Genomic DNA, 57,671 nt, shown 5'->3' on the forward strand with positions numbered 1-57,671 from the left:
TGATCATTGCAACGTCCTTTTAGTCCGGTTAATTCGTGTCCTAACGAAGATACACTGAGTTTGCGTTAGTGCAAATCTGCCCATAAAAAACGGCGCTTAATGCGCCGTTTCGATTTCACTACACTTTGATATAAAGCACTGAGCTATAAAACTCGTAGGCTTAATATTAGAAGTTCATTGAGAGTTTAGTGTAAATGTAGCGACCCATTGGATTATGTACTGATGTCACGTAACCGTAGAGGTCGGTATCACCATCACCGATAGCGAATGGTGGTTCTTCGTCAAATACGTTGTTCACGCCTAGTGTCAGCTTGAACATCTCATTGAAGCGATAAGTACCTGACATGTCGACTAAAATTTGAGCATCAATTGTACGAGTTTTGTTGAAATCTTCAAACTCACCGATATAACTCAAATTTAAATTGGCGGCAAAGTTATCCATAGTCCAGTTGGTTGTCGCTAACCAACGATTCTTCGGATACTTATACTCTCCGGTATAATCGACCACTTGATGAGTATCATCTTTTTCAAAGTTATGCAGATAACTCCATTCAAGACCGAACTTAAGGTCGCCATAACTATCGAGTTCGAATCCATAATGGGTCGACACATCCATACCCTGAACTTCTTGCGAACCTAAGTTAACAAAGCTTGAGCGGATCACATCTAGTGCGCCAAATGTTTGACCAGCTTGAGGTGCTAGGCGCACACACACAGTGCTGTTCTGATCGTTACAATTAGCGTCATAAATATCCTGCAGTAACAACTTATCAATCTTATTATCTTGAGTGATGCTGTAGATATCGAAACCAATATCGAACTTCTGGCTTGGCGCCCATATCATGCCGATATTCCAAGTCTCTGACTCCTCAGCCTTTAACTTTGGGTTACCTGCAAACTCAGTCGTTTCATCAGACAAGGTACAACCTTGACCGTCGGCTGCGCAGCGATATTTATCAATTAGGAAGCTACTTTCTTCAGATGGACCCAAACCAATTTGCGCTAATGAAGGCGCACGGAACCCAGTAGACCAAGAGGCACGCGCCGTTATCTCATCACTAATACCCCATTGGAAAGCAATCTTAGGATTAGTGGTTGAACCAAAATCACTGTAGTGATCATATCGACCCGCAAGTTGCAGCTCGAAGTTATCCGTTACAGGGATGGAAAATTCAGTATACGCCGCCCATTGATCGCGATCGCCCTTAGCTGACACAGCTTCGGTACCAAAAATCAATCCACGTTGAAATTGCTCATCCGGCTCGTCGCTGATGGCTTCTTCACGATATTCAACTCCAGCCGCCATCATGATATCGCGATCAGCAAGGGTAAATGCTTGACCTGAGATATTCGCCGCATAGGAAGTCATGGTTGACAGACCTTGGCGCACTAGACTGGTGGTAATATCATCAATGACATCTTGGGAGTTCATGGTGCCACCGAAAGGATTGTAACGACCCGCATCAATTTCACGTTGCAAATAATCTGTTCTTACCCAACCTTGGCTGCGGTCACCCGTTTGAGTTGACTCACTGCGCCCCTTTTGCACCGTAGCTTCCCAGTCCCAGTCTTTAACTACACCGCGTAAACCTGCGACTAAACGTAGAGTATCAGATTCAATATCCCAACGACGCGCACCCGCATCAACGGTGCGGAAACGACCGATTTCAATATCTTTCCCCCACGGGTTATTTGGATGAGTTCCAGGTACGGTTAAGCCAGCTTTCTCATCAAGTGGCGTCGGCGCACCGCCCGCTTCCGATGTATTGTGCTGGGCAGCTAACTCGAGGAAAGCGGTTAAATCATCATTAAAGTGATATTCGAATTGACCAATAGCACCCACACGTTCAGCAGCAGGCACAACAAGGTTATACGGACCATAATCAAAGACACAAACTTCACCGTCTATATTGCGATCGGCAGGGCAAGCTGGGTCAACTGTCGGCACCCCATCCACATAAAAATACCCAGGAAAACCACGGGAAGAACGCGAATCTTCACCGCCGTAAGGACTCTGATCTGCAGTTCCAAAACGGCCTAAATCCGTTGCCGCTAAAGTATCATTTTTAAAATAGTCGAGAATGATAGAGGCACTGCCCTTATCGGACTTCATCCCCCACACCATATTCGCTGTAGTTTCATCGTAGCCAGTGCCTGAAGCATCACCGTAGCCAAGATTGACCTCAATGCCTTCAATATCTTTTTTCAGAACAATGTTAACCACACCCGCGATCGCATCAGAACCATAAATAGCCGATGCACCGTCCTTCAGTATGTCGATACGTTCAATAGCTGATACCGGAATATTATTGATATCAACAAAGGAATTAGTGATACCTTCGGCAAAAGCACTCGCCGCAACACGACGACCGTTAATTAACACTAAGGTCGCGTCTGGGCCTAAACCACGTAGACTGATAGATGCGCCGCCGTTGGCGGTTGAATCTTGGCTGTTTCCTCGGGTAGAAAACGCGCCAGCACCATTGGCAGGCATGCGTTCAAGTAATTGCTGCAGGTTATCAAATCCCATATTGGCAATATCGTCTTTACTGATCGATTGAATAGGGGAAGGGCCTTCAATATCGGTACGTTTAATACGGGAACCCGTTACTTCAATACGTTCAACTTTTTCTGCACCTTTATCGGCAGCATGGGCCACTGTTGGCGCACATGCCATAGCAATTGCGATTGCACAAGCACTGGGTAGAATCTGAGGTCTGTTCATACATTTCCCTTGTTTTATTTATCTCACTAAAATTATTTTAACAATAAGAAAACCCTAAATTAACAACACACAAGGTAATGAGTTACAAACCAAAGTCAATGGCAGAGAAATAAAAGTTAAACTTTTGTTACATTTGAGGCAGTGTATTTTCCTCATACGAGAATCAAAGAAGGTCTAAGCACTAAAAATTCAACCTACAAGACAAGTCGCAGTATTTGAATATCAGAATTAAAGGAAGAAATATGGAAGACAAGATTATTTATCAAGCAGAGTTTGAAACCCATTTAGGTTGGTATTGGCTGCTTTCAGGGGCCGCCTATTTCAGCCTAAGCATAATAGGTATTCCCTTGTTATTGATTTGGTTTCCAATAGGGCTGTGGGGGACTCGCCGCTATATTAACAACATGAGTGCGCAGCTCACCAGCAATAAACTTATTGTCAGGAGGGGCATATTAACTCGTACTGAAAACACAGTGCCTTTGGACAAAATTACCGATATGGCATTGATCCAAGGCCCAATTATGCGCCTATTTGGTCTGCATAAACTCACGGTAGAAACCGCAGGGCAATCGGGCGCAGGCGCATTGATAAGCTTAGTCGGCATAGTCGATGCGCCTCAATTTAGAACCCGCGTATTAGAACAAAAAGAACGGCTTACCCAACCCTTGCACCCAACAATCCCATCGGCACAGCCAGATAATACGCTGTTACAAATCGTAGCCGAAATGGCTGCAAGCTTAAAACGCATTGAAACTTTACTCAGCCAAAAATTAAACAGATAAATTGAATAAAACGACTTTTAGTTCAATCACTTTACCTTTAATGTTGAGCCACTCTCTTAGCGTTAGCGCGGCTTTAACATGAGCGCAGCCTTAGCATGAGCGCAGTCTTAGCATGAGGGAGTGTTCGATTCCCCAGATTAATTTTCAACAGGCATTTTTAATAACGACATGACAGAATCTTCAGTAACTTCTCCTTCATCCTCTTGGATGACACACCTAACTCTCGGCATTAAAGCCATGGGCCCAGGTGTTCTTATGGCCGCCGCGGCGATTGGCGCATCCCATTTAGTCGCCTCGACTCGGGCGGGCGCCGAATTTGGTTGGCAACTGGCTTGGGTTATTCTTGGGGTAAATTTACTTAAGTATCCCTTCTTTGCAGCTGGCGCACGCTACACAGCTGCCACAGGGGAGAGTCTACTGCACGGCTACCAAAAACAGGGCCGAGGTTACTTACTGCTGTTTACTGGGCTCAATGTGATCGCCGCCATTGCCAGTACAGCAGGGGTGTGCATGTTAACCGCCGCTATGTTGACCCAATTTATTCCGCTCCCCATCGATTGGTTAGCCCTACTGGTATTGCTGAGTTCATTGGCTTTACTGATTTTAGGCCATTATCAACTGCTTGATAGACTCACTAAGATCATCATGTTCGCCCTAACCTTAACCACCTTAATTGCCGTGGCCTTGGCTTGGGATCACGCTCAACCATTAGCGAGCAATTTTGTCTCTCCTTCACCTTGGCAATGGGCCCATGTGGGATTTTTGGTCGCCATGATGGGTTGGATGCCAGCACCGATTGAAGTCAGCGCTTGGAATTCTCTCTGGTTGCTCGAAAAACAAAAAAGCCAGACGGTCACGAAAGCGCAGGCACTGCTCGACTTTAACTTAGGCTACATCATCACTGCGATCCTCGCGATCGTGTTTTTGTCATTGGGCGCCTTAGTGATGCACGGCAGCGGCGAACACTTTTCAGATTCCGGCGCACAGTTTGCTAATCAATTGATTAATCTTTACAGCCAAGTGATGGGCGGCGAGAGTCGTTATCTTATTGGTATTGTGGCATTTTTGTGTATTTTCAGCACAACAGTAACAGTGATCGATGGCTATAGCCGTACCTTAGATATGGGCTGGCAGTTACTCACCTCAAAGACCAGTTCAGACAAACGCCTCACTGGGATTATGCTCGCCATCAGTGCCTTTGGCTTATTGCTGATCCTCTTCTTTAAAGGTGCACTCTTACCGTTACTCGAGTTTGTGATGATCTTGGCCTTTATGACCACAGTCATTTTTGCTTGGTTAAATTACCGCTTAATGACCAGCAAACAGCTCCCCGAGACAGATAGATATGGCACTAAGATGAAACTACTCTCTTGGTTTGGCCTGATTTATCTACTGATTTTCGCGGCGCTGTTTATCTATTGGTACAACATCATTAAAGGCTAATTACCCAGAATGTTTATGCCGGAGCAATAAATGGCCTTAACTAACTGCCATTAAATTCCCGCTGAATTCTGCAATTAAGGTGGTTTGGGTATATAATGCGGGCTCTTAAACCAGATAGCGCAGCCGCGCCAAGAGATGACCATGATTAATAATGATATTTTGCGCCGTTTGCGCTTCGTGTTTGATTTTAGCAATGCAAAAATGATTAAAATTTTTGCTAAAGCTGGAAGAGAAGTGCCTGTCGAAGAGATGATTGATCTTCTACGTAAAGAAGAGGAAGAAGGTTATAAAGCTTGTAACGACACGACCTTATGTCAGTTTTTAGATGGTCTTATCATAGAGAAGCGTGGTCTACGTGAAGGTGCAGAAATTCCAGCGCCCGTTTCACGTTTAAACAACAACCTCATCTTTAAAAAGCTGAGAGTTGCCCTCGAAATGCGTGAAGAAGACATAGTAGCAGCTTTGGCTTTAGCCGAAGTGCAAATGTCAAAATCAGAGCTAAGCGCCCTGTTCCGCAATCCAGACCACAAGAATTTTAAAGAGTGTGGCGATCAAATACTGCGTAACTTTATCCGCGGCTTATCACTTAAGTATCGCGGCGTATAACGCTAAACTTATGACATAAAACGCAGCTTAGGCTGCGTTTTTTTATATCCGTTTTTATCTACACCTGAGCTTGTTTGGATATAAACAAGACCTTAACAATTCCATCTCAACAACCTCAGAAATCCTGTTTAAAACAGCTGACTTTTTTACTGCTGCAAAAAAAACCACAAATACCTCGTTCCACGGACAACAAAGATCACATTTCATGATAACCTTACGTGACTTACAGCACGTATTGACCACTTAAACAATAACTCAAAAGGTTACCCATGGACGATAATAAACGCCCCCTCTATCTTCCGTTTGCAGGACCTGCCATTCTTGAAGCCCCACTGATTAACAAGGGCAGTGCATTTTCTGAAGAAGAGCGTATTTTCTTTAACCTCGAAGGCTTAGTCCCCTATGCCATTGAAACAATTGAGGAACAGGCTTCTCGCGCCTACGATCAATTTAGAAGTTTCAATAACGACTTAGACAAGCACATTTACCTACGGAATATTCAAGACACAAACGAGACCTTATTTTATCGTTTAGTGCAAAATAACATCAGCGAGATGATGCCCATCATCTATACGCCGACAGTCGGTTTAGCTTGTGAGCGTTTTTCGAAAAACTATCGCCGCAACCGTGGTTTGTTTATCTCCTATCCGAACAAAGATAGGATCGATGACATCCTCAATAACTCGACTCGTCAAAAAGTTAAAATCATAGTAGTCACTGATGGTGAACGTATTTTAGGCCTTGGCGATCAAGGTATTGGCGGCATGGGGATCCCTATCGGTAAGCTGTCACTCTACACTAGCTGTGGCGGTATCAGTCCGGCTTATACCCTGCCCATTACCTTAGACGTAGGCACAGATAATCCGCAGTTGTTAGAAGATCCTATGTATATGGGTTGGCGCCATCCACGCATCGGTGGCGAAGAATATGCCGAGTTTATCGAAGCCTTTATGCAAGCCGTCCACGTGCGCTGGCCAGATACTTTGATCCAGTTCGAAGACTTTGCCCAAAAGAATGCCATGCCGATCCTAGAGCGCTATAAGGATCGCTATTGCTGCTTTAACGATGATATTCAAGGCACTGCTGCGGTTGCCGTTGGTTGCTTGCTCGCCGCGTGTAAGGCTGCGGGTACTGAATTAAATCAGCAACGTATCGCCTTTCTCGGTGCTGGTAGCGCCGGTTGCGGTATCGCCGAAGCTATCGTGGCACAAATGGTGTCAGAAGGGATCAGCGACGAGCAAGCTCGCACCCAAGTGTGTATGGTTGACCGTTGGGGCTTATTGCTAGATAACATGCCTAACCTGTTGCCATTCCAGCAAAAATTAGCGCAGAAATGCACCAACATCCAAAACTGGAGCAATTTCAGCGACAATATTTCACTGCTCGATGTGGTTAACAACGCCAAGCCGACAGTGCTGATTGGGGTATCTGGCGTTCCAGGACTCTTCACCGAAGAAATCATCCGTGCTATGCATAGCCATTGTGCTCGGCCGATTATTTTCCCTATGTCGAACCCCACCAGCCGCGTAGAAGCGACACCGAAGGACATTTTGCATTGGACCTCAGGTCAAGCACTCGTCGCTACGGGCAGCCCATTCGAGCCTGTGGTTGTCGATGGTGAAACCTATGAAATTGCCCAGTGCAACAACAGCTTTATCTTCCCAGGTATTGGCTTAGGCGTATTAGCTTCAGGCGCACGTCATGTATCCGATGCCATGTTGATGGCTTCAAGTCGCGCACTTGCCGAATGTTCGCCACTGGCAATCGATGGTACAGGTCCACTACTGCCTAAACTCGAAGATATCCATGCGGTGAGTAAGCATATTGCTTTCGCCGTAGGTAAAGTCGCAGTTGAACAAGGGTTAACGCTGCCAATGAGCGATGAGATCTTACAGCAGTCGATTGAAGGCAATTTCTGGAGTCCAGAATATCGCCGCTACAAACGCACTTCGTTCTAAGCATAGCGTTGCCGCGACCCAAGTCGCAGTAAAGCAGCTTAGTTGAGCGTTTGTGCTAGCCAGCAAAAAGCCCGTTACTTTGCAGTAACGGGCTTTTTAATTTTCTGACTCTGTGCTGATTTCAATAAAAACTAAGGTGCCATCACCTGTTTAAAGCTATTGAGCAAAGCGCGATCGGTACGCGCTTTCTTCAACTTACGTAGGCTTTCTTTGAGCGATTCATCAGCTAAGCGCGTAAAAATGCCATTATATTCTTGCTCTTGGATTGCACTATCGGTATCGGCTTGCTCAGAAATTTCTTGGGCGACACGACTCAATTGCAACCAAGCATTAGCAATATAGAAACCGTGGAATGCGGCTTGTTCCATTAGATTACGTGCACTGGCAGGTAAAGATGCCCAAGCTTGGCTAAATTTACCTTCCCTGTCTTCCAACAGTTCGGCACACAAACCTTGGTACGCTGCTAATAAGTCACTCGGTAATTTAGCCATTGGTAACACTTTATTCGCAACATTGTAAGAAATCTGCTCGGCAGTTTCGCGGTAAACAGCTGATAATTCGCTCATAAAAATCTCGATTCGCATCCCAAAAATAGACTTAAAACTGGCCACTCACATATAAACCATAAACGCCGTTACCCGCAATCGGCGTAACTGTTATCCCCTCATAGGGTTGAGTAAAATACCAACCCGCCAGCGCTCCAATCGCCGCGCCAGCTAACACATCCTCGAGGTAATGTTGGTCGCTCGCCACTCGGGTTTAGCCCACATAAGATGCGGCAACATAGGCAGGTAAACCATATTGCCAACCATAACGCTGCTGAATAAACGTCGCCGCCATAAAGCTGTCTGAGGTATGACCCGATGGAAACGAATCATCGCCACTATCGTCTGGCCTGTCTTTACTCACACCATACTTAAGACCTTCAACAATTAACCGACTCGACACCGCTGCCTGAATTAACTGCCAACTACCATCATAACCCTCTTCATAAAACAAGGTCGCACCCATCGCAGTAGCGGGTAATAATAAATGCAATACATCGCCAGAGGTTTCTAAATCTGAGCCTGCCCAGCTAGTGCCACTCATCATGAATAATGCAGCACAGAGTAATTTCTTCAAGGGTGATTCCTTTGTGGGATAATAACCAAGGCGGAGTTTATACCTTGATCATTAACCGAATGCAAAATTGCTATACATCTATATTCAAAATGAGCAAACAAGTTATGCTAAGCTAATAATTAGCTATTGATTTTAATTCGAACAGGAATCTTTTTTGCTACATCAACTTAGGTATTTATCATTCTCCTTATTGCTGCTTCTACTGCCGCTCAGCAACGCTATGGCAGAAGAAAAGACTCAGGTTGATAAAATATTTGCAAGATTTGAAAGCGGCGTCCCTATGACCCGTGAAGAAATCGAAAGCAATCTAGCGTTATTAAGCAAACTAATTTCGACTGACGATGTCACCCGTCATGAAAAGCTGCAACTGCTTAAATGCTGGGATCAGAATACAGAAAACGACACAGCTATTGCACTGGCACTTAAAAATACTAACCAAGCACTGAGCAATATTCCGCCAACCGCCTCCCCCCATTTCATTACCGACCTCACGCTCTGCCGCTCTTGGTTTCTGCAATTAAGTGGTGACATGGATGGCGCGATGGAAGGCTATAATCTCAGTGTTAAACGTGCCTATGAGCATGAAGACCTAAAGCTAATCGCCGACTCGCGCAGCATTCGCGGCGCACTTTACTCTTATATTGGCGATTTTTCTGCGGCATTAGACGATCTCGTCACAGCGCAAGATCTCTATGAATCACTCAATTTAAGCGGTTGGGCTAACATTAACCTTGCCGATGTTGCTACCAGTTTTAGACGTTATGGCGATCCCCAAAGTGCAATCCGCTATTACACCAAACTCAAAGCTCTCTATCTAAAAAACAATAACCAAGAACAGGCAATGTATGTCAACTCGGACATTGGCCTTGCCTTAGATGAACTCGGTGAACATCAACAGGCCGTAGATAATTTCTTAGTAAGTTATCAATACTTCAAGGAACATCAGCAGGAAAAAGTGGCAGCAACTATGGCAACGAATATTGCCTACAGCTTAATCAAACTCAATCGTCTAAACGAAGCCGAAAAGTATTTAATCGAAGCCGATACTGTTATTAATGAAAAAGATCTGACCGATTACAGCTTCATGAAGCTTTTTATGGCCGAGATAAAGTTTCAACAAGCTCGCTATAAAGAGGCGCTTACCGAACTTGAGCAAGGGGAAAAAGCCTTTCGCACTCTGCAGAATAATCGGGGACTCACTCAACTGCTGCAGCTTAAAAGTAACATATATGTGGCGATGAATGATTTATCTGCCGCCTACGGAGCGCTGCAAGAATTTGTTACCCTAACAAAAAAAGTCGATGGCAATTCTCTCTCCCATCATACGACAGAATTAAAGGTCAAGTTTGATACCAGTCGGATTGAATCTGAAAATCAACGCTTGATTGAAAACCAAAACCTTAAAGAACAAGAGCTCGCGCTACTCGAAAAGAACAAATCACTGCAACACATTATCCTATTACTAGCGGGCTTTATCCTGACGATAGTGTCTATATTCGCTTATAAACAAGTACATAGAAATCGCCAACTGCAAGTTATTGCCCTCACGGATTACCTTACCAAACTCCCTAATCGTCGGCATATTTATGCCCAAGCCGCGAAATATTTTCAGCAAGCCTTAAAACATCAAAGCCCTTTTTCAGTGATTATTTTTGATGCGGATCACTTCAAAAAAATCAACGATAACTTCGGCCATGAATTAGGCGATCGCGCCCTTATGACCATTGCAAATGCAGGCCGAACCTTATCGGGTAATAAAGACCTCGTTGGCCGCATCGGTGGTGAAGAGTTTTTAATCCTATTGCCTAACACAGATGCCACAGGTGCGTTAGCGCTGGCGCATCAATTGCAGAACCATATTAGCCGCCTTAGCGCACAGAATTTACCAGCAGAACTCAAATTGACCGTTAGCGCTGGTGTCGCCACTTTAGAACCACAAAATAATACGGAAGATGCATATCAAGATAAAGATTTTGCCACCTTGCTAAAGCGGGCCGACAATGCTCTTTATGAGGCTAAAAATGCGGGCAGAAATTGTGTGAAATCAGCCAAGAATGAGGCTTTAAGAGAGAATTAAGCGGCCTTATGCCAAAACACTTGATGTTGTAATGGCGGTGGCAAAGTGCCAAACCATGTCTGATACAAACGACTAAATTCACCTGAATCTTTCATTTTCTCAAGCTCTGTTTGCCAACTGATAACGGTTGCCGCCGATGTCCCTTTAGAAAAAGCTAAATAGAGATTAATCTCCGATACTACAAACACTTGGCGGATATCTGTCTCACTCGCCCCCACTTCTTCGAGTATCTGCTTTACCGCAAGATCCGCTTGGCACCAAAAACGAATTCGAGAAAACAGCAACTGTTTCGCCGATTGCTGCGGAAAACTCGCCACCAGCAAATTATCCACGCCCGCTTGTTGTAGCAACTGCGCACCCGCCGATTCCCGATAAACCCCCACAATATCTGTCGATTGCAGTTCAGCAAGTTGATCGAGAGCGATAGGATCTGCCGCCCTTGCGTACAATGCAATTTTGCTGGTCGCAATAGGACCGATAAAATCAAACTGCTCAGCTCGCTCATCATTAATTGACGTAGCAAAAAGTAAAACGTTCGCTGAGGTATTGGCAATCGAATACGCCCGGGCCCAAGGTAACACATCAATTTTTTCACTCTGACCCAGTCTTGATTGCAAGGTATTGACTAAGTCCACCGCAAAACCTTGCGGCACACCATTTTGCTCGTAACTCATGGGAGGCCAAGCTTCGGTCACCAATTTCAACTTGTCAGGCGCCGCAAAAACAAGATTAGGCATCAGGCCTAATAAGCTCATCGCAAGAAAACACGCCCTAAGGGGAAACGCACTCAGCATACGAATACCAAACGATAAACATTAGACCTAATCATAGACTCAATCCCAACTGCAAATAAACAAATACCCCAAAGAAAATATCGCCTCACGCCCCCTTCTGAGTAAACTCGTCCTCAATAAGTGAAAACTGCTATCATATTGCCACCTAGCCAAGAGCCTCGCTGCCATCAATTCATGTCAACTTTAGCCAATCAAACCCCAAGCCAATCCTATGCCAGCATGCTGTCGCGGCTCGCTCTGCAAATTAAAACGTGGGGAAAAGCACTCGGATTTGCGCAGGTTGGCATTTGCGATACGGATTTAATCGCTGAAGAAGCCAAACTCCAAGCATGGCTAGACAAAGGTTTTCATGGCGAAATGGCCTATATGGCTACCCATGGCATGATGCGCGCTCGCCCGCAAGAACTGCATCCGGGCACAGTGCGGGTGATCTCCGTACGGATGGACTATTTACCACCCGAAGCTGGCTTTGCAACGAATCTCACCGATCCCAACTTAGGTTATATTTCCCGTTATGCCGGAGGTCGCGACTATCACAAGTTGATCCGCGCTCGACTTAAAAAGCTCGGAGATAAAATCAGTGCGGAGTTAGTTGCTCTCGGTTTCGATGCAGCTGACTTTCGCCCCTTTGTTGACTCAGCGCCAGTACTTGAGCGCCCCTTAGCCGAAAAAGCCGGCATAGGCTGGACAGGTAAACACTCACTCATACTCAACCATGAGGCTGGCAGTTGGTTCTTTTTAGGTGAACTACTGATCAATTTGCCTCTACCTGTGGATATTCCCATTCAAGAAGGCTGTAACACTTGTGTCGCCTGCATCACCTCCTGCCCAACGGGTGCAATCGTAGAACCTTATGTGGTCGATGGCAGACGCTGTATTTCCTATCTCACCATTGAGTTGCAGGGCGCGATTCCTGAAGAATTTAGGCCACTCATGGGCAATCGCATCTATGGCTGCGATGATTGCCAACTCGCGTGTCCCATCAATCGCCAAGCGCCGCTGACTGAAGAAACTGACTTTCATATTCGTCCGCAGTTAAAGCAACCAGACCTTCTCAGCCTTTTTGCTTGGAGCGAGGCCGAGTTTCTTAAACAAACTGAAGGCAGCGCCATTCGCCGCATTGGACATAAACGTTGGCTACGTAATATTGCAGTAGCACTGGGTAACGCTCCCGCAAGCCCAAGGATTATTGCCGCACTTAACGCCCGCAATCACAGCGAAGATATCGATGAGATAGTGCGTGAGCATATTGAATGGGCGCTTAATGCCCAGCAATCGCGCCTTGCTGAAAGCACCGCAACTGAACAACAAAAAGCCCGCCGCAAAACCGAGCGCATGGTGCGCATTATCGAAAAAGGCTTACCGCGAGATGCTTAAGTTAGTCGGCAAGCAATAAACAACAACGGATGCATAAGCATCCGCTGTTATTAATTCATCAAACTCAATAAGCTCAGTAAAAAAATATTTCACTCAAGCATAATATTAACCAAGGCGGCGACGTAGTTCTCGCGTGGCATCGACCATGTTTTTCAATGCAGGTTCAACTTCATCCCAAGTACGGGTTTTTAGGCCGCAATCTGGATTGACCCACAGCTGACGTACGGGCACTTTTTGCGCCGCTTTCTCGATTAAGTGCACCATGGCCTCCACACTTGGGGTGTTTGGTGAGTGAATGTCATACACACCGGGGCCAATTTCATTGGGATATTCAAAATCTTCAAAGGCGTTGAGTAACTCCATCCGTGAACGCGAAGTCTCGATAGTAATCACATCGGCATCCATGGCGGCAATCGCGGCAATGGTGTCATTAAACTCGCTGTAACACATGTGGGTGTGGATTTGAGTCTCATCAGTCACGCCAGCAGCGCTGAGTTTAAAGGCATTCACCGCCCAATCTAAATAGGCTTGCCATTCACTTTGTTTCAATGGCAGACCTTCACGGAAGGCGGGCTCATCGATTTGTATAATACCAATACCGGCATTTTGTAAGTCCACCACTTCATCACGGATCGCCAGCTGAGTCGCAATCACATCGCGGCCGATATCCTCACGGGCGAATGACCAATGCAGAATCGTCACAGGGCCAGTTAACATGCCTTTTACAGGCTTGTCGGTAAGACTTTGGGCAAACTCGGCCCAATCAACCGTCATCGCCTTTGGACGGCTAACATCACCATAGATCAACGGCGGCTTAACACAGCGTGAACCATAGCTTTGCACCCAACCATTTTTGGTAAAGCCAACGCCCGCAAGCTGCTCACCAAAGTATTCCACCATATCGTTGCGCTCGGCCTCACCATGAACCAGTACATCGATACCGAGTTTAAGCTGGCGGTCGATAGTATCGCGGGTGACTTGCTGCAATTGCTCTGTATATTGTGCATCACTCAGATCGCCCTTGCGCCAACGACTGCGTAGTCCACGGATTGCTGGTGTTTGTGGGAAGGAGCCAATGGTGGTGGTCGGCAACAGAGGTAAACGGTATTTCTGCTGCTGCACTGCTTGGCGTACGCTGAAATCACTGACGCGCTCATAATCGGCAGATGTCAACGCGGCAACGCGGGCAATCACTTGACTGTCGGCGGCCTGCGCTTTCGCCTCACGGCGTGCCAAACAGGTTTGCACAATCTCTTTTGCCGCGATAGATTCAGGTGCCAGTAGCAATTGGCGCACATTGGCCAGTTCGAGTAATTTTTGCTTCGCAAACGCGAGTTGTTGACGCAGCGCGGGCTCAAGCGTGGCTTCCACCTCTAAATCCACAGGGCTGTGCAGGAGTGAGCAAGAAGTACCGATCCACAAGCGATCTCCGAGATCACAGGCAACCGCGCCTATGCGTTCGGCAATCAAATCCGCCTCTGCCGACCACACGTTGCGGCCATTGACCACACCCGCCGACAAAATTTGATCTTGACCAAGCGCATTGGCAAAGACTGCCAATTGATCCGGCGCTGTGACTAAATCGACATGCAACCCCGCGACCGGCAAGGCCGATACCAGCGCTTGATGGTGAGCGATACCACCGTAATAACTGGTAAGAAGGATCTTCACCTTCGCAGTGCTGAGTGCTTGATACGCCTCAATCATCGCCGCTTGCCATTCGCCATCCAATTCCAATGCGAGAATGGGCTCATCGAGCTGTACCCATTGCACTCCTTGAGCAGCAAAACGCGCCAAAATGTCAGCATAAGCAGTTAATAAATTAGGTAATAAGCTTAACTTATCAAACTCTTGGCCCACGGTTTTAGCAAGGAACAAGTAGCTAACAGGGCCGAGTAGCACAGGTTTTGCTTTATAACCTAGCGCTTGCGCTTCGCTAACTTCATCAAAGAACTGCTCATAGGCAATCGAAAACTCTTGGTTTTGGCTGAGCTCAGGTACCAGGTAGTGATAGTTAGTATTGAAATACTTGGTCATTTCAGAGGCAGGCGCATCTTGGCCCGTTGGCGCTCTGCCGCGGGCAACACGGAATAAAGTATCGAGATCGATTGTCCCTTCACCACGATGACGCTCAGGAATGGCATTTAAAGTCGCGCTTAAGGTCAGCACTTGATCATAAAAGGCAAAATCACCTACGGGAACTTGCTCAATGCCCGCAGCAGCTTGCCACTGCCAATGGGTGCGGCGAAGTTCACTCGCCACTTCACGTAATTCCACCTGAGTGCTCTCACCACGCCAGTATTTTTCTAAGGCAAATTTCAATTCACGACGACGCCCAATACGGGGAAACCCAAGACTATTTAATTGCATACTCTATCTTCCTTTATTTGAGATAAGCCACATTCGGCACTTGCACCCACCAGATTGTTTTCTCTTGGCACTTTTCAGCACTTCAGCCTTGATAAATAACAATGGGCGTCTGGACGTCTAGAAGTTTATTGTGTTAGTCTCTATGCCAGCAACCGAATTGATTTCAAGCACAACATGAGCGAAATTCACTTGGAGTGAACATGATCGAACTAAGACACCTGCGAACCTTAATGGCCCTGAAAGAAAGCGGCAGTTTGGCGGGCGCAGCCAAAAAACGTTTTGTCACTCAATCCGCCCTCTCCCACCAGATTAAGGAGTTGGAGCAAAGGATTAACTCGCCCATTTTTGTGCGTAAGAGTAAGCCACTGTCATTCACCCAAGAAGGTGCACGCCTGTTGCATCTGGCCGAAGAGATTTTGCCTAAGGTGTTAGAAACAGAGACAGATTTGAAGAATGGGCTGGAAACCGAAACCAATCAGTTGCGTGTCGGCATTGAGTGCCATAGCTGTTTTCGCTGGTTAATGCCTGTAATGGAGCAATTTAGGCAAGATCATCCAACTGCCGAGTTAGACTTGTCGAGCCGTCATCTGTTCGACTCGCTCAATGCCTTAGAAATGGGTGAACTGGATATTGTCTTAACCTCAGATCCTGTGCCTGGGCATTCACTCGCCTACCAGCATTTGTTTGATTTTGAAGTGAAGTTAGTGGTTGCTAAGGATCATCCTTTAGCGAAAGAAGCCTATGTCACCCCTAAGCAATTAGCACACTTGCCTATTATCAGTTATCCAGTGCCGTTGACGCGTTTAGATATTTATCGCCACTTTTTAGAGCCTGCGGGCATAGAGGCAGGCGAGCAAAAAACCTGTGATTTAACCATGATGTTATTGCAACGCATCGCCTGTAAAGACGGCATAGCCGCACTGCCAAGTTGGTCGATTAATGAAGGACACGGACTGAGTCTCGCTACGGTAAAACTCGGCCAAGAAGGTCTGAAACGACCGCTATTTGGTGCCTATCGCCGCCACAGTGCTAACTCTGCATTGATCCAAAATTGGTTACAACTGGTGGCGAGGGAAGGTTTATCCCGCCAGCAGAAGACGAATTAATGCGGGTGACATAGAGTAAAAAGCCTGCGAATGCAGGCTTGTTTATTGAGTCAAATGACTATTTCATAGCATCGACAAATTACAGCGGATTCATCAACAATCCACGCATAGACAAGACACGGCGCAGTATCAACCCCGATGAATTAGGATTACGGGTCTGACGCAAATTATGGGCGATCATAAATTCTTGACGCAGATCCTGATCGAGATCTAACGCCTCGAACGCTTCGATGGTTAAGGTCTGTTGTTGATTATCAATCAATGACTTAATCACACTTAAAGGAAATGACTGTTCGGCATTAGCATTTAAATAGGCAAATGCGGTCAGTGCGATAATTTGGCCGAACACACTGAACAGAGCTAAGGTTTGCACTTCGTCAGCATCAACCTCCACACCTTCCATATCCGCTAAGCTATCTACCGCATCCGTTGCAATATCTTCAGTCAGCTTCCAATAACCTTGGACCAACTTTTTATAGGGCTGTGGCAGTTCATCGAGGCGTTCTTTTAAATAGAACGTAAAGGCGTAGCGATAGATATTAACTTGACCTAAGCGGATCAAAGCTTCTTTCAACGAACGAGTTTTGTGATTTTCCACTACAGCAGCCTGTGCGGAATTACTGCGCATAAGCATGTGCGCTGCCAATGCGGGATCGCTCGAGATAATGTCAATCACATTACGAATGTCGCCTTCAGCAAGAATCGCTTTTTTGAGTGGAATTAGAATTCCTCGGCGGCCAATCACTTGCTCTTCGTTCGCTATGATAGCTCTAACTTGAGTAAAAACCTGTTGCTCAAGATCAGTCATAAGACACTTTACACCTGTTTATTAACAATAAGATGATTCGGTTACAGCTCACATCATACCTAAAATACTAAGAATTTCAGCCATAAACAGCAGAGTAAAATATAAATTACTCCTATTTAGTAATGACTGCCCGCTAACACTATAGATAACGACAATTAAACCACTCTACTAAAACGATATTCAAGACTATACCTATTTTAAGATTTATTCTTTGAACTCAGCGTAAAAAATAAAAAGCCAGACTGAGTCTGGCTTTGTTAGTTAGATAGCTCATTAATATTTAGAAGCGGTAGCCCACAGTGAAACGAATATCGCGACCTCGACCAGAATAGTAACTATCCCCCCAATCGCCACCGTAATAACCTGCGCTAACATAATCTTTATCGAATACATTATCGATACGCAGACTGGCAAGCCAAGCATCACGATTATAATTCAAGGCTAAATTACCAAGCACGTAACTTGCTAGCTTATCACCTTGATTAGCGTTATCGCCTTCGATAAAACGATCCCCCGTGTAGATAGCTTCGGCAAATACTTGGAAATGCTCAGCAAAATCCATGCTGACATAACCGCGTCCCGTGTGTTTTGCCACCCAAGACAGCTCTTTGCCATCGTTAGCACCATCGGTAAATTCGGCGTCGGTATAGTTATATTCCAGCCCTAGCTGCAGCGCTTTAGTGATCTGCCAATCCCAATCGGCACCCGTGCCATAACGACGAGAAGCGTCGGCATTTACGTTTGCACCGTTGAAATTTCCACCTATGGGTTTAACTGCACTCGAGTCATAAACAATTTCATCCTCTAAATCGAGACGATATAGGCTGACTCGCAGGGTTTGACTAGCGACAGCCCAATCCCAACCCGCCTCATAGGAACGGCCTGTTTGCGGCTTTAAGCCAAATACGCCCGGCGATGTATAAGCTTGCTCATCCACTTTGGCAAAACGGAAGTTATCATCAGCGCGCACATAGAGTCTGTGCTCCGCAGTTGGGCGGTAATTTAAACCCAGTTCGAATGCGTGGGCATTTTCGTCTAAATCCATGCCATTAGGATAGACATTGCCATCGACTAACTCGTCGGTCACACGCGCATAACGGCCACCCACAACGTAACTTAAAGTATGGCTTAAAGGCACTGTAGCTTGTAGATAGGCGCTTTGCATTTGCTGCACATTACTGCGCGCCATAGTGTCAAAATCAGCCTTACCACGGCTGATGTCTAAACCTGTGACTAGGTTTAGCTCGCCTTGACGCGTACTGTAATTCGCTAACGCTTTAGGGCTAAACATTAACAGTGAGCGTGTGTTATGGCTGTTCGCCCCCCAATTAAGAGAAGACACTAAGGTATCGCTGTAATCTAAATCCGCCGCCAGCGCCCAGTTTTGATTAAGCTGATGCTGGTAACCCGTTCGCGCCGCAGTGGTCATCTCGTGGGCATACTCTACCTTATTTGATGAAGCACGGGGATCGTCTTTAAATTGCTTTTCAGTAAGCGAGCCCGGATTTTCACGATCGTTATCGTAGTAGCTGGTTTCAACAAAGAAGGAGTCTGTGGCTGTTTTATATTGAATGCGGCCAAGAATAGAGCCGGTTTCGTTGGCATTATGCTGGCGATAGTTGTCACCTTGGTTGTAACTACCGGTGAAAAAGTAACGCCAATCTTTGTTGATCGCGCCAGACACATCACCACGACCTTCATAGGTATCAAAGCTACCACCAGATAACTGCACGCTGCCGCCAGTATTTTCAGGGGACTTAGTGACAATATTAATCACCCCGCCCACGGCTTGATCGCCATAAAGTACACCTGCACTACCCGATAAAATTTCAATACGATCCACTTGATTAAGCGGAATGGCATTAAGGCTAGGTGCGGCGATATCGATATTATTGAGACGACGACCATCAAGTAAAATCAGCGTGTTATTAACGGCAGTGCTGGCGCTAAAACCGCGCATCGCAAAGCTAGTTCCAATATTGTTATCCGAAATTTGAATACCGCTTTGACCACGTAAGACGTCGGTCAAATTAGTCGCGCCGCTCATTTCAATCGCAGCGGCATCAATCACATTCACATTGGCGGCAATATTTAACGGGGTCTTATCAGAGCGGCCGATCACGACAAGATGCTCGTCGACTTTAGCTGTGCTGGTATCGTCAGCCGCCATAACGGGCGCGATAATTGAAAAACTGCAAAGGCTGCCGATCAGCAGCGCGATTTTTGTTGGATTTGTTCCCATTTTACCTTTAACTCCTGCAAGGAAAACGGGGCATTGACGCCACGATACCGTTAATTCAGTCATAAATACTGACGGTGATTATCGCATTTTGAGATCTGCCCACCGAAATCTCAAAAACACCTTTAGGGCCGGTCTCCGGACTTAGGCTATGTTAATCCATTAAAGTTGGATTAACGCGAGACTGACCTTTCACATTCTGACTTTCGGGTTCAGTCTTGAACACACCAATCAAACGCGGTCTTCTCTCACCTTTTACCGTTGCGGGGGCAGTGCCAGAATTTCACTGGCTTCCCGATTATCTCACGACGCTATCATCGCAAGCACCACAGAAGGTTGACTCAAAATTAGGTTCAAAGGGCGTACAATCTGTTAACGCCCAACAAGGCTCAGGGCATATCAGACCTGAGCGCGCGCATTATAGACGTCTATACGGATGAAAGTCCATTAATCTCAAGTTAGCGAGAAAACTCACATAAGCTAAAAAACACCATCCCAGTTTTTTGCCGCAGGTTTTGGTCTGTCTTTGCTCAAAATCGCCTGACGCTGCTCAGGGGTTTCGCATTGGGCAACGGGGGTAAAATCCAGCGGTTTAATCACTAACGAGTCAGCAGGTTGCACTGGCGACTTGTCGAACATGGACAAATTCATCGACCAAGAGACCAACTCCCCCTTTTCGCTGATGCCAACATAACCGTCATTTGCGCCATTTAACCAAGTGAGGCGCGGAATACGTGCCATTAACTTTTCCACATTATCACGGTTGGCGCGATAACCAACAGACACCACTTTGCCATCGGGACGCGTAAACACAAAGGAGGCTGGCCCTCGAGTAATGATGCTGCCTTCCTGCCAATATTTATCAAGAATCTCTTGGGCATAGTGAAACCCAAACATATGAGCGTAATCAGTATCGTCGGCCACAATTTGCGGCACGGCCTTATCCCGCAGTAATAAAAAGCCTGAGCCAATGCTGATAATCTCTTTTACCCCTGTGATATCGGTTTTTTTAATCCAATCGACACCACAGTTAATCCCATCGCCCCAAAAATGCGCATCCCCCGTAGGACTTAAAATCGCAAAGGCACAATTGTTTGCCGTCATACTCGCCACATCCTTTAAGGCGCTGCGGATCGAGTAAGCATCACTGCGCCAGCCCCAACTCACCACAGTGCCGTCCTTTTTCAAGGCGGCATAGGTGTGTTGAAAATATTCGATCTTCGCCACATCTGTAAGCTGCGGGAGTAACTTTTTCATATTGGTCGACTCTTCAACCTGCCCCCAAATCACAGCACTGCCCTCTTTTTTGAGGGCGACAAAACTGCGTCCTCTGGCGAAGATATCGACAACATCAACTAATTGATCCTGTACATGTAAGCTATTGCCGCCGTAGGGGCCATAACCCCAAGTATGCACCTTGCCATTGGCATCAAGGGCGGCAATGGCCTCTTGATTGGCGAACAACTTGGTAATATTGGTCATGCGGTTTTGTAAGGCTTTGTCGAGGCTATATTTCCCCGCATTGCCCCAGTACACCACAGTGCCATCTTGACGCAGCGCGGCAAACCCGTCCTTAACTGGGACGATTTGCTTAACTTGCTTAAGCTGCTCCGTCACCTCGCGGCTATCACCGCCAGCATAACTGTCGCCCCAAGTGATCACCTCACCAGATTGCGTTAACGCCGCAAAGGCCGAACTGTTGGTGACCACAGTCTCGACTGCGGGTAAATCACAGGGAATATGGCGATACTGTGGACTCGGATTTGCCTTAAATTGGATGAGTTTACCGTTATCAAACTGTAGCAATGACTCGTTATTACTTTCCACAACGGCCATAGGTTGAGGATCGCTACAGCCAGAGATCTGCATGGCAACCATGCCCACGAGTAAAACCTTAGGCCAAGTGATTCGATGAGTGAGCATTACTTATTTCCTTATATTTGCTTGGAGATGTCATTCAATGTTGTGCAGCGGACAGAGCGAGAATGGATTTACCTAACATCGCCTAATGTCAAAAATGGGCAGAATTCTAGCAGCTTGTTGATAAAAAGACGAAAATGCTCACAGTTTACTCTGCAAGTCCCCTACACAGGCTAGCGCCTAACTGATGGCATGCTATTCTAAGCCCCCATCACCGCTGTTTAAAGGAGTAACAGTATGACTCGCCCTATTATTCTGGATTGCGATCCCGGCCATGACGACGCTATTGCGCTCATTTTAGCTCTCGCCCATCCAGAGCTGGTTCCACTGGCAGTCACCACCAGCGCCGGTAACCAAACGCCGGATAAAACGCTCAATAATGCCCTGCGGATCTTAACCTTATTAAATCGCAGTGATATTCCTGTCGCTGGCGGCGCCGTCAAGCCATTAGCTCGCGAATTAATCATTGCCGACAATGTCCATGGTGAAACCGGACTCGACGGCCCTGCATTGCCTAATCCAAGTTTTAGTCCTCAAGCCATTACCGCAGTTGAATTAATGGCGCAGCAAATTCGCCAAAGTCATCAGCTAGTAACCTTAATTCCCACAGGGCCGCTGACTAACATCGCCCTTTTACTGGCGAGTCATAGCGAGTTACACGATAAAATTGAGCGCATAGTGCTAATGGGCGGTGCAGCCGGTGTCGGCAATTGGACACCAGCCGCCGAGTTTAATATTTTTGTCGACCCGGAAGCTGCCGATATCGTCTTTAAATCCGGTATTCCCATCACTATGTGTGGGCTCGATGTGACTCATCAGGCGCAAATCATGGATGAAGACATAGAACGCATTCGCGCGATTCAAAATCCAATTGCTCAGTGCGTCGCCGAATTATTGGATTTCTTTATGATTTACCACAGAGATCCTAAATGGGGCTTTATTGGTGCGCCATTGCACGACCCCTGCACTATCGCTTGGTTGCTTAAACCTGAGCTATTTGAGGCGCAAGATTGCTGGGTAAGTATTGAAACCCAAAGTGAGTTGACCTTAGGCATGACAGTGGTCGATCGCTATCAGCTAACAGGTAAAGCCGCCAATGCGACTGTGCTGTTTGGGATCGATAGGCAAGGCTTTGTCGATTTACTGGTAGACAGTTTACGCGTCTATGATGCAACTTATCTCAATCACAGATAAAAATGACAGTGAGTCTTCTATGAGCCAGATACTCGTTATCGGCAGTGCAAATGCCGACCATGTGATGAAATTTGAGTACCTGCCCGCTGCAGGGCAAACCTTAATGAGCCGAGATTACCGCCTCGAACAGGGCGGCAAAGGGGCCAATCAAGCCGTCGCCTGCGCGCGCTTAGCCAAATCAGGTTCACGCACTGATTTTATCTGCCATCTCGGCCAAGACAGTATCGGCGATGATATGCGTCAAAGCTGGATGAAAGATGGCATCAGCACGGAAGGGATCCGCCAAATAGCCGGACTGAGCACAGGCACTGCCATGATTTTTATCGGTGATAACGGTGAGAATACGATTGGCGTTGCCGCAGGTGCTAACGCCAGCCTTTCACCCGATGACTTAGAAGCTCATTACGCCCTGTTTGCTAATGCGGAGTACTTGTTAGCACAATTGGAAACGCCCGCTGCCACAGTGGCAAAGGCGCTGCAAATAGCCAAGAATCTTGGCGTGACGACTGTACTAAATCCCGCTCCAGCGACGGCACTTGGCCAAGATGTACTCAAGTGGGTAGATATTATTACCCCCAATGAAACCGAAGCAGAAGCCTTAACGGGAGTTGAGATCAACCATATTGATGATGCACAAATGGCAGCGCAACTTCTCCACCAGCAGGGAGTAAAGATTGTGGTCATTACCTTAGGTAGCCGTGGCGCATTTATCAGCAGCCCAGGTTTTAATGGGCTAATACCTGCGTTTGAAGTGCAGGCCATAGACACAGTCGCCGCAGGGGATACCTTCAATGGCGCCTTAGTTGTGGGCTTAAGCGAGGGCATGTCGATTGCTGCAGCCGTGGGATTTGCCAATGCAGCCAGTGCCATTACTGTCACTCGCCCAGGCGCACAACGTGCGATTCCCTATCGACAGGAGCTTTCGTACTAAAAACGTAAGACGTTCTGAAGTAGACGCCCTGCGTTAGAACAAAAAATTATAATTTATAAATCAAACACATAAATAATAGTTCCTGAGTACTTAGTTCACTCCAAATAAGTACTCACCTATGTTTACCGCTAACAATTTTGCCGCCAATAACGATGCAAGCTTTCAACCTAAAGTTGCATATACATAATTTACACGCTGATTTCATTCCCATTTAATGAAGATTGCTTATGCTAGCAGGTGCATGTCCGAGTCAAAACGGCTCGGCTACCCTTGTTCAAATAAGGAAGTACCAGATGAAAGCAAAAAGCACAGCTTTACGTAACGTGACCAGCACTAGCCTAATCGGCCTAGGATTATTATTCGCTAGCCAAGCGAGTGCCAACGAATGTGAACTGAAAATTGCCGCCACTGATGCAATGCAATTTGACACTAAAGAGCTGTCAGTACCTGCAAGCTGTAAAGAAGTGACCTTAACCTTAACCCACTCAGGCACCTTGCCAAAAGCAGCGATGGGCCATAACTGGGTATTAACTAAGGCAGCCGATATGTCAGCCGTAGCGACCGAAGGTATGAGCGCCGGTCCTGATGCAGCCTATGTCAAAGCCGGTGATACGCGCGTTATCGCACACACAGATTTAGTGGGCGGTGGCGAATCAACGTCTATCACCTTTAGCACTGCCGGTATGAGCGCCACCGAAGCCTACCAATTCTTCTGCAGCTTCCCAGGTCACTGGGCGATTATGCAAGGCAGTTTCAAGTTAAAAGCTTAAGGTGAATGGCTTAGCCTAACGTTAAGTGATAAAAACAAAAAAGCGGATCTTAGGATCCGCTTTTACATTTCAGCCATTGCATTTAGCCGCACTAATTCATCATGGTCTTGGTTGGATGACTAATGGCGCAAAGCTCGTCATCGCATTACCGTTAGCGCCGTTCAAGTTAGGATATTCAACCCCTTCCTGTAAAGTGTAATACACGTCGACAAAGTCATCGTCATTGGTGAACCAAGCATCCGGCATCACACTTAAAATACCATTGGTAATTTGCGGGATCAGCGCATAACCCTGAGCTTCAGGATCGGGGATCGACTTTAAGATCTGCTCCGCCGCTTCCAACAGCTTAGTGGCCAACACTTTATAGTTAGTACCATCGTCATGCTCCATTAAGATCATGTCCGCAGCCGCCCAACGATAACGCTCCCAATGTATGATGATTTGATTCGGATAATAGGTCGTATCCGCATAATCTAAATAGGGCATTTCGACGATATCGAGCACAGGTTCTTCACGGCTCGGGTCAACCCCAGTCACTATGCCGTAAATTTCGGCACGACCAGAAATCCACGGCTCATGGTCATCCGTCAAGGATATTTGTTTGATCACTGTGGTTGAAATCGGCTTTTCAGCTACCGCCTGTGTTTGCGCACGACTCAGTAGCGCGCCCTCTTTTTTCGCTGACTGCGCCTCGGCAAATGTCGCCCGCATCACCTCTAAGCCAGCCACAAAGGCTTTTTTGCTATCGATGCCAACCACAAACACTGGCTGCTGCGGTAGGTTATACACGTCTAATTGATGCACTTTCCCATGAATATCAAAGGCTTCAATATAATCCCACTGACTCTCGTCACCATCGGGCTCATAGGCAAATAAAGGAGACTCACCTTGCTGCCATGGGGTTAACATGGCTTCATCCGCTAGACGCACTTGCACCAGAGAATCCGCTTTGGCACTTAAGCCCTTCACTCGGCGAATTGATGCATCGGCTTGGGTGATCACATTATCATTGAGCCTATGCAGAGACAGAATGTCATCGGCATTTACTGCCAACTGATACTGGTTTATTTCAGTCTGTAAGATAGGCGCGAGCTGCGCATATTGATGGCTTAAATCTAACGCCAATGCCCGTTTAGTATTGGTTAACTGCACTTGTGCATCCAAAGTCGAATCCTTTAGCGACGCTTGTAGTAAGCGTAACGCCTCTCCATCTAAGGCTTGGCCATAACTCAGGGTTGCCGAAGCCGACAAACACAGCAATAAACTGGATTGAAGTAGTTTCATAGGAGTTCCCTTACCTTGATAAAGTTAAACGTGCGTTCGAATTCCTTACATATGAGCACAGAGCAGCATCTAAGTAAATCAAATGATAATAGTTATCGTTAATTATTAATGGTATAGAGTACGTAATCCCGGCTAAATGCGATAAAAACAAGCTAATGACAGCATCAGTAGATCAGTCCAGCCGAACAGAGTGTATGAAGATAAACGAGGAAATAGGATGAAATGAATTGATATGCACAGTTTCGCGAGCGACAAAATCACAAAAGGCAGATCTTAAGATCTGCCTTTTGCTGTTCATCGCCAGAGTGACGTTTCAGAACGCGTTATGCGCGCCCTAATAGTCACACTGGCTTGATAAGACAAGGTTAAACGAATGAGTGTTACTCTTCGTCGAAATCATCTTCATCAAGATCTTCGGCATCAGTTGCCGCTTCAGCCGCTAATGCAGCGGCTAATTTTGCTTTAGCTTGTTTCTCTGAACGACGTTTATTGCGCTCAGTTAACGTGCCTAAAAACACTTGTAATTCAGTTAAGCCCCAAGCTTGCGCTTCGGCTTCAGTCGCAAAGCCATCGTGGCTCTTAGACACAACTGTTTTAGTTGATGTCATGCGACGAGTGATTTCAGTTTTCCAACCGTTGTCGCCCTGTGTCACGCGAAAATCGTATTTTTTGCCCTTGCTCATTCTGCTCTATTTCCTAAATGATGCTTGTCACGTTTGTCTTATCAAGCGAACCAAACGCTCATCATAAAACAAAAGGAGCGCAGTGTACTTGATTTCGGCCCAGAAAGATCGCCCAGATGAAAATATTCATGCCAGTTTCATCGACTCGCTCAGTGGAGTCAATGCTCACCTCTAAAGCAACACTGTGCATATATCCCGAACGTCCTCTGTCTAAGGCAGTTTATCGCAAGCTAGCGTGCCTTAGATAATAGTCGTGCAAACGGTATATATTCTTGTTTATGTCATACAAATAGGCTTTTTCAGTCACATTAACACTTTAGAGTTTCTGATTAATATTAATAATTTACATCATTACTCATAGGTAAATCTGATGAAACTACGCCCTATTTCGTCGCTCTCACTCGTCCTGTTAATTGCCACGAGCGCTTTATTAGCCGGTTGCAATAATGACGATGATAACGCCGCAGTCACGCCACCCACCAGCAAACCCGTTCCTGCTCAAGTGGGAGAAAGACCCTTCTTCCTCGTACGTCAGATGCAAGACAGCACACTTAAAACCCGCTTAGAACAATGCACCACTGACAATTTTTATCGCAGCGAATTTTCCATAGGTCACCGTGGCGCGCCAATGAAATTCCCTGAGCATACAAAGGAATCCTACCAAGCGGCTATCGATTCTGGCGCAGGCATAGTCGAGTGTGATGTCACCTTCACCGCCGATAAAGTTTTAGTTTGCCGCCACTCACAGTGCGATCTTGCCAGCACGACCAACATTTTAGCCATACCCGAACTTGCCAATAAATGTTCAAGCCCATTCACTCCTGCTGATGCCGCCAATGGCGTCAGCGCATCGGCAACCTGTTGCACTAGCGATATCACCCTTGCCGAATTTAAAACTCTCAAGGGTAAGATGGAAGGCAACAATCCGAAAGCGACCACTGCGGCCGAATTCATCAATGGCACCCCAAGCTGGCGCACCGATCTTTATGCTGGCAATGGCACCTTGATGACCCACGCTGAAAGTATTGAAATGTTTAAAAAAGCCGGTGTGAAGATGACGCCTGAGCTAAAAGCGGCGAGCGTATCTATGCCCTTCGATGGTTTTACTCAGCAGGATTACGCGCAAAAAATGTTGGATGAATACACGGCGGCGGGCGTCGATGTTTCGCAAGTATTCCCCCAGTCATTTATTTTGGATGACATCAAATACTGGGTCGCCAACGCACCTGAATTTGCGAAGCAAGCCGTGTTTCTCGATGACAGATACGATTATAACAGCGCCTTTGATCCGCAGAACTCAGCCACTTGGTCACCATCAATGGCGGATTTAAAGACCCAAGGCGTCGAAATTATTGCACCGCCACTCTGGGTATTAGTCGCCTTAGATGCGGATAAGAAAATCATTCCTTCGGAATACGCTAAGGCCGCCATAGGCGCTGGGCTTAAGATCATCACTTGGTCGCTGGAGCGATCTGGTTTATTAAAAAATGGCGGCGGCTTTTACTATCAAAGCATTACCGAAGCGATAGATAATGAAGGCGATACCTTTGAATTACTTGATGTACTTGCGAAAGATGTCGGCGTGATTGGAGTGTTCTCCGACTGGCCCGCCACAGTGACTTACTATGCTAACTGTATGGATTTATAAGTTTTAAAACAGAAAAAAAATGCGTTAACGATTCATCGTTAACGCGTTTTTTTATTGCGAAAATAGTCTTTATCTCGCCGCGAGCAAGCTATTTAAACAGGTGCTGGATATTCTTTAAATCGCCCTTACCTTCGGCAATTTCTTCAGGCGTTAACCCTGTGACTTCGTGCGGGAAAACTAACCAGTCTTCAGAGGCGTGAATGTAATAGTCGGGTTTTAAAGGCACTGCGGTATTTTTTGGCTTGTAATAAGGGCAAGCGATACGGATATCGGTTGGCATATTTAGGCGCATCAGTTGGCTGAGTTTTTCTTTTAATGCATGAATACTACGGCCAGAGTCAAACACGTCATCCACAATCAACAAACCGTCACTCGCGTTCGCATTTTCAACGATGTAATGCAGGCCATGAACTTTGATTTCTTTGCTTTGTTTGTCGGTGCCAATCCCATAATAAGAAGAGGTACGCACGGCAATGTGATCGGTTTCAACTTGTTTAAAATCGAAAAACTCCTGTACCGCGATCCCGATTGGAGCACCGCCACGCCAAATACCCACGATAAATTGCGGACGAAAGCCACTCTCATACACTTGCGAAGCTAATAAAAATGAATCTTCCAGCAATTGCTGCGCGGTAACAAAATACTTTTCTGACATGACACAGTCCCCATCACATTGATTTTATTCTTAGGTCGTTAAAGCAAAAGCTTATGACCCCTGTAAGGTCTGTTCGGCGGGTAAAGGTTCCCAAAACACTAGAACAGCTTTGCCTTAGCAAGTGTAGGCAGCCGCCGAATTTTGGGAGCGAATTTTATACCAAAAAAATGCGATGTGCTGCAGTAATAGTAAGAACTTGCGTGACAACAGACATTTATTTTGTCTTTTAAAGCCAAAAGCAACAAAAAGGCCACCCTAAGGTGGCCGATAAACAAGCGAACAATACCGCATTAAACGATAGGCGTAATCACATGCTCGCCTACTTTTGTCTTAGTGCTATAACCACGGGCCGTTGCGACTTGGAAATCCTTCGACAAAATGGTATCCACATAATGCCAGTCGCTGCGCACCTCATCAGCGGTAAAAGTGAGCGTCATAAAGCCTCGGTCTTTTAAGTTAGCGTACTTAAGATCTGGCACTAACTCGACGATTGCCGCCTCGGTCGCGGGGATCTGTTCCGCTGGCAGATTCAAGTAATATTCAAGGCCCGGCGATGATACTGAGCTAGTCGCAAACTCCACCCCAACGGTATCGCCATTCACGTCTTTAAGCTCGTTAGCCCATGCATTATGGGTGTCACCCGCGATCACAACTAGGTTGAGATTTTTCGATTTAGCCGTACCTAAAATCACTTCACGCTCATAGGCGTAACCGTCCCAAGCATCTAAGTTGTACGGGATTGCAGGTAATTGCAGCAGTCCGATAACTTCTGGCGTGAGTAAGGCTTGATTGGCTTGAAGATATTGCAGCTCTTGAGCAGTCAGCGTGGGATCATTTGCCGCCGCACGGGCCGCTAGCTTAGCTAAAGCCCCTAACATGGCAAATTGAGGAATGCTCATCTGCTGAGTGGCAATCGCAGCAGGCAATGACATCTTACCCATTAATACCTGCTGTCCCAGTACTTGCCACTTGCCTGTCGACTGTAGCAATGTGCCCTGCAGCCATAATAATTGCGTCAACCCCAGCATAGTGCGAGTGGTCGAAGTGACATCGGCAAGGAAACGCTCACCCGCAAACGAGCCAGTGGTAGGATCCATATAATCGGCATAATCGAGCTGTTTATCACGGGCTAATACACGAGTATCCAGCATATGCAGATCGACGAGATTGCCGTAACTGAAGCTGCGGTAAATCTCTTCATGGTTCCCTTCACGCCATGGGCGAATCGGCAACCACTCGAAATAAGCTTGTAGTGCTGCTTCTTTACGAACGGCAAAATCCCCTTCGCCTTCGTTGTGATTCTCGGCACTATCACGCCAAGTATCATTGGCCACTTCATGATCATCCCACACTGTGATAAAAGGCACTTTCGCGTGTAACTTTTGCAGACTCGCATCGGTATGGTACTGACCATGGCGAGTGCGGTAATCACTCAACGTCAGCAACTCATTGGCGGGTAACACTTCACGCCCCAATTCGGCAGCATGCTCACTGGCATAACCACCGCGGGCATATTCATAGATGTAATCGCCTAAATGCACCACAGCATCTAAATCATCCTGCGCCGCCGCTAACTCATAGACGTTAAAATAACCGGCAGGAAAGTTAGCACAGGACATCACGGCTAATTTGACTGAGCTAACGTCACCCTCAGGCAGAGTGCGGGTTTTACCCACAACTGAGGTTTTATCACCCGTCATAAAGCGATAAAAGTAGGTTTGCCCGGCACGTAAACCACGGGCATCAATCTTAACCGTGTAGTCACGGCTCGCATTAGTGACAGTCTCACCTGTAGTCACTAATTGACTAAAGGCCGCATCGCTTGCCACTTGCCAACTCACTTTTACATCGCCCTCAGACTCAGGCGTGACACGAGTCCATAGGATCACGGCATCGACTGCCGGATCGCCACTGGCAATCCCATGTAAAAATTGCGCGGGTACAGAATTATCATCATTACTATCACTACAGCCCATCAAGCCGTAAGAGATCACAGCAACACCAACACCTTTGGCCGACATAGCCAAAAAATCACGACGAGTTACGGTACGATTCATTATTATTATTCCTTGTTAGATAAGGCTTCACTGGTATGAGGTCTAATAAGACCACGATTGTGAGATATCACTGTTACATATTTGTGACATCTTTGTCAGCCTTTTATGATATCTATCAATTCAAACACTTATACTGGATAGCGTACTTTATTTGTGCAGGACTGGCGTAGGTTACAGAGAAGCTGCTAACATCGGTGCAGGCTAACGCAGCGTGTTAAATGCACGCCTAAGAATGGCAAGAAAAGGAATTTAACAATGAAAGTCAGCGATATTATGAGTGATCAAGTCATCTGCATCAGCGATGGCGCCAGTTTGAAAGATGCCCACCATCTGATGCAAACCCGTGGCGTACGCCACTTACCTGTGATTTCTGAAATTGATGGCACCCTCGTTGGCGTACTCACCCATAAAAAGATGATCGCCAGCGTGATGACTATGTTGAACAAGTACGGCCAAGGCGCGCTCGAGCGCAAGGAACGATACACGCCGATCACAACTGTGATGGATAAAGACTATCAGCATCTCACCGCCGACGAGCCCTTAACTGTGGTGGTTGAATATTTTATCGAGAACAAACTTGGTTGCCTGCCCGTCGTCGATGTCGATAAAAAGGTACTCGGTATCGTCACTTCATCGGACTTTATTAAGCTGTGCCGTACCCTGCTGCAACAGCAAGCGTAACGTTTTACGCTCCTTTTCTTCTATGTCAGCCTTTTACTACGTAAAGGCTGACGCTGTCTTTTTTATAAACTGTGTTTTCTATAAAAAGAAAGGATTCCCTTGGCTAAATTACTCTCACAAGAACAATTTATTCGCGCCTATGAATGCGCAGAATTTGGCTGTTTTGCCAATCAACAACAACTCGCCAAATTACTCGCCGATCCCGATTACGACTTTTTACATCAAGACAGTACCTACTTTGGCAAAGCGGCGACACAAATCACCTGTATCAGTGACTTACAAAGTATGGAGGAATTGCATTTTGTCGCGGCCAACTTGAATTGGGATAACGATGATCCCGACATGGTCAGGGCGATTATCGAACATCCACTCTGCGACGCAGGTACCGCCTTATTACTCTACTGGTACGGACAAGGCTTTTATTACTCCACGCCAGAGACGCTCGATACACCTTTTGGACAGCTATTCAAAACCATAACCGATAGATTTGTTGAACGCGGCTATGCCAGTTATAAAATCCATTTTGACCCGATTAAAGAATGTTTCATGCCCTCATTAGAGGACGTTCTTACTAGAGGATGCCAAATTCCAGGGGCTATTTTTGCCCCTTATAGCACTATGGAAATCGAAACCGATGAAGGGCACCCAAGGTATCTACAATTTAAAAATGAACTACTGAAATCGGGCAAATGGGGCAACCAATAAGTGCTGACCTTTTGTTATCAGCGCGGTTTAAGCTGGGGTTACTGGCGGAATACGCGTAAAACGCTGCCAGCGACCCGAGCGCCAACGCTGCACCATAATCAATCCACGCACCCATTCATCTGCCGCGACGGCAAGCCAAGCAGCCAACACGCCATAACCTAAATGCAAGCCAAAGAACCAAGCAAAAAATACCCCAATACCCCACATACTAAAGAGGCCTACCCGCACAGGGAACGCCACATCACCCGCGCCTTTTAAGGCCGAAATAATCACCAGATTAAACACTCGCCCTGTTTCAAGCGCGATGGAACCCGCAAGCAATAACGCTGTTAATTGGATGACGTCTTCGTTTTCACTCAACCAGCCGACAATAACGAATCGCTGCCAGTAGAAGACTAATACTATGGTCAGTGAAGCGACAAAGCCCACCAAACAGTAACGCTGCACCCGAGTGGTGATTTCATCGAACCATTGTTTACCTACATAGTATCCAGTCTGAATTTGCGTCGCCTGCCCGAGTGCTACCGCAAAACAATAGATAAAACGGCTAATATTCAAGCCATAGGTGTAGGCCGTGAGCGATAAAGTGCCCATCTGGCTGATAAAGTAGATGATGGTCATCTGAGCTACATTGTAAGACAGCATCTCGCCAGCATTGAGCAGGCCAATACGCATCACGCTCCAATAAGTGCTGCGCGGCAAGAGCTTAAGTCGTTGCTGTGGCAGCGGAATTTGCTTATGCCGGATCACCATCAGCATGATACACGCACCTATGATCTGGCTGGTCACTGTCGATATCGCCACCCCTGTTACCCCATAAACAGGTAAACCAAAGGGTGAATACAGGGCAATATAATTACCGATCACGTTCATTAAGCCCGTGCTCGAGGTCACTAACATGGCCGAGCGGGTAAAACCGTAACTACGCAAAATAGCGGCGAAGGCAATGTTCATCACTAGCCCTATGCTCAAGCTGCCGCAAATCACCAAATAGTCATATCCAAAACCAGCCACATCGTGCTCAAGTGCAAATAAGCCGATAATGCCCTTAGCACCAAAGAACATAGATGCGCCCATGACCAAGGCTAATACCAAACTCAATACGACACTCGCCACCCCGATATCGACAGCCTGCTGTGGTTGGCCTGCCCCATTGCTTTGGCTAATCAAAATACTTGCGCCCGTACTCACCATCATGGACATGACCATCATGAAGAACATCAACTGAGTCGTGAGTCCCACCGCGGCAACCGCATTATCGGAATAATGGCTCAGCATAAAGATATCGCTGATCCCAAGCAGAGATTGCAACAAGGTCTCGATAAAAATCGGCCACGTCAGGGCAACTATGCCCATGCGCTGTTGCAATGTTTTGGGTGCTTTTGCCACGAAAGATTCCTGCAAATAGAGAACGAATAACGAGTGTGATCGCTGGCTCAATGTGTCGCTCAAACAGCATCTTGGCAACCTATATTTTAGCCAAGAGACTGAAACCCACTTTCACAAATAGACATCAAATTGCTATCGAACGCACAATCAGGCGGACATTTAAGCGCATTAAGCCTGACAGTCAATTAAGTTGGTAATTTTCTTACAAGACACCCTACAACTCAATCTGTAATAGTAAAAAAGATGCCGACTGCAACCGTATTCATTACTAAGTTAATACCAAAGTTAATTTCCGCAATCATGATAGAGCTCATGGCTGAGTGTGAATCTAGGCTACCAATTCAATTAAGCTGCCGATAAACTCAGCCCATTGCAGAACAGCCGAACGCACTAAAAATTGAGGGAGTATTAAATGAGCCAACTCTATTTAGAAGAGGGAATTAAACAATTGGTTAGCGAGTTTATCGCGGCGGGTTGCCCATCGGTGCGAGAGCAAAGTATTGAGCAACGTAGACAAGGTTATATTGCCAGCACTGTACTCGCGGGTGAGCCTGAAGAGGTGTTCGAGGTTAGATCTATTTCCATCGATGGCGCAGAATTAACTCTGTTTAAACCCTCGGCGGCAGACAATTTACCTATCGTCATTTACTACCATGGTGGCTGTTTTGTCAGTGGCGGCGTTGAAACCCACAATCAACAACTGCGAAAACTCGCCAATGATTCTGGCGCACTGGTGATCGCCGTTCGCTATCGCCTCGCCCCAGAACATGTTTATCCCGCTGCCCACGACGATGCCAGCCATGCCGCAGAAGTCATCTATCAACATTGCCACCAATGGGGCGGTGATAACACCAAGATCACCCTAATGGGCGACAGCGCCGGCGGCCATTTAGCCCTAGTCACTTGCTTGCGTTTAAAAGCCAAAGGGCAATGGTTGCCACACAAACAAGTGCTTATCTATCCTATGCTCGATGCCACCGCGAAGAGCCAAAGCTATAGCGACAATGGCGAGAAATACATCATCACCCGCGACACCTTGCTAACAGGTTTCGATCTGTATTTAGATTGGCACCCCAGAACTGATGGCGAAGCCAGTCCACTACGCCGTGATGACTTAGCAGGCTTACCCGAAACCCATATCATCACCGCCGAATTCGATCCACTCGTCGATGAAGGTGAACTGCTATTTAGGAATCTATTAGAGGCTGGCGTCAATGCCCACTGCCGTCGTTATCTTGGCGTCATCCATGGCTTCTTCCAACTCTCGGGCGTGAGCCGTTCCGCTCGTGATGCCATGGTGCAGGTGACCAATATAGTGAAGACAGCCTAACGTCATACTTGATGATTAATTCATTCATAAAAAAGGCTTTCTATCAAGATAGAAAGCCTTTTTTAACCGTTTGATATTTAGATTTAAACGGTTTTCTTTCGATACGCCAAGAACAACAAGACTATACCTACGGCTAAAAACGGTAAGCTCAGAAGTTGTCCCGCACTTAAGAAAGTTTCAGAGTAAGCCGCTTGGCTAACTTTAATCGACTCAATCGCAATTCGCGCACTAAACACCGACACCAGAAACAGACCGAAAATAGCCCCATGTCTTTGTTTAATCTGTGTGTATTGATACAAAGCATACAGACCAATAAAGATAGCTAAATAAGCGAAAGCCTCATAGAGCTGTGCTGGATGTCTTGGCAACATGTCGACACGGGCAAATATAATGCCCCAAGGTTGAGTCGTAGGATCGCCTAAAATTTCTGAGTTGGCGAAGTTTGCCATACGCACAAAAAAGCCAAAAATGGCGGTGGCGATCGCGAGTCTGTCCAACAAAAACAGAAAGGGTAGCTTCACTTTACGTTGGTAATAATACAAGGCCAGAATCGCGCCTAAACCACCACCGTGGCTGGCGAGTCCGCCTTCCCAAATCGCCAAGATCTTAAGCGGATGAGCAAAGTAATAAGTCGGATCGTAGAACATACAATGGGCCAAACGCGCACCCACAATAATGCCAACCACACAATAAATCAGTAAATTATCAAGGGACTCAAGATCGAGATTTTCCTTGATATAAATCCGCTTCATCACCTGAAAACCAGCAGTAATAGCAAGAGCAAACAGGACTCCATACCAATGTATTTTTAGTCCCATAAACGAGATTAATACAGGATCGAGCTCCCACACTAAGTGTTCCAAATTCAATTACTCCATAACACTTGGTACATAGAGGTACGCCAAAAAGCATGTTTTACGTGGTTAAACGCCAATAGACAAGCCTTGTCGCGGGGATATCTTACTATTGAGTCAAATTTAATGACTCAGAGCGACCTTGGTTTTGCCGAATGAGGCAATGTCAACCAAGTTACCATTTAACAAATCAACTAGCTAAATTTAACTGACTTTGGCGCTTCCCTAACGGCTCAGACGTTGGATGATGTCACTATGCTGTGGATATTGGGCTAACAAAGTTTGTTGGCTAAACAGCTCAAAATCATCAAAGGTAAAACCGGGCGATACCATACAGCCCACTAATGAAAAACCATCTTGATTCATGGCTGAACCAAAGATACAGCCCTTAGGGACTAAAAACTGTGGCCGCTCGCCCGCAGCTAAATTAAGCCCTAATTGCGCCGTCGTTAGCACCCCATCAGGATCAATCATGTAAATCGTCAGTGATTGCCCCGCATGGAAATACCACATTTCATCAGCTGTCAGACGATGGAAATGGGAAACCTCTCCCGTACGCAGCAAAAAATAGATACTGCTCCATAATGCCCGAGTCTGATCAAATGCCGTTTCTGAACGATAGGATGAGCGGTAATAACCGCCTTCAACATGCTGCTCTAGCGCTAAATGTTCAATAAAATCATCTGCAGTATGCATTATAAATCCCTGTGTAAAATTAAAACCACAATTAAGGCCCTAGATTCTACTCGAAAATCATCTGTCCACTAAGCACCGCAATGAAGCTTTTTGAACATAAGCACAAACGCTAAAGTTCAAGACATCACGACTGACTCGATACGATTGCAAGGCTTAGGTTTTAAGCCTCAACAGGGATACAACTCTGCGCCATCGAACGCTCTGATGCCTTGGTAAAATCGCGACGACAAATAAATTGTACGGCATATTGTTATGGTTTGTTGTTACCCACAAAAGCGGCTAAATTGTAATGAGTTCGCAGGATGCATTCGCGGCTAAAGCGCCAAAGAGTAGTTTATCTATGATAACTTGGACACGCGGACTTAAGGTTGGGTGATTTTCCACAGGGATTTTAATCGATGATCAAAATAGAAGAAATGGCTTTAGTCCTTGATGCACTTCCTGATCCTACTTTTGTTCTGTCAAAAAGTGGTAAATATATTGCCGTCTTCGGTGGTAAAGATGACCGTTATTACCACGATGGTAGTGGCCTAATCGGCTTGTATCTTAGCGATGTGTTAAAGGCTGACAAACTCAATTACTTCTTACAGGTTATCGAAAGTGCATTAACCAGCCGAAAATTACTGATCGAAGAATATGAATTGAGCAATAAAGATGTCAAAGGCTTACCCGATATAGGCCCTGAACAACCCATTTGGTTTGAGGGACGCATTCAAGCACTAGACTTTCTGGTTGATGATGAGCCTGTGGTACTTTGGGTCGCCAGTAATATTTCCAAGCGGCATGAACTTGAACTGCAACTACGTCAACTAAGCGATACCGATCAGCTGACAGGGCTGTATAACCGTCGCCGCTTAGAACGTGATTTAACCTTTCAATTCGATATATTTCAGCGCCACCGTATTCCCACCTCAATCTTGATCCTCGATTTAGACCACTTAAAGTCCATCAATGATCAGTTGGGTCACTATGCTGGCGATCAAATCATCATCGCGGTTGCCGAAACCTGCCGAACTCAATTTAGAAAAACCGATAGCGCGTATCGTTTTGGTGGCGATGAATTTGTGATTGCCCTACCTGGGGTAGAGCATTCGCAAGCGGTTGAATTTGCAGAATACCTCTGCGATTGCTTTTACACTGAACTGCAAAAATATGCGGTCAATGGCTTGTTTGCTACCGTAAGCATTGGAGTCGCTTCTATCGAACCATTGGATAAGTCCTATGAAGAAACGCTTAAGCGAGCCGATGCCGCCTTGTATCAAGCTAAACGTAACGGCAAAAATCGAGTTATATCAAATACAGCCTAAGCGGGCTGAACATTTCAAACCACACATAGCAATAACAAGCGCCCTTAATAAATGATAGCCACAAGTGCTCATAAGAAGCGCGAATCAAAAGAGCAACAAACAAAAAAGCGAACCAAAAGGTTCGCTTTTAAACACATTAAGCTAATGCAAAATAACAGAATTAATTCAGGTCTTTCGCAGCTTTACGGGCTTGATGCAGCTTCTTATAGCTTTCAATCAATCTTAAATGCGGCTCAATACCTTCGAGCTGCATGCTGGTTTTAGTTAAACCATAAAAACGCACTTTACCTGTGACTGAGCCTACGACGTTGTCCATAACTTCTTTACCGAACATACGGTTGAAGTTATGGATAAAATCATCAAGTTCTAACTCTTTATCTAAGGTCACTTCCAGCACAGCATTCATGGCTTGGTAGAACAGGCCACGTTTAACGGTATTGTCGTTAAACTGTAGGAACTCACCGACCAGCTCAATCGCGTCTTCGTGTGCACCGAGTGCCAAATAAATCAGGATCTTAAGCTCAATAATCGTCAGTTTTCCCCACACAGTATTTTCATCAAATACAATGCCGATTAAGGTGCGAATATCCGTGTAGTTATCGAGTTGGCTTTCTTCTAAACGGTTGACCAAATTAGCCAATTGCTTAGTGCTTAACGAATGTAGATTTAAGATATCTTCACGGTACGCCAGTGCCTTGTTGGTGTTATCCCAAATCAAGTCATCAACTGGATAAATCTCAGAATAATCAGGAACTAAAATACGGCACGCCGATGCGCCTAAATCGGTAAACTCGGCGATATACACCTCTTTACCTAACGCTTCTAAGATCCCAAACAGGCCGCTGGCTTCTTCTTCGCTAGTGCCAGAAAAATCCCATTCACAAAATTCATAATCAAATTTACTGCTAAAGAAACGCCATGAAATCACTCCTGTTGAATCAATAAAGTGCTCAACAAAGTTTTCTGGCTCGCTGACCGCCATGCTGTTAAAGGTCGGTTTTGGCACATCGTTTAAGCCTTCGAAACTACGCCCTTGCAGCAATTCAGTTAGGCTGCGCTCTAATGCCACTTCAAAGCTTGGGTGCGCGCCAAAGGAGGCGAATACACCGCCGGTTTTCGGGTTCATCAGGGTGACGCACATCACAGGGAACTGGCCGCCGAGTGAGGCATCTTTAATCACAACTGGGAAACCTTGCTCTTCTAAGCCGTTAATGCCCGCGAGGATGCTTGGGTACTTTTCTAGTACAGACATAGGCACATCGGGCAGGACAATTTCTTGCTCAATGATTTGACGTTTTACAGCGCGCTCAAAAATCTCTGATAAGCACTGCACATGGGCTTCTTGCAGGTTATTACCCGCGCTCATGCCGTTACTTAAGAATAAGTTTTCAATCAGGTTGGACGGGAAGTAAACCGTTTCACCGTCAGATTTACGGGTGTAAGGAATCGCACAGATACCGCGCTTAACATTGCCTGAATTAGTATCAATCAAGTGCGAGCCACACAGCTCGTCGTCTGGGTTATAAATCTCTAAGCAATAGTCATCGAGAATACCCGCTGGCAGCGCATCGTCTTCCTCTAACGCAAACCACTTTTCATTGGGATAATGCACAAATTCGCTATTGGCGATTTCAGTCCCAAAGAATTGATCATTATAGAAAAAGTTATTATTCAGACGCTCAATAAACTCGCCGAGTGCCGAGCACAGCGCGCTTTCTTTGGTCGCGCCTTTACCATTGGTGAAACACATTGGCGAAGCCGCATCACGAATGTGCAGTGACCACACGTTCGGCACGATATTGCGCCATGATGAGATCTCTATCTTCATTCCAAGATCGGCGAGCATGCCCGTCATATTGACAATGGTTTGCTCCAGCGGCAGATCTTTACCCAGAATAAAGGTGCTCGATGCGCCATTAGGCTGACCCATCAACATGGCATTGGCGTCTGAATCTAGGTTCTCAACGGTTTCAATTTTAAATTCTGGGCCCGTTTGCACCACTTTTTTAACCGTACAACGGTCAATCGAGCGCAAAATACCTTCGCGATCTTTCTCCGAAATATCATCGGGTAACTCAACTTGAATTTGGAAAATCTGGTTGTAGCGATCTTCTGGATCGACAATATTGTTCTGCGACAGTCTAATGTTATCCGTTGGAATATCACGGGCTTTGCAATATACCTTCACGAAATAGGCCGCACACAGGGCTGACGACGCTAAGAAATAGTCAAACGGACTAGGGGCAGAACCATCACCTTTGTAGCGGATTGGCTGATCGGCGGTCACGGTAAAATCATCAAACTTGGCTTCAAGTCTAAGATTGTCGAGAAAATTAACTTTGATTTCCATTGAATATGATTTCCACTAAATATGCGAGTCTGTAGCAGCCCATCGACCAAGTCGCGTCATTGGTAATGAGTCATTAAGGGTGAATTATCGGTGTTTTTGGCCCATTAGTCTTGGGTTAATTATGTTAAAAACCATAATCAGGCCATTTACGGCTGAGCTTGACGGTTTGAATAGCAGGGTTAAGCGAGTACTTAGATTGAGTTTCAAGAAGGCGAGGAAACCAATGAGTCGCAGAGTAACACTCTGCGCAAAAACACATTATGGATGTTTTTCAGTTTCTCGCTTAACCAACAGAAAGGTTAAATACATCTTAGTCGGTAATGACAAGGCCATGCCAAAGGCGACACACATAGCGCTGATAATAATCCCCTGCACGCCCATAGCCTCAACGGTTTCATTAAAGTTATGCAAGTAGATGCCCAGCGCAATAAGACAAATGCCTACAGTAATGCAGATCTTAAGCGTTAGGATCAACTTTTCATTTGTCACAACCCTGCCCTTACTATTCGCCACTATCTGCACCAGCTGCACCAGCTCTAGCTAATTTTGCATCAATTTTAGCTAATATAGTGAACTCATTGGGCCCATATAGTGTTGATAAAGATCAAAAGAAAGGCCTAGATTCACAGCATAGTTAACGATTTTGGAATAAATCAACAGCGCGCATTTTATCGATTTCCATTACATTTTTGTTAACTTAAACACTTAAGAATGCGGGAAATTAGCTATACTGCCCTGCAATAAAAAAGATGTTCATCATGGAGTCGTCAAGCATGTCTAATTTCAGCCTACGTAATAAATTACTGCTGTTGTCGTTATTCCCTTTAATTTTTACTTTGTTCGTACTCATGACAGTTTCTTACTATGTCGAAAAAGACGCCCTTGCAGATGAAGTGACGACCTTTAGAACTAAGCTCATCGGTGAACGTAAAACACAAATAAAAGAAGCCACCGAAATTGCCGCAGGAATAGTGCAGTATCAGTTGTCTTTAAAAGAAAATGGCAATGTAAACCAAGCGCTACGTGATATCCGTTTTGGCAGTTCTGGTTACTTCTTTATTTACGACTCCCAAGGTAAAAACCTGTTCCATGCCGTCATGCCCAACCTCGAAGGGCAAAATAAAATTGATATGACAGATCCCCGCGGCACTAAAATCATTGTCGGTTTACTCGATGCAGCTAAAAAAGGGGACGGTAACTTCTCGTTCTACTTTCAAAAACCCAATACCAGTGAGCAAATTGAAAAAATAGGTTACTCCATGATGATCCCTGGCACAGACTGGATGCTAGGCACGGGAGTCTATATCGATGATATCGACACTGTCGTTGAGGATTATCGTGCGACGGTCACTGAGCAGATGATCGAAAAATCCTATGCCATTCTGTTAATTGCGCTGTTACTCGCCGCGATTACTACCGTTGTTATTCTGATCACTGCCCAACGTATGGTCGCGCCAATTAAAAATATGGCGGACAACTTAAACGATATCGCCAAAGGCGAAGGCGATTTAACTAAACGCCTCACAGTGAAAGGTGAAGATGAAATTGCACAACTAGGTCAATCCTTTAATCTGTTTGTCGATAAACTCCAAACCATCATAGGCGATGTGGCAAACGCGACGGCTAAAGTTAAAACCGCCGCCAACGCGATTCACGATCAAACCAAAGTCATGTCGAGCCAACTCATCAGTCATAACAATGAAACTGATCAAGTAGTTACCGCCATCACTGAAATGTCAGCCACCGCCAGCGAAGTGGCACAAAATACCACGCAAGTGGCAGAAGCGACCCACGCTGCCACTGGCGATGTAGCTAATGCTCAGCGCTGCGTCGATGCTTCTTTAGAAGAAATTTCGGCACTCATGGCGCAAATCAACAATGCGGCGGGCAGCATTCAATCCTTGAGCGAACAATCTAAAAAAATCAACAACGTGTTGTCAGTAATTGGCGGTATTGCTGAGCAAACTAACCTATTGGCATTAAATGCCGCCATCGAAGCGGCCCGCGCCGGAGAACAGGGCCGAGGCTTTGCCGTGGTGGCCGATGAAGTGCGTAACTTAGCGAGCCGAACGCAATCAAGCACTTTAGAAATCAATGAGATGCTAACTGAACTGCACAAGCTTGTCGCACTGGCAGTAAAAACGATGGAAGAAAGTCAGCAAAGCTGCGTGCGCTCGGTAGACTCTTCCCGTGCAATTTCTGAAAGCCTTGGTTCAGTGACATCGGCGGTCACGGCAATTAACGACATGAGCACCCAAATTGCGACGGCGGCCACGGAACAAAGCTCTGTGACCGAAGAAATCAACCGTAATGTGTTCGCCATCCAAGAGATAGTGAATGAGTTACTCCATTCCAGCGAAGATGCTGCCAGAGTCAGCCAAACCGTGTCACAGGAAGGAATTAACTTAGGTAAGCTCGTCGGTCAGTTTAAGATTTAAAATATTTTCAATGGGTTGTAAGCTAGATAAGACATAGCAACCCATTAGTTTGCTGCAAATGTAAGATAAGGCCTCAGCCTTGCTGAGGCCGATGGCAGTGGAATTGAAGGATTGTGAGATTGTGGGATTTTTTAATTTCAAAAAGTAAAACTTAAATCCCATTGCCTACGTATATAAGCCCAAATACCCAATCCAATAGAAATGGCCATGTTCTCAATATTTAAGAAAAATCCCTTAAAAAAATTAACTCAGCAATATAACGCCAAGCTTGAACAAGCTATGCATGCCCAGAGAAAAGGCGATATTAGATCCTACTCAATGCTGACCGCTGAAGCCGAGCAAATCGAAAATCAAATAAAAGTGTTAGAAACAACAAGCCATAAATAAACCTTCAAAGCAAAAACACTCAGCAGACAAACTACCAAGAGTCAGCTTGAAAACGTCCCAATCTGGCCTCTGTGATAGTGCATTGGGTCTGTTGCATCAACTCACCTAAGGTAATCGCAGGATTGTCTGTGATAAGCCGAATCAGCTTAGCGTCTAATGGTTCAAGTTTGTCCGCATGTTGCAGCAAGGCTGACTCCAACTTTTTGATAAGATAACCAAACTGGCCATCTTTAGCTGTTAACTGCTGCGCCAGCAATGGCTCACTTTGTAAATGCGCACAGCAGGATTGGATCTTGATCGCCGCGCCAACCATGCACCAATTTCTCGAACGCCGCACACGCTTAAGCTCGCAATCATATTGGGTTGCAATCGCTTGAGCTTGTTTAACCGCCTCCCGCCCAATTCGATGAATCAGCGAGGGCAGCGAGATACTAATGTCGTCGTTCATAACGCTTGGTTCATCGCCGCTCTTTTATGCCTGCATGGGTAAAAGCCCGCTCGACTTTACATTCAAATACAAAAATTCAATGCGCGGCAGTGTACTCTGCCTCACTTTATTCTAAAAGCTCCGCCCTCTGCCGGATAAGATTTGATGCAATTATGCTTTGACTCATTAACCCACATATTTTGAGTGAGTTTCGCACCAAGTTTGTAGCTTATGTTGTAAATCGCGCAACTTCTTTGGGTAATGGCTCTGCTTGGCATAAACCATATACAACTCATGTGGATAGCATTGCCATTGGGGAACGAGCAAAGTGAGTTTGTGCTGAGCGATATCCTCCTCTACCAAATAATAAGGCAGGCTAGCGATACCTGTACCACTCAAAGTAAGCAAATGCGTAGTGGCATAGTTTGAACTGCACAGTGCAGGCTCAAAAGTGAGCGTGAGACTGTCCCCCGCGAGCGGTTCAAACACCCACTGAGTTTCGCCCGAAGACAATAGACGATAATGGCGTAAATCATCAGGGTGACGAACTTCTGCGGCTGCGGGATGTGCGGGCGCAACCACTAAGACATGGCGAATTCTGCCAAGATATTTGGCGATCAGATTATCGCTGTGCGCAATGCTTGTTCTTAAGGCGAGATCAAACTTGCCAAACTCAACATCTTGAATATTCTGCTCAAAACACAGTTCGAGTTTCACTTGAGGATACGCAGCAATAAACTGAAGCAGCATAGGACTCAGCAATTTTTTGCCCAGTTCCGTTGGAGCGGTGAATTTTAAAGTCCCACAGGAGTCTTGCGTTAAATCCTGCACTAAACGTCCAGCTTCATTGGCCAGCCTCTCGATTTCGCAGGCTTTACCATATAACGCTTGCCCTGCTTCGGTCATTGATACTCGCCGCGTGGTTCGGTGGAGTAATTGACAACCCATTTCATCTTCAAGGGATTTAACATGGCGCGACACTAAGCCTTTAGATGCGCCGAGTTGTTCAGACGCAGCGCTAAAACTGTGCATTTTGGCAACCAGCATAAATGACTGCAGATGAGTGAGATTCATCAATTAAGCCTATTAACGAAACAATGTAGTGATTATATGCGCTTTTTCTATTTTATTAACCAGACTATCCTCAATTCGTATTCAATTTAGGAGCATGTCATGAAAATAGTCGTAGTGGGTGCATCAGGCACAATCGGACAAGCCATAGTCCGCTTATTTCATTCAACTCAGCATGAAGTTATTCAGGTAGGACGAACAACGGGGGATGTCCTGATAGACATTCGGGATGAACATTCACTTAAACAAGGGCTAGAAAAAATCGGTAAAGTCGATGCAATGATTTCGGCCATGGGTGACGTCGTGTTTAAACCCTTCAACGCTATGACCCAAGCAGACTGGTATACAGGGCTCCAAAGTAAGTTATTGGGGCAGATACAGTTAGTGCAAATAGGTAGCCAATACCTCAACGCTGGGGGCAGTTTTACGCTAACCAGTGGCATTATTGCCGATGTCCCAGTAAAAGATGGCATCAGTGCAGCCACAATCAATGGCGCACTTGAGCATTTTGTTACCGCCGTCGCGGGAGAATTACCTGCGCAGCAGCGAATAAACATTGTCAGCCCAACGGTATTAAGCGAGTCATTAGCGAGCTATCAGGACTATTTTCCCGGTTTTAGTGCAATCAATGCCGACATATTAGCCAAGGTTTATTTGCGCTCAGTCATGGGCAGAGAAAACGGCCGAGTGCTGAAAGCCTTTTCCAGCTGCGGCACAGTGTCCTAACAGCAGTGTCCTAACAGAACAACCTAACCTTGTAACGCAAGGCGCGTAATCAGTCACAGTTAAAGTCTTGAGCGTTGCGCTGGGATTGCCTACAATAGCGCACGCTTTTTCACTATAGACAACGACAGATCACGACCATGACCGACACAACATCATTACCTGCTTTACCGGATCGCCTTTCCGTTAACCCACGCAGCCCACACCATGTGGCAGAAATTTTCGAGCACGATATCGGTATTAAGCTCAACGGCAAAGAGCGTTTTGATGTCGAAGAATATTGCATCAGTGAAGGTTGGGTAAAAGTGCCAAGCAAATCCTTAGACCGTCGCGGCCAACCTCTTTTGCTCACAGTAAAAGGCACAGTTGAAGCCTTTTATCGTTAAGCTTTAGCGCAAAGAGCAGGATCATAAAAACGGCCAATCTAATTGGCCGTTTTTGTTTGCCCAGCAGCAAATGATACTAATTAAATACTACTTGCTGAAACTGCACCAGTGCAGTGAACGACTATTCGGAACAGCTATTTAGTCGATTTTTGGCGAAATGGATTAAATCAAATAGCATTATGCATGCCTACTTATTTGAATATCATCAAGTTTATTTGGGGATTCGCTAGAGAAAGCGTTAGAGAGAGGAGAAATAGTTGATGTCTCGGTAACTCCAATATATAAAGGTCCTTCCAGAATACCGGCAGGTATAACAGTGAATGCTCAAGGTAGTGGTGGTTTCTTTGAAAACATTACTCTTCTTAATCCTCGTGGAATGTAGATCATGACCCTATCTGTATTAAATAGCATTTTAGTTCCCCCTAACATCCCTAATGAATCAGGGATTGGTAACGTTTGGCCTTCTATAGATGAAGGTCTTAGTTTTCCCAGTGATTACATTGCGTTTATTAATCGTTATGGCACAGGAAGAATTGCTGATTTTATTGCGATATTCAATCCATTTACTACAAATTATGACCTTGATTTTTTTGAGCAGAAGAAATCAATCATTGAGGATTTCAATTACCTTAATAATGAAGACCCAGAGTATTTTAAATATAATCTCTATCCAGAAATTAATGGCCTTTTACCAATAGGCGTAACGGATAATGGTGATTGCATATTTTGGGTTGTTTCCGATCTAAAAGACAGTGAGACATGGGGCACTGCAATAATCGCATCTAGATCGCCAGATGTAGAATATTTTGATGAAAATATAACCTCTCTATTGACTGGTTTATTGTTAAGAAAAATAAGATCAGGATCATTACCTAATAGTTTCCCTCCTAAAAATGTTACCTTTGAAAAAATTTAAACAAAAAATAAATGGTCATCCGCAATAAATCATGGACCGCCACAGCCAACCACTGCTACTCACAGTCAAAGGCACAGTTGAAGCCTTTTATCGTTAAGCCTTAGCGCAAAGAGCGGGATCATAACAACGGCCAATCTGATTGGCCGTTTTTGTTTGCCTATTCGACTTCTGCGGCTAAACCATAGGCCTGGTAAATCTGTTTTACACGGCCCGATGCAGCCATATCAAGCAGCGCCCGATTAAGTTCATCGAAAATAGCAGCATGGGTAGAGTTACGGGACATACCAAAATAATGTTCGATCCGATTTGACTGACGGTAATCGGCATAGCTAAAACGATCGTAACCGAGCTGCTTGAAGGCATTCTCAATGGCGGCACGATCGAGCACCACCATAGTGTCAAAACGCCCCATGATAAACATGCGAGCCATGTTTTCATCATCGGTAGACTCAATTTTACGTAGCGCGGGATCCGTATTAAAACGCTCAAAATAAACTGTGCCCCGTTTAACCCCTACAGTAAGCTGATACAAATCCTCATAGGACTTAATCCGTCCTTCCTCGCCGGCTTTTACGAGAAACAAAATATCGCGAGTCTGAGTGCCGATAGGACCAAGAAACCGTACAAATGCCTCTCGCTCTTCGTCTCGTATCGTGCGCGGCACAATGTCGACCGTGCCTACCCGCAACTCATGAATGCTACGTGCAAAAGGACGCGCGCTCCATTCGACGCGATAACCGACCTTAGCCGCCGCTTCCTCAAGAATATCCTTTAACGGACTCGTCATAGTATTAGTTCGCTCATCAAGCACCATCTCAGGAGGACGATGCCGAAAATCGGCACGCAACACGTTAGAAAAAGTAGCCGATTGCACCTCAGCGGCGACAATGATGCCCGCGAAAAAACCACAACCAAGCACACACAAAATTGCGTAAACAGAAGGCAACGAAACAAGGATACTTTTAAAATACATAGAGATACCCGCAAATTTATATGTTGCATTTAGCATAACTCAAAAAATCGAAAACTAAAGTGCATAAAACATTAAAATAAATGGCCATCCATAATGAATCCTTAGACCGTCGCGGCCAACCTCTTTTACTCGCAGTAAAAGGCACTGTTGAAGCGTTTTATCGTTAAGAGTATGCGTACTGATAATATCGGTACGACTGTTGATGTAGTGGCTAACAAAATGTAATCACTACACTCAAAGACTCATTATTTTTGGCATAAAAATACTAGCAGCTAACGGATATGTACTTAGCAAGTTACAATGACAATACTAAACAAGGATGTAATGATGAATTCGAATCAATTAATACTTATCGGGCTGGGTTTGGCGATTATCATTTTCGTGCCGCTACTCTTACGCATTTTCACTAATCTGCTTATCCCATCTTCAAATAATAACTATCGCTACCGTAAACAAGATGCCCTATTTTCCAGTGCTGAACGCTCCTTTCTCGGGATATTAGATCAAGCTGTAGGCGAACAATTCCGAGTTCTGGGCAAAGTGCGTATCGCCGACGTTATCACCCCAGAAAAAGGCATGAACCGCAAACACTGGCAAATTGCCTTTAATAGAATTTCAGCCAAGCACTTCGATTACTTACTCTGCGACAAAAATACACTTGAAGTTATCGCCGCCATCGAACTCGACGATAAAAGCCATAAGCAAACACGTACTCAGCAACGCGACCTCCTCATCGAGCAAGCCTGCGAAAGCGCCAAACTGCCATTAATCCGCTTCGATGCCAAACGCAGCTATCAACTAGAGCTTATTCGCAGCACTATACATGCAGCCTTACCAGCAAAAACTCACGCAGCTGAAGAGTCGCCACTCATACTGACCGCGGACTAAACATAAACTAAATCCATGAACACTACACATCCTGAGTTTAAGGATGTTAAGCTTGAGTCGATTTTTTACCCTTATGCTGCTTTTTGAATTCATGTACATCATGTAAGCGAGCAGCGCTTACTCGTCTAACTGCGCTTGAGATTTAAAGCGGCCTTCCCCAAACGCACCTTTAATACTTGTCTTCACGATTGGCCTTGTGAGCAATTCCTTCAATAAAACAAAGCATAAGCTAGCTAATACTACTTAGCAGCTCATTCTACTCGGCGAGCAACACGTCAAGTAACATGATTTCACCACAGTTCAAAGTATCAGCATTATTCGGGCAATTTAAAAGCTGTGCTAAAAAATGCAAAAAGATGTGGCTTTACTGGCTTAAATTACAATTGACTCATGGAGGTAAAGCAGCTTTGACTGGCTTACCTCCATATTATTGATTATTTAGAGATATATTTAACCAAAATATCTTACTCGCCGACTATTCGCCTGTTAATGACGATTAAAAAAACCTGTTTCAATAATCTTATCCGCAAAAACTTTATGCACGGCAGTCGTTGGATGAGTGATCCCCCAAAATAGATACTTATCAGAGCCATAGTAGGCGCAATCTTTTGTTAAGCTGTGTGACAACAAATAATCCTTACTACTATCTCTATTGATATCTAAGCAAGCATCTGTGACATTAACAAAACCATACTCATTAGGATTTTGAATAATTTCATCAAAGATAGAATGAGCATCAAACAACACAAGATCTATACCTTTTGCTTGATACAACAGAGCCTGCTGTTTAATAAAGTCATTGAACTCTTCAATTTTTGATTTTATTTTCACAATGTTTTCTTGAGTAGAATACTTGAACTGTGGTGCGCGCGTAGCATCGGGCAATGTGAATAAAATAATATGCTGAGCCCCGCCTTCATCAACTAAACGTTTTAACCCATCACTTAAGTTCTGACTCACATCTTTAACCTCACGATCATAATTCATGAAATCATTAAGGCCAATTTCAAGTGTAAATAACGTATTTGCAGGCTGGTAATTTTCAGCCTTTTTTAAATAATGAAAATAGGATTGTATTTGATGACCTAAACCGGGAATAATTTTATACTCATCAATACCTGCGGCCCCGCCAACAGACCAATTATACAGAGGAATATTCTGTGATTTAGCTAAATATTCCGGCCATACAAATCCATTAGAAAAATGCCCTAAAAACCAAGAGTTAGGATTTGGAAATCGCCACTCAGAACCATTAAATAGATTTCCCGTATCAGACAAACTATCGCCAAATGCGATAATTTTGTTAATTTTATTCCCTTGGTCCGCCTTATCTTGCGTCCAGATAGTCTGATTAAATGACAATTTTTCATTAGCAGCAAAGAAGGTAATATCTGCGACTTCGTTGCTTGAAACCCCTAATGTATCGACACACCGTTGCATGATTTCATCTTGTGACGTCTCTGTATAAAACATATTTTTACCCGAAAGCTTATGTCTCCAAGCGCCTTGAATAGAATAATATTCATCACTGTCCTTTTGCTTTGCCCACCTATGTTCAGTTGCAGGATTATTATGCGTTTGATCTAATCTATACCAACAACGAATATAAGTATGACTGTGACCAGCTTCCAAATGGTTATCTGGACCATCTGTCTCATCTATCTCATCGATATCCGCAGATCTAAGCGTTTCCAATATGCTAGTTTGGCTCTCCATATCATCCCTAAACGTTTCATTAGCAGCCCAAGCAGCTGAAAAAGGTAGGGTTAATGAAAAAAATAATAAAGCCTTATTCATACATTTCCTTAACAAAAATAAAATCAACACATATAAATTGGCCATAAAATTAAAATTGAGAAACCTAGTAATTCAATAGACTAATAAGTTTTTTCACAGCCAATATCAGAATAAATATTAAGTATGGGAGAATAATGATAAAAAACTCAAAAAAATATTATAATTAGTATGTTGACACTTGAAACTGGTCCGATGAGGAAGTATAAAATATCCTTACTACGGGCAGTTATTTACATTAAGTGATTAATCTTGTTTAACACTTGTGTAGATCTGCAAGTTTAGTAAGTAAAAAGAGCAGCATCTAAAAATGCGACGCGAGAAATGATGCCTATCAGATCTTTTCCCCAGAGTAACTTGTATACAAGTTGTTATTTAAAATACGTTTTTGTGATAAAGCGCATTGATTAAACCGTATAGAGCGGGTTAATGGGTGGCATGATTTACGCGACTATAAACCACAACATCTAAAGCCAGATAATAGCTTGCTTAACCGCCGTTCTATGTGCCACTGTCCTCGCCTCATCTTTAACATAGTAATATTCTTCTAATACATCTTCATCAAGAGTATCTAATAGCTCTAAGAATGGCATTATACGTGCTTGAAACAAGTTAATTTGGGTTTCCCTAGCAAGCTTAAGTTCCGAAGCATTTAGGTTCAAGGCTCGAATAGTCTCTTCAGCCCTATTAATCTTAACGTCATCGAGACCATCTTTAGTTTTTATTTTACCACTAGGTAAAAATTGGAAGTACTCCTCTGGGTCATCAATATCTGGTTTTAAAATCAAATTTGGATCATATTGGCGTGCTATCCCTCCTTCTAAAATTTGATCTTTATAATGCCCGCAGTGAGTTGTTGAAGAGCAGCATCCAAATAAGTTGCTCCATGTAAATGTTAACCCCCTATATCTAGGCTCTCCTTTGTGGTAAAAGTGCTCAATATGACCAGAGGCTTCTCCTTGAAATGCATCTGATTCACAATACGCACAGAACTTGTCTTGAAACTTATAAATTTCTGTCCAGACTTGAGCTTTTCGTCTCTTCTTATTCATATCCTCCCATGTATGAATGGTAGGTGAAAGGGTGGTTAAACAAACAGGAGAGCTTGCTAAAGAGCGATCGAGTCTCTTCATGTACCCTTCCTTTCATTCTTCTTTAGTTGAACTCGTTCTTTCATTTCAAAGATTTTTATTTTATTCACGCAATCAAGAATAACTGGATGCTCCTCTCCAAAATGAGAGTTTAGTTTTATTAATAACAATTCTGCTTCGCTTTTTCGACCTAACAATAAGAGTTCAGCAAAATGGTCAACTTGACGAGCTTCTTCTATATCAGGTACAGAGTCAGTCCCCATGATGTTACCTAAGATATCCGCACTTCTGACCCCCTTAGTTTGAAATTTAGGCGGTACAGATTGTATGTTCCCGTATTCATCCTGGATAAATTGTCTGATACATGATTTATCCACAGTTGACAAAATTTGCGGGCTATGAGTTGTTAAAATAAATTGAATATTTGGAAACGTCTTCGTAAGAGAAATAATTATTTCCTGTTGCCACTTGGGGTGAAGATGTAATTCCACTTCATCTATCAATACTATACCCTGCCCCAACAAAGGATCCTCTAAGGAAGGATTTAACATAATCAGTCGACGAGCTATATCAGCGATAACAGAGAGTAGAACATGTTGCCCTTGAGATGTTTGGAATATATTTACGACGACCCCATCAGTTTCAACTTTTAGTTCTACTCTACCAGAACTTTTGTCCACAAATATATCCGTAAACCCTGGAATAGTTGAAATTATTGCACTTTTTACTACATCTAAATTTTTGATATGAACTTCCCTATTCAGGAAGTCAGAATAGTGCTTTTCATATTCTAATTTTGCAGTAAGGAATATATCTAAAAGATCACTATCTTCTTTATCTGCTCCCGCTACAGTTAATGCATCAAGCCTCTTTTTAGCTGTTTCTAGTAACGCCTTCAAACCGTCTCCGGCAAGGTTATTAAGCATCATAAACCATTCAGAAAAATCGCTAAAATTCCCTGTTCCATCTATAGAGTTTTCATATGCATCAAACCTAGAGCCTGTAGAAACAGAAGATATTTTTTCGGGAGCAAATGTTTTATTAGACTTAATATTAGTTCTATTTACAGAGTAGCTAACTAAAATTGGAAGATTTTGCTCCGATTTATTATGAGTTAGATTGTAATCGTTTATAATTCTATACAACCCACCTAATTCTTCTAGTGCTTCTAACTCACTGTTTTTAGAGTCCTTTGCGCCCTTCGCTGTCTTACACAGAGAAGCTATATATTCTGAATGTTCACCAATTTTAATTTGAACGTTAACCTCAGAATATGTCCGTGAACTAATATTAACATCGAGATCAGTGACGAGTTTTCCTCGACCACCTTTTTTAACAATATTACTAGCAACCCAACTAATAGCTTTTGATATTCCATCAATTATTGTTGTTTTACCAGAGCCATTGTCACCAATGATTACGGTTAACTTATTATCAAATTTAACTTTTAAATGTTTAAATTTCCTAAAGTCAGAAAATGTTAAATTTGCTAAATGAACTTTATTATCTACAGACCTACTATTACCAAGTGAGGATGACTTATTAATCTCACGCTCACACTCTAACAAATATTTACTAGCTAATTCCGGATTATTTTCGATTATATAATCTAAACTCCCATCAGCACTCTTTTCACTGACTCCATTCTCAAACAATAAATATAACTTATAACCAGCTGAGACATCGCCCTTATTAAATCTTCTTTCCAAATCAGTAATATCTTTCTTACTTTTATTAACTTTATTATCTCTGACTTCTTTAGCTTCTTTAGCTTCTTTAGCTTCTTTGTTCATTTTTCGCCTCGAAAATTTCTTTCATCACAGAGTTTGAATATTTTTTACTTAATGAATCTAAAAAAAGTGGCTCTACATGTTTTGCAAATGACAGAAGGCCTTGTAAATGCTTTATCTCGTCATCATCCAATTTTTTAAGCTTAAATTGGTGAACTTTATGTTTGATATACCTTTTACGCTCACGTCCGAGAGATAAAGTTCCATTATTAGTGATAGTTATACCCGTAACATGACGATTATGAGCTTTTGAAGAAAATGCAGTCTTACTTTGATTAATTGAAAAATCGCCAGAGAAATGCTCTTGTAGTAAATGTTCGACTTTTGAGGGAAGCGAGAACAGAATATCTTTCGAATTAGTAGAGAAAGTTAAATCGTCGGCATACCTGGTATAAGAAATTCTTTCCCCTTTACAGTATTTAGTAAGAGCTTCATCAAAATAGAACATGCAAAAATTAGATACCAGAGGTGAAGTTGGAGCCCCAACACTGAGTACTAACCTGCCTTTTAAATTCCAAAAAAGTAGCTTTTCAATCCATATTTGATCTGTTTTACAAGGTAAATCACCTGCTTTTGAACAAACATTCCAAAATAATGATGGTGTAATACTATTAAAAAAATTTTCTAAATCAAGCTTTAATAAGTAAGAGTGCTTTCGATGAGCTAAAGCATTATCTTTAATACTTTTTCCTCTTCTGTATGCCGTTGCACTATCGTGCACTGGTAGGGGTAAAAGTGACTCAAACTGTCGTTGATATTCTTTTAATTCTTTGGAAGGCTGCGCTATAACCCGAAAACCATGCTTTCGCTTTGGAATACGGTAAACCTTATACCGCTCTGGAGCTGAGTATAAAAAGCTCTCAACCTCACTCCTAGAGCTTCCAAGTTCTTGCGCTAATCGTTCAGTGAATGTCATCTTATCCTCATAAAAAAGCCCAAGGTAAAAAACCCTTGGGCTTAACTCTTTACTATAAGGTATGCGAGGTCTACGCATCCCAAAGGAGGAACGAGTTTGGGATGCGTAGACCTCGCATCGAAAACCGTTCAATAAATTTGAGTCTGGCTAATCACCCGACTAGACGAAATACGTCTTAAGCTAAAGAGCATTTTAATTTTACTTCAACCAATTTGGATACACAACCTACCTTTATCGGGTCAATTTAATGCAGAGTAGATAGAAGTAACACAAGGAGAGAAAAATATATTCAGCTTTTATGAAAAAAAGTTAGCCTCGCTAAACATTATTTGCTAAAAGACAGGACTGGCATAACTCTCCCCTCAACTGTTACACCAGATCAGGCATTGTTACACCAGTGACCTTCTAAAACATGGATGTTTTAGTAGAGCTTACAGGGATGTATTTACAGCGAGTCACTGGTGTAACAGTGCGAGAGCCTGCGGCAGGCAATTAGCAGCACTGTGCTATCCGCAACTTAAAAATGGATTAGCGCCTTATGACAATCCGCAACAAGATTTTAGGTAATAAAAAAGCGAACCGCTAAAGGTTCGCTTTCATCAAACGTTAGAACTGAATAACGTAACTATTCAGCCCTTATTCGTAGTCTTCCATCGGTGCGCATGAGCACATCAAGTTACGGTCACCGTAAACGTCATCAATACGATTAACTGTTGGCCAGAACTTGTTAGTACGCACTGCTGCACTTGGGAACACGGCCACTTCGCGGCTGTATGGACGCGTATCGAACTCTGGGTCCATGATATCGGCCATAGTGTGCGGTGCGTTGTGCAGCGGGTTGTTGTCCGCTGGCCATTCACCCGATTCCACTTTGGCGATTTCGGCACGGATTGACACCATAGCGTCGATGAAACGATCGAGTTCCACCTTAGACTCAGATTCGGTTGGCTCAATCATCAGGGTGCCCGCAACCGGGAAACTCATGGTTGGCGCGTGGAAACCGTAGTCATTCAGACGCTTAGCGATATCCATCTCGGTCACGCCTGAAGCTTCTTTCAGTGGGCGTAGGTCGATAATACATTCGTGCGCGACGCGATCGTTACGGCCACGGAACAATACTGGGTAGTGTTCAGACAACTTCTTCATCACGTAGTTAGCGTTTAACAGCGCAGTTTGGGTCGACTTTTTCAGACCCTTTGAACCAAGCAGCTTAATGTACATCCAGCTGATCGGCAGAATGCCAGCGCTACCGTAAGGTGCAGCTGAGACGGCGCCGTTGTTGTCGCTCACGCGGCCCGGTTTAACCACAACGTGACCGGCAACGAATGGGGCTAAGTGTGATTTCACGCCGATTGGGCCCATACCTGGACCACCGCCGCCGTGTGGAATCGCGAAGGTTTTGTGTAGGTTAAGGTGTGATACGTCGGCACCGATAAAGCCAGGTGAGGTTAAGCCAACTTGAGCGTTCATGTTGGCGCCATCTAAGTACACTTGACCACCGTGCTGATGCACAATGTTGCAGATTTCGCGGATAGATTCTTCATACACACCGTGGGTCGATGGGTAAGTGATCATGATGCAAGACAGGTTTTCAGCCACTTCGGCAGCTTTAGTCTTCAGATCTTCTAAATCGACGTTACCTTGCTTATCACACGCAGTCACTACCACTTGCATACCGGCTAATTGTGCCGATGCAGGGTTAGTACCGTGGGCAGATTGCGGGATCAAACAGATGTTTCTGTGCGCATCGCCACGTGACTCATGGTATTTCTTGATAGCTAACAAGCCAGCGTATTCACCTTGAGCGCCAGAGTTAGGTTGGATGCACACCGCATCGTAGCCTGTAATGTTCACTAACCAAGTCGACAACTCTTCAATCAACTGAGTAAAGCCTTTAGCTTGATCCAGTGGGCTGAATGGGTGCATGTTGGCAAATTCTGGCCAGCTCACAGGGAGCATTTCAACCGCTGCGTTTAACTTCATGGTGCAAGAGCCCAGTGAAATCATTGAGTAGTTAAGAGCTAAGTCTTTGCTTTCGAGACGTTTGATATAACGCATCATCTCGGTTTCGCTTTGATAGCGATTGAAGGTTGGGTGGCTTAAAATCGCATCTTGGCGCACGAGTGCCGCCGGAATCGATTGGCTACCTTGGCTAACTATTTGCGCGTCTAACGCGGCAACATCTAAACCATGGCCGGCACCTAAGATCACATCGAACAAGGCTTCGATATCTGTGCGCAACGTGGTTTCGTCTAAGCTCACGCCCACAATACCATCGGCATCGAAACGTAGATTCATTTCAGCAGCCAGTGCGCGTGCATTGACGGCAGCAACATCTAAGCCTTTGATGCTAACAGTATCAAACCAAGTGCTGTTGACTAAACTCACACCCTTCGCTTTTAAGCCTGCCGCTAAAATGTCGGCGAAACGGTGAATGCGTGATGCGATAGTTTTCAGGCCATCTGGGCCGTGGAATACGGCGTAGAAAGACGCCATGTTCGCTAGCAGAATTTGTGCAGTACAAATGTTTGAGTTGGCTTTTTCGCGACGGATATGTTGCTCACGAGTTTGCATTGCCATACGCAGTGCGCGGTTACCACGGGCGTCTTTTGACACACCAATGATACGGCCAGGCATAGAACGTTTGTGCTCGTCACGGGCAACGAAGAAGGCCGCGTGTGGGCCACCAAAGCCCATTGGCACGCCAAAACGCTGCGCACTACCGAATACCACATCGGCGCCCATAGCGCCCGGTGATTTCAGTAATACCAAAGACATAATGTCGGCAGCGACAGTCACAACCACATTCTTCGCACGCAGAGTTGCGAATAATTCGCTGAAGTCAGTAACTTGGCCAAAACGGTTTGAATATTGGAACAAAGCACCAAACAGCTCATGGTTAACGGCCTCAGATGCTGGGCCAACCACCACTTCAAAACCAAAACACTCAGCGCGGGTTTTCACTACGTCTAAGGTTTGCGGGAACACATCATCGGCAACGAAGAAGATATTGGCTTTTTTCGCTTTAGAAACGCGCTTGGCCAGCGCCATCGCTTCGGCAGCAGCAGTTGCTTCATCTAACAAAGAAGCAGAAGCCAAATCTAAACCCGTTAAGTCCATCGACACTTGTTGGAAGTTTAGAATGGCTTCTAAACGGCCTTGGGCGATTTCTGGCTGATATGGCGTATAAGCCGTGTACCAACCTGGGTTTTCAAATACGTTACGCAGGATCACGTTTGGCACTTGAGTGCCGTAGTAACCCATACCTATGTAGCTCTTAAATACTTGGTTTTGGTCCGCTAAACCACGAATGTAGGCAATGCCTTCGGCTTCGCCGCAGGAATCACCAATGCTCAGGTCTTGGCTTAAACGGATCGACTCAGGCACGATTTGCGCAGTCAGATCGTCCAGAGACTCAGCACCAACATAGTTCAGCATAGCTTGCTGTTGGCTGCTATCTGGGCCGATATGACGACGTAGGAATAAATCGTGCTGTTCTAACTGAGTGAGGGTTTGCTTGGTCATGATAAACCTTGTTCCAGATTTGCCGAAATTCAGAACTGTAGGGTACTGATTAACGGACTGTTGTTATGTCAATCTTGCGCTAAAACAAACGAAGCCCCTTAGGGCTTCGTTAGCGTCGACGATTATTCTTCGTCGATAACAGCTTGGTAGCCTTCAGCATCCAGCAGAGCGTCGACTTCTGATTCGTCAGAAGGCATTACGCGGAAGAACCAGCCTTCGCCGTAAGCACTGCTGTTAACGAGTTCTGGCGAATCTTCCAGCGCTTCGTTCACGGCAATCACTTCGCCAGAAATGGGGGCATAAATGTCAGACGCCGCTTTTACTGATTCAGCTACAGCACAGTCTTCACCCGCAGTCACAGTGTCGCCAACTTCTGGGAGTTCAACGAAAACCATGTCACCTAACAGCTCTTGGGCGTGCTCAGTGATACCTACTGTGTAGCTACCGTCTTCTTCCTTGCGGATCCATTCGTGTGAAGAGGCGTA

46 protein-coding genes, 2 pseudogenes and 1 riboswitch (1 of these 49 running past the window's edge) are annotated in these 57,671 nt (G+C 45.0%); of the genes and pseudogenes, 22 read left to right on the forward strand and 26 right to left on the reverse strand.

The window, feature by feature from the left end:
* Positions 1 to 166 precede the first annotated feature (166 nt).
* Positions 167 to 2,725 carry a TonB-dependent receptor gene (locus ACHA99_RS18980; RefSeq protein WP_263169420.1) on the reverse strand — a complete coding sequence of 853 codons (2,559 nt, stop codon included), beginning with the start codon at positions 2,723 to 2,725 and terminating at the stop codon, positions 167 to 169.
* Positions 2,726 to 2,967: 242 nt separating this feature from the next.
* Between ACHA99_RS18980 and ACHA99_RS18985 the strand changes: the two genes are divergently transcribed.
* From ACHA99_RS18985 to ACHA99_RS19000, 4 genes are all read left to right on the forward strand, one after another.
* Positions 2,968 to 3,507 (forward strand): PH domain-containing protein, encoded by a 540-nt coding sequence (locus ACHA99_RS18985; protein WP_393944393.1) that lies wholly within the window; start codon positions 2,968 to 2,970, stop codon positions 3,505 to 3,507.
* A 168-nt stretch (positions 3,508 to 3,675) separates the two neighbouring features.
* Positions 3,676 to 4,950, forward strand: coding sequence for an Nramp family divalent metal transporter (locus ACHA99_RS18990; RefSeq protein WP_263181952.1), 1,275 nt, complete (start codon positions 3,676 to 3,678; stop codon positions 4,948 to 4,950).
* Between the two features lie 141 nt (positions 4,951 to 5,091).
* Entirely contained in the window at positions 5,092 to 5,556 is a 465-nt protein-coding gene (locus ACHA99_RS18995) for a DUF1456 family protein (RefSeq protein ID WP_168824742.1), read from the forward strand.
* 269 nt (positions 5,557 to 5,825) lie between these two features.
* A complete protein-coding gene (locus ACHA99_RS19000) occupies positions 5,826 to 7,514 on the forward strand; it encodes an NAD-dependent malic enzyme (RefSeq protein ID WP_105250164.1) in 1,689 nt (562 codons plus the stop codon).
* Positions 7,515 to 7,645: 131 nt separating this feature from the next.
* Here ACHA99_RS19000 and ACHA99_RS19005 read toward each other — a convergent pair whose 3' ends face one another.
* Together ACHA99_RS19005 and ACHA99_RS19010 are read right to left on the reverse strand one after the other, a co-directional pair.
* Positions 7,646 to 8,080, reverse strand: coding sequence for a DUF3069 domain-containing protein (locus ACHA99_RS19005; protein ID WP_393944396.1), 435 nt, complete (start codon positions 8,078 to 8,080; stop codon positions 7,646 to 7,648).
* Between the two features lie 31 nt (positions 8,081 to 8,111).
* Positions 8,112 to 8,636, reverse strand: a pseudogene (locus ACHA99_RS19010) (phosphatase PAP2 family protein).
* 220 nt (positions 8,637 to 8,856) lie between these two features.
* On the opposite strand from ACHA99_RS19010, the gene ACHA99_RS19015 reads away from it, so the two are divergent.
* A complete protein-coding gene (locus ACHA99_RS19015; protein WP_393944661.1) occupies positions 8,857 to 10,713 on the forward strand; it encodes a diguanylate cyclase in 1,857 nt (618 codons plus the stop codon).
* Here ACHA99_RS19015 and ACHA99_RS19020 read toward each other — a convergent pair.
* Positions 10,710 to 11,507, reverse strand: coding sequence for a substrate-binding periplasmic protein (locus ACHA99_RS19020; RefSeq protein WP_393944398.1), 798 nt, complete (start codon positions 11,505 to 11,507; stop codon positions 10,710 to 10,712). The two genes, ACHA99_RS19015 and ACHA99_RS19020, sit on opposite strands and share 4 nt — an antisense overlap.
* Before the next feature lie 174 nt (positions 11,508 to 11,681).
* On the opposite strand from ACHA99_RS19020, the gene queG reads away from it, so the two are divergent.
* A complete protein-coding gene (gene queG / locus ACHA99_RS19025) occupies positions 11,682 to 12,884 on the forward strand; it encodes a tRNA epoxyqueuosine(34) reductase QueG (RefSeq protein ID WP_393944400.1) in 1,203 nt (400 codons plus the stop codon).
* A gap of 105 nt (positions 12,885 to 12,989) precedes the next feature.
* On the opposite strand, the gene metE is transcribed toward queG, so the two are convergent.
* The gene (gene metE, locus ACHA99_RS19030) at positions 12,990 to 15,254 is read right to left on the reverse strand and encodes a 5-methyltetrahydropteroyltriglutamate--homocysteine S-methyltransferase (RefSeq protein WP_393944402.1); all 2,265 of its coding nucleotides are present in this window, start codon (positions 15,252 to 15,254) and stop codon (positions 12,990 to 12,992) included.
* A gap of 200 nt (positions 15,255 to 15,454) precedes the next feature.
* On the opposite strand from metE, the gene ACHA99_RS19035 reads away from it, so the two are divergent.
* On the forward strand, positions 15,455 to 16,360 hold the full coding sequence (locus ACHA99_RS19035) for a LysR family transcriptional regulator (RefSeq protein WP_028761667.1): 906 nt from the start codon (positions 15,455 to 15,457) through the stop codon (positions 16,358 to 16,360).
* 79 nt (positions 16,361 to 16,439) lie between these two features.
* Here ACHA99_RS19035 and ACHA99_RS19040 read toward each other — a convergent pair whose 3' ends face one another.
* The 3 genes from ACHA99_RS19040 to ACHA99_RS19050 form a co-directional block, all read right to left on the reverse strand.
* The gene (locus tag ACHA99_RS19040; protein WP_105250172.1) at positions 16,440 to 17,168 is read right to left on the reverse strand and encodes an HDOD domain-containing protein; all 729 of its coding nucleotides are present in this window, start codon (positions 17,166 to 17,168) and stop codon (positions 16,440 to 16,442) included.
* Between the two features lie 280 nt (positions 17,169 to 17,448).
* Positions 17,449 to 19,410 (reverse strand): TonB-dependent receptor, encoded by a 1,962-nt coding sequence (locus ACHA99_RS19045; protein WP_393944405.1) that lies wholly within the window; start codon positions 19,408 to 19,410, stop codon positions 17,449 to 17,451.
* Positions 19,411 to 19,518: 108 nt separating this feature from the next.
* Positions 19,519 to 19,753, reverse strand: a riboswitch (cobalamin riboswitch).
* Between the two features lie 134 nt (positions 19,754 to 19,887).
* A complete protein-coding gene (locus tag ACHA99_RS19050) occupies positions 19,888 to 21,330 on the reverse strand; it encodes a hypothetical protein (protein ID WP_393944407.1) in 1,443 nt (480 codons plus the stop codon).
* Positions 21,331 to 21,564: 234 nt separating this feature from the next.
* On the opposite strand from ACHA99_RS19050, the gene rihA reads away from it, so the two are divergent.
* The 3 genes from rihA (at position 21,565) to azu (ending at position 24,222) form a co-directional block, all read left to right on the forward strand.
* Positions 21,565 to 22,521, forward strand: a complete 957-nt coding sequence (gene rihA, locus ACHA99_RS19055; RefSeq protein WP_393944409.1) for a pyrimidine-specific ribonucleoside hydrolase RihA — start codon at positions 21,565 to 21,567, stop codon at positions 22,519 to 22,521.
* Positions 22,522 to 22,540: 19 nt separating this feature from the next.
* On the forward strand, positions 22,541 to 23,452 hold the full coding sequence (gene rbsK / locus ACHA99_RS19060) for a ribokinase (RefSeq protein WP_393944411.1): 912 nt from the start codon (positions 22,541 to 22,543) through the stop codon (positions 23,450 to 23,452).
* Positions 23,453 to 23,745: 293 nt separating this feature from the next.
* On the forward strand, positions 23,746 to 24,222 hold the full coding sequence (azu, locus tag ACHA99_RS19065; protein ID WP_028759449.1) for an azurin: 477 nt from the start codon (positions 23,746 to 23,748) through the stop codon (positions 24,220 to 24,222).
* A gap of 99 nt (positions 24,223 to 24,321) precedes the next feature.
* On the opposite strand, the gene ACHA99_RS19070 is transcribed toward azu, so the two are convergent.
* Together ACHA99_RS19070 and ACHA99_RS19075 are read right to left on the reverse strand one after the other, a co-directional pair.
* Complete coding sequence (locus tag ACHA99_RS19070) at positions 24,322 to 25,506, reverse strand: DUF3103 domain-containing protein (RefSeq protein ID WP_393944413.1); 1,185 nt, start codon at positions 25,504 to 25,506, stop codon at positions 24,322 to 24,324.
* Between the two features lie 380 nt (positions 25,507 to 25,886).
* A complete protein-coding gene (locus tag ACHA99_RS19075) occupies positions 25,887 to 26,189 on the reverse strand; it encodes a DUF3622 domain-containing protein (RefSeq protein WP_105250177.1) in 303 nt (100 codons plus the stop codon).
* Positions 26,190 to 26,559: 370 nt separating this feature from the next.
* Here ACHA99_RS19075 and ACHA99_RS19080 point away from each other — a divergent pair, with 370 nt between their 5' ends.
* Complete coding sequence (locus tag ACHA99_RS19080) at positions 26,560 to 27,837, forward strand: glycerophosphodiester phosphodiesterase family protein (protein ID WP_393944416.1); 1,278 nt, start codon at positions 26,560 to 26,562, stop codon at positions 27,835 to 27,837.
* Between the two features lie 88 nt (positions 27,838 to 27,925).
* Here the strand turns inward: ACHA99_RS19080 and ACHA99_RS19085 are convergent, their stop codons facing one another.
* Positions 27,926 to 28,492 carry a phosphoribosyltransferase gene (locus ACHA99_RS19085; protein WP_028759331.1) on the reverse strand — a complete coding sequence of 189 codons (567 nt, stop codon included), beginning with the start codon at positions 28,490 to 28,492 and terminating at the stop codon, positions 27,926 to 27,928.
* Positions 28,493 to 28,782: 290 nt separating this feature from the next.
* Positions 28,783 to 30,549, reverse strand: a complete 1,767-nt coding sequence (locus ACHA99_RS19090) for an alkaline phosphatase (protein WP_263200084.1) — start codon at positions 30,547 to 30,549, stop codon at positions 28,783 to 28,785.
* Between the two features lie 255 nt (positions 30,550 to 30,804).
* Between ACHA99_RS19090 and ACHA99_RS19095 the strand changes: the two genes are divergently transcribed.
* Positions 30,805 to 31,230 (forward strand): HPP family protein, encoded by a 426-nt coding sequence (locus ACHA99_RS19095; RefSeq protein ID WP_219253916.1) that lies wholly within the window; start codon positions 30,805 to 30,807, stop codon positions 31,228 to 31,230.
* A 99-nt stretch (positions 31,231 to 31,329) separates the two neighbouring features.
* On the forward strand, positions 31,330 to 31,935 hold the full coding sequence (locus ACHA99_RS19100) for a DUF4274 domain-containing protein (protein WP_263200085.1): 606 nt from the start codon (positions 31,330 to 31,332) through the stop codon (positions 31,933 to 31,935).
* 27 nt (positions 31,936 to 31,962) lie between these two features.
* Here ACHA99_RS19100 and ACHA99_RS19105 read toward each other — a convergent pair whose 3' ends face one another.
* Entirely contained in the window at positions 31,963 to 33,324 is a 1,362-nt protein-coding gene (locus tag ACHA99_RS19105; protein ID WP_393944419.1) for an MATE family efflux transporter, read from the reverse strand.
* A gap of 412 nt (positions 33,325 to 33,736) precedes the next feature.
* On the opposite strand from ACHA99_RS19105, the gene ACHA99_RS19110 reads away from it, so the two are divergent.
* A complete protein-coding gene (locus tag ACHA99_RS19110; protein WP_393944421.1) occupies positions 33,737 to 34,654 on the forward strand; it encodes an alpha/beta hydrolase in 918 nt (305 codons plus the stop codon).
* An 83-nt stretch (positions 34,655 to 34,737) separates the two neighbouring features.
* On the opposite strand, the gene lgt is transcribed toward ACHA99_RS19110, so the two are convergent.
* Both lgt and ACHA99_RS19120 read right to left on the reverse strand, forming a co-directional pair.
* Positions 34,738 to 35,517 (reverse strand): prolipoprotein diacylglyceryl transferase, encoded by a 780-nt coding sequence (gene lgt / locus ACHA99_RS19115; protein WP_105250184.1) that lies wholly within the window; start codon positions 35,515 to 35,517, stop codon positions 34,738 to 34,740.
* 216 nt (positions 35,518 to 35,733) lie between these two features.
* On the reverse strand, positions 35,734 to 36,204 hold the full coding sequence (locus ACHA99_RS19120; protein ID WP_173242850.1) for a cupin domain-containing protein: 471 nt from the start codon (positions 36,202 to 36,204) through the stop codon (positions 35,734 to 35,736).
* Between the two features lie 398 nt (positions 36,205 to 36,602).
* Between ACHA99_RS19120 and ACHA99_RS19125 the strand changes: the two genes are divergently transcribed.
* Positions 36,603 to 37,511, forward strand: coding sequence for a GGDEF domain-containing protein (locus ACHA99_RS19125; protein ID WP_131523762.1), 909 nt, complete (start codon positions 36,603 to 36,605; stop codon positions 37,509 to 37,511).
* A 160-nt stretch (positions 37,512 to 37,671) separates the two neighbouring features.
* Here ACHA99_RS19125 and ACHA99_RS19130 read toward each other — a convergent pair whose 3' ends face one another.
* Positions 37,672 to 39,861 carry an OsmC domain/YcaO domain-containing protein gene (locus ACHA99_RS19130; protein ID WP_393944424.1) on the reverse strand — a complete coding sequence of 730 codons (2,190 nt, stop codon included), beginning with the start codon at positions 39,859 to 39,861 and terminating at the stop codon, positions 37,672 to 37,674.
* Between the two features lie 258 nt (positions 39,862 to 40,119).
* Positions 40,120 to 40,350, reverse strand: coding sequence for a hypothetical protein (locus tag ACHA99_RS19135; RefSeq protein ID WP_113939077.1), 231 nt, complete (start codon positions 40,348 to 40,350; stop codon positions 40,120 to 40,122).
* Between the two features lie 284 nt (positions 40,351 to 40,634).
* Between ACHA99_RS19135 and ACHA99_RS19140 the strand changes: the two genes are divergently transcribed.
* Together ACHA99_RS19140 and ACHA99_RS19145 are read left to right on the forward strand one after the other, a co-directional pair.
* Entirely contained in the window at positions 40,635 to 42,299 is a 1,665-nt protein-coding gene (locus ACHA99_RS19140) for a methyl-accepting chemotaxis protein (RefSeq protein ID WP_393944426.1), read from the forward strand.
* Between the two features lie 207 nt (positions 42,300 to 42,506).
* Positions 42,507 to 42,686, forward strand: a complete 180-nt coding sequence (locus ACHA99_RS19145) for a DUF6435 family protein (protein ID WP_028759324.1) — start codon at positions 42,507 to 42,509, stop codon at positions 42,684 to 42,686.
* Positions 42,687 to 42,717: 31 nt separating this feature from the next.
* Here ACHA99_RS19145 and ACHA99_RS19150 read toward each other — a convergent pair whose 3' ends face one another.
* Positions 42,718 to 43,134 carry a ribosome recycling factor family protein gene (locus ACHA99_RS19150; RefSeq protein ID WP_393944428.1) on the reverse strand — a complete coding sequence of 139 codons (417 nt, stop codon included), beginning with the start codon at positions 43,132 to 43,134 and terminating at the stop codon, positions 42,718 to 42,720.
* Between the two features lie 165 nt (positions 43,135 to 43,299).
* Positions 43,300 to 44,187 (reverse strand): LysR family transcriptional regulator, encoded by an 888-nt coding sequence (locus ACHA99_RS19155; RefSeq protein ID WP_393944430.1) that lies wholly within the window; start codon positions 44,185 to 44,187, stop codon positions 43,300 to 43,302.
* A gap of 99 nt (positions 44,188 to 44,286) precedes the next feature.
* Between ACHA99_RS19155 and ACHA99_RS19160 the strand changes: the two genes are divergently transcribed.
* From ACHA99_RS19160 to ACHA99_RS19170, 3 genes are all read left to right on the forward strand, one after another.
* On the forward strand, positions 44,287 to 44,910 hold the full coding sequence (locus tag ACHA99_RS19160) for a short chain dehydrogenase (RefSeq protein ID WP_393944432.1): 624 nt from the start codon (positions 44,287 to 44,289) through the stop codon (positions 44,908 to 44,910).
* A gap of 137 nt (positions 44,911 to 45,047) precedes the next feature.
* The gene (locus ACHA99_RS19165) at positions 45,048 to 45,293 is read left to right on the forward strand and encodes a DUF3297 family protein (RefSeq protein WP_006080205.1); all 246 of its coding nucleotides are present in this window, start codon (positions 45,048 to 45,050) and stop codon (positions 45,291 to 45,293) included.
* 385 nt (positions 45,294 to 45,678) lie between these two features.
* Positions 45,679 to 46,209 carry an SMI1/KNR4 family protein gene (locus tag ACHA99_RS19170; protein ID WP_131523769.1) on the forward strand — a complete coding sequence of 177 codons (531 nt, stop codon included), beginning with the start codon at positions 45,679 to 45,681 and terminating at the stop codon, positions 46,207 to 46,209.
* A 157-nt stretch (positions 46,210 to 46,366) separates the two neighbouring features.
* Here ACHA99_RS19170 and ACHA99_RS19175 read toward each other — a convergent pair whose 3' ends face one another.
* A complete protein-coding gene (locus tag ACHA99_RS19175) occupies positions 46,367 to 47,182 on the reverse strand; it encodes an ABC transporter substrate-binding protein (RefSeq protein WP_251073360.1) in 816 nt (271 codons plus the stop codon).
* 86 nt (positions 47,183 to 47,268) lie between these two features.
* On the opposite strand from ACHA99_RS19175, the pseudogene ACHA99_RS19180 reads away from it, so the two are divergent.
* Positions 47,269 to 47,349, forward strand: a pseudogene (locus ACHA99_RS19180) (DUF3297 domain-containing protein); the annotation flags it as partial.
* Between the two features lie 160 nt (positions 47,350 to 47,509).
* A complete protein-coding gene (locus ACHA99_RS19185; protein ID WP_393944436.1) occupies positions 47,510 to 48,070 on the forward strand; it encodes a DUF2726 domain-containing protein in 561 nt (186 codons plus the stop codon).
* A gap of 486 nt (positions 48,071 to 48,556) precedes the next feature.
* Here ACHA99_RS19185 and ACHA99_RS19190 read toward each other — a convergent pair whose 3' ends face one another.
* The 6 genes from ACHA99_RS19190 to gcvH form a co-directional block, all read right to left on the reverse strand.
* On the reverse strand, positions 48,557 to 49,867 hold the full coding sequence (locus ACHA99_RS19190; protein ID WP_393944438.1) for an SGNH/GDSL hydrolase family protein: 1,311 nt from the start codon (positions 49,865 to 49,867) through the stop codon (positions 48,557 to 48,559).
* A 464-nt stretch (positions 49,868 to 50,331) separates the two neighbouring features.
* Complete coding sequence (gene ptuB / locus ACHA99_RS19195; protein ID WP_263222709.1) at positions 50,332 to 50,997, reverse strand: retron Ec78 anti-phage system effector HNH endonuclease PtuB; 666 nt, start codon at positions 50,995 to 50,997, stop codon at positions 50,332 to 50,334.
* Positions 50,994 to 52,748 (reverse strand): retron Ec78 anti-phage system effector ATPase PtuA, encoded by a 1,755-nt coding sequence (gene ptuA, locus ACHA99_RS19200; RefSeq protein ID WP_330148066.1) that lies wholly within the window; start codon positions 52,746 to 52,748, stop codon positions 50,994 to 50,996. The genes ptuB and ptuA overlap by 4 nt, the downstream gene beginning before the upstream one ends.
* Positions 52,732 to 53,661 (reverse strand): retron St85 family RNA-directed DNA polymerase, encoded by a 930-nt coding sequence (locus ACHA99_RS19205; RefSeq protein WP_263222705.1) that lies wholly within the window; start codon positions 53,659 to 53,661, stop codon positions 52,732 to 52,734. Before ACHA99_RS19205 ends, ptuA begins: the two co-directional genes overlap by 17 nt.
* Positions 53,662 to 54,297: 636 nt before the next feature.
* Entirely contained in the window at positions 54,298 to 57,186 is a 2,889-nt protein-coding gene (gene gcvP / locus ACHA99_RS19210; protein WP_393944441.1) for an aminomethyl-transferring glycine dehydrogenase, read from the reverse strand.
* Between the two features lie 122 nt (positions 57,187 to 57,308).
* Positions 57,309 to 57,671, reverse strand: partial view of a glycine cleavage system protein GcvH gene (gene gcvH / locus ACHA99_RS19215; protein ID WP_011845766.1) — the 3' portion only. It continues 27 nt past the right edge of the window; only the last 363 of its 390 coding nucleotides appear in the window; its start codon lies off the right edge, out of view; its stop codon occupies positions 57,309 to 57,311.

This window comes from Shewanella sp. S23-S33 (assembly GCF_043359565.1).
Taxonomy (GTDB): Bacteria; Pseudomonadota; Gammaproteobacteria; order Enterobacterales; family Shewanellaceae; genus Shewanella; species Shewanella oncorhynchi.

Bases quoted from the DNA above. Each gene is read 5' to 3' on its own strand.
- ACHA99_RS18980 (WP_263169420.1), bottom strand. From the start codon at position 2,725: ATGAACAGACCTCAGATTCTACCCAGTGCTTGTGCAATCGCAATTGCT.
- ACHA99_RS18985 (WP_393944393.1), top strand. From the start codon at position 2,968: ATGGAAGACAAGATTATTTATCAAGCAGAGTTTGAAACCCATTTAGGT.
- ACHA99_RS18990 (WP_263181952.1), top strand. From the start codon at position 3,676: ATGACAGAATCTTCAGTAACTTCTCCTTCATCCTCTTGGATGACACAC.
- ACHA99_RS18995 (WP_168824742.1), top strand. From the start codon at position 5,092: ATGATTAATAATGATATTTTGCGCCGTTTGCGCTTCGTGTTTGATTTT.
- ACHA99_RS19000 (WP_105250164.1), top strand. From the start codon at position 5,826: ATGGACGATAATAAACGCCCCCTCTATCTTCCGTTTGCAGGACCTGCC.
- ACHA99_RS19005 (WP_393944396.1), bottom strand. From the start codon at position 8,080: ATGAGCGAATTATCAGCTGTTTACCGCGAAACTGCCGAGCAGATTTCT.
- ACHA99_RS19015 (WP_393944661.1), top strand. From the start codon at position 8,857: ATGGCAGAAGAAAAGACTCAGGTTGATAAAATATTTGCAAGATTTGAA.
- ACHA99_RS19020 (WP_393944398.1), bottom strand. From the start codon at position 11,507: ATGCTGAGTGCGTTTCCCCTTAGGGCGTGTTTTCTTGCGATGAGCTTA.
- queG (WP_393944400.1), top strand. From the start codon at position 11,682: ATGTCAACTTTAGCCAATCAAACCCCAAGCCAATCCTATGCCAGCATG.
- metE (WP_393944402.1), bottom strand. From the start codon at position 15,254: ATGCAATTAAATAGTCTTGGGTTTCCCCGTATTGGGCGTCGTCGTGAA.
- ACHA99_RS19035 (WP_028761667.1), top strand. From the start codon at position 15,455: ATGATCGAACTAAGACACCTGCGAACCTTAATGGCCCTGAAAGAAAGC.
- ACHA99_RS19040 (WP_105250172.1), bottom strand. From the start codon at position 17,168: ATGACTGATCTTGAGCAACAGGTTTTTACTCAAGTTAGAGCTATCATA.
- ACHA99_RS19045 (WP_393944405.1), bottom strand. From the start codon at position 19,410: ATGGGAACAAATCCAACAAAAATCGCGCTGCTGATCGGCAGCCTTTGC.
- ACHA99_RS19050 (WP_393944407.1), bottom strand. From the start codon at position 21,330: ATGCTCACTCATCGAATCACTTGGCCTAAGGTTTTACTCGTGGGCATG.
- rihA (WP_393944409.1), top strand. From the start codon at position 21,565: ATGACTCGCCCTATTATTCTGGATTGCGATCCCGGCCATGACGACGCT.
- rbsK (WP_393944411.1), top strand. From the start codon at position 22,541: ATGAGCCAGATACTCGTTATCGGCAGTGCAAATGCCGACCATGTGATG.
- azu (WP_028759449.1), top strand. From the start codon at position 23,746: ATGAAAGCAAAAAGCACAGCTTTACGTAACGTGACCAGCACTAGCCTA.
- ACHA99_RS19070 (WP_393944413.1), bottom strand. From the start codon at position 25,506: ATGAAACTACTTCAATCCAGTTTATTGCTGTGTTTGTCGGCTTCGGCA.
- ACHA99_RS19075 (WP_105250177.1), bottom strand. From the start codon at position 26,189: ATGAGCAAGGGCAAAAAATACGATTTTCGCGTGACACAGGGCGACAAC.
- ACHA99_RS19080 (WP_393944416.1), top strand. From the start codon at position 26,560: ATGAAACTACGCCCTATTTCGTCGCTCTCACTCGTCCTGTTAATTGCC.
- ACHA99_RS19085 (WP_028759331.1), bottom strand. From the start codon at position 28,492: ATGTCAGAAAAGTATTTTGTTACCGCGCAGCAATTGCTGGAAGATTCA.
- ACHA99_RS19090 (WP_263200084.1), bottom strand. From the start codon at position 30,549: ATGAATCGTACCGTAACTCGTCGTGATTTTTTGGCTATGTCGGCCAAA.
- ACHA99_RS19095 (WP_219253916.1), top strand. From the start codon at position 30,805: ATGAAAGTCAGCGATATTATGAGTGATCAAGTCATCTGCATCAGCGAT.
- ACHA99_RS19110 (WP_393944421.1), top strand. From the start codon at position 33,737: ATGAGCCAACTCTATTTAGAAGAGGGAATTAAACAATTGGTTAGCGAG.
- ACHA99_RS19120 (WP_173242850.1), bottom strand. From the start codon at position 36,204: ATGCATACTGCAGATGATTTTATTGAACATTTAGCGCTAGAGCAGCAT.
- ACHA99_RS19125 (WP_131523762.1), top strand. From the start codon at position 36,603: ATGATCAAAATAGAAGAAATGGCTTTAGTCCTTGATGCACTTCCTGAT.
- ACHA99_RS19130 (WP_393944424.1), bottom strand. From the start codon at position 39,861: ATGGAAATCAAAGTTAATTTTCTCGACAATCTTAGACTTGAAGCCAAG.
- ACHA99_RS19140 (WP_393944426.1), top strand. From the start codon at position 40,635: ATGTCTAATTTCAGCCTACGTAATAAATTACTGCTGTTGTCGTTATTC.
- ACHA99_RS19145 (WP_028759324.1), top strand. From the start codon at position 42,507: ATGTTCTCAATATTTAAGAAAAATCCCTTAAAAAAATTAACTCAGCAA.
- ACHA99_RS19150 (WP_393944428.1), bottom strand. From the start codon at position 43,134: ATGAACGACGACATTAGTATCTCGCTGCCCTCGCTGATTCATCGAATT.
- ACHA99_RS19155 (WP_393944430.1), bottom strand. From the start codon at position 44,187: ATGAATCTCACTCATCTGCAGTCATTTATGCTGGTTGCCAAAATGCAC.
- ACHA99_RS19160 (WP_393944432.1), top strand. From the start codon at position 44,287: ATGAAAATAGTCGTAGTGGGTGCATCAGGCACAATCGGACAAGCCATA.
- ACHA99_RS19165 (WP_006080205.1), top strand. From the start codon at position 45,048: ATGACCGACACAACATCATTACCTGCTTTACCGGATCGCCTTTCCGTT.
- ACHA99_RS19170 (WP_131523769.1), top strand. From the start codon at position 45,679: ATGACCCTATCTGTATTAAATAGCATTTTAGTTCCCCCTAACATCCCT.
- ACHA99_RS19175 (WP_251073360.1), bottom strand. From the start codon at position 47,182: ATGTATTTTAAAAGTATCCTTGTTTCGTTGCCTTCTGTTTACGCAATT.
- ACHA99_RS19185 (WP_393944436.1), top strand. From the start codon at position 47,510: ATGAATTCGAATCAATTAATACTTATCGGGCTGGGTTTGGCGATTATC.
- ACHA99_RS19190 (WP_393944438.1), bottom strand. From the start codon at position 49,867: ATGAATAAGGCTTTATTATTTTTTTCATTAACCCTACCTTTTTCAGCT.
- ptuB (WP_263222709.1), bottom strand. From the start codon at position 50,997: ATGAAGAGACTCGATCGCTCTTTAGCAAGCTCTCCTGTTTGTTTAACC.
- ptuA (WP_330148066.1), bottom strand. From the start codon at position 52,748: ATGAACAAAGAAGCTAAAGAAGCTAAAGAAGCTAAAGAAGTCAGAGAT.
- ACHA99_RS19205 (WP_263222705.1), bottom strand. From the start codon at position 53,661: ATGACATTCACTGAACGATTAGCGCAAGAACTTGGAAGCTCTAGGAGT.
- gcvP (WP_393944441.1), bottom strand. From the start codon at position 57,186: ATGACCAAGCAAACCCTCACTCAGTTAGAACAGCACGATTTATTCCTA.